Annotated in this window: 49 protein-coding genes and 1 riboswitch (2 of these 50 cut by a window edge); of the genes, 21 read left to right on the top strand and 28 right to left on the bottom strand. The window is 74.8% G+C overall.

The features are described from left to right. The 14 genes from J2S46_RS34390 to J2S46_RS34325 form a co-directional block, all read right to left on the bottom strand. Positions 1-890 carry the 5' portion of a hemolysin family protein gene (locus J2S46_RS34390; protein ID WP_191290259.1) on the bottom strand. The gene continues 160 nt to the left of window position 1, outside the view, so the window shows 890 of its 1050 coding nt (coding positions 1-890); the start codon lies at positions 888-890; the stop codon falls past the left edge of the window. Further along, the gene (locus J2S46_RS34385) at positions 887-2221 is read right to left on the bottom strand and encodes a hemolysin family protein (protein WP_191290258.1); all 1335 of its coding nucleotides are present in this window, start codon (positions 2219-2221) and stop codon (positions 887-889) included. Before J2S46_RS34385 ends, J2S46_RS34390 begins: the two co-directional genes overlap by 4 nt. A 257-nt stretch (positions 2222-2478) precedes the next feature. Next, a complete protein-coding gene (locus J2S46_RS34380; protein ID WP_229912743.1) occupies positions 2479-2928 on the bottom strand; it encodes a PH domain-containing protein in 450 nt (149 codons plus the stop codon). A 92-nt stretch (positions 2929-3020) separates the two neighbouring features. Further along, a complete protein-coding gene (gene hisG / locus J2S46_RS34375) occupies positions 3021-3869 on the bottom strand; it encodes an ATP phosphoribosyltransferase (RefSeq protein ID WP_073921287.1) in 849 nt (282 codons plus the stop codon). Positions 3870-4028: 159 nt separating this feature from the next. After that, entirely contained in the window at positions 4029-4301 is a 273-nt protein-coding gene (locus J2S46_RS34370; protein ID WP_073921288.1) for a phosphoribosyl-ATP diphosphatase, read from the bottom strand. 189 nt (positions 4302-4490) lie between these two features. Then, positions 4491-4976, bottom strand: a complete 486-nt coding sequence (gene ribH, locus J2S46_RS34365) for a 6,7-dimethyl-8-ribityllumazine synthase (protein WP_073921289.1) — start codon at positions 4974-4976, stop codon at positions 4491-4493. Positions 4977-5023: 47 nt separating this feature from the next. Continuing rightward, positions 5024-6286, bottom strand: coding sequence for a bifunctional 3,4-dihydroxy-2-butanone-4-phosphate synthase/GTP cyclohydrolase II (locus J2S46_RS34360; protein WP_191290257.1), 1263 nt, complete (start codon positions 6284-6286; stop codon positions 5024-5026). Continuing rightward, positions 6283-6870 (bottom strand): nicotinamide mononucleotide transporter family protein, encoded by a 588-nt coding sequence (locus J2S46_RS34355; RefSeq protein ID WP_079197344.1) that lies wholly within the window; start codon positions 6868-6870, stop codon positions 6283-6285. The genes J2S46_RS34360 and J2S46_RS34355 overlap by 4 nt, the downstream gene beginning before the upstream one ends. Before the next feature lie 56 nt (positions 6871-6926). Then, entirely contained in the window at positions 6927-7589 is a 663-nt protein-coding gene (locus J2S46_RS34350) for a riboflavin synthase (protein WP_191290256.1), read from the bottom strand. Positions 7590-7768: 179 nt separating this feature from the next. Then, positions 7769-7896: riboswitch (FMN riboswitch) on the bottom strand. A 141-nt stretch (positions 7897-8037) separates the two neighbouring features. Next, on the bottom strand, positions 8038-8925 hold the full coding sequence (locus J2S46_RS34345; protein WP_191290255.1) for an SMP-30/gluconolactonase/LRE family protein: 888 nt from the start codon (positions 8923-8925) through the stop codon (positions 8038-8040). A 286-nt stretch (positions 8926-9211) separates the two neighbouring features. Continuing rightward, complete coding sequence (locus tag J2S46_RS34340; RefSeq protein ID WP_229912742.1) at positions 9212-9709, bottom strand: hypothetical protein; 498 nt, start codon at positions 9707-9709, stop codon at positions 9212-9214. Positions 9710-9712: 3 nt separating this feature from the next. Next, the gene (locus J2S46_RS34335) at positions 9713-10108 is read right to left on the bottom strand and encodes a cupin domain-containing protein (RefSeq protein ID WP_191290254.1); all 396 of its coding nucleotides are present in this window, start codon (positions 10106-10108) and stop codon (positions 9713-9715) included. A gap of 109 nt (positions 10109-10217) precedes the next feature. Next, positions 10218-13670 (bottom strand): AAA family ATPase, encoded by a 3453-nt coding sequence (locus J2S46_RS34330; protein ID WP_307352192.1) that lies wholly within the window; start codon positions 13668-13670, stop codon positions 10218-10220. 215 nt (positions 13671-13885) lie between these two features. After that, positions 13886-14191 (bottom strand): antibiotic biosynthesis monooxygenase family protein, encoded by a 306-nt coding sequence (locus J2S46_RS34325; RefSeq protein WP_191290252.1) that lies wholly within the window; start codon positions 14189-14191, stop codon positions 13886-13888. 229 nt (positions 14192-14420) lie between these two features. On the opposite strand from J2S46_RS34325, the gene J2S46_RS34320 reads away from it, so the two are divergent. Then, on the top strand, positions 14421-14831 hold the full coding sequence (locus J2S46_RS34320; protein ID WP_191290251.1) for an HIT family protein: 411 nt from the start codon (positions 14421-14423) through the stop codon (positions 14829-14831). A 139-nt stretch (positions 14832-14970) separates the two neighbouring features. On the opposite strand, the gene J2S46_RS34315 is transcribed toward J2S46_RS34320, so the two are convergent. Further along, entirely contained in the window at positions 14971-15729 is a 759-nt protein-coding gene (locus J2S46_RS34315) for a GntR family transcriptional regulator (protein ID WP_191290250.1), read from the bottom strand. A gap of 326 nt (positions 15730-16055) precedes the next feature. On the opposite strand from J2S46_RS34315, the gene J2S46_RS34310 reads away from it, so the two are divergent. The 8 genes from J2S46_RS34310 to J2S46_RS34275 all read left to right on the top strand — a co-directional run bounded on the left by J2S46_RS34310 (position 16056) and on the right by J2S46_RS34275 (position 29348). Beyond that, the gene (locus tag J2S46_RS34310; RefSeq protein WP_370882339.1) at positions 16056-17153 is read left to right on the top strand and encodes a glycoside hydrolase family 19 protein; all 1098 of its coding nucleotides are present in this window, start codon (positions 16056-16058) and stop codon (positions 17151-17153) included. Between the two features lie 197 nt (positions 17154-17350). After that, on the top strand, positions 17351-18631 hold the full coding sequence (locus J2S46_RS34305) for an FAD-dependent monooxygenase (protein WP_191290249.1): 1281 nt from the start codon (positions 17351-17353) through the stop codon (positions 18629-18631). A gap of 1287 nt (positions 18632-19918) precedes the next feature. After that, positions 19919-22312, top strand: a complete 2394-nt coding sequence (locus J2S46_RS34300; RefSeq protein WP_191290248.1) for an ATP-binding protein — start codon at positions 19919-19921, stop codon at positions 22310-22312. Next, complete coding sequence (locus J2S46_RS34295) at positions 22309-22776, top strand: roadblock/LC7 domain-containing protein (RefSeq protein WP_073921301.1); 468 nt, start codon at positions 22309-22311, stop codon at positions 22774-22776. The genes J2S46_RS34300 and J2S46_RS34295 overlap by 4 nt, the downstream gene beginning before the upstream one ends. Positions 22777-22796: 20 nt before the next feature. Further along, positions 22797-23255, top strand: a complete 459-nt coding sequence (locus J2S46_RS34290) for a DUF742 domain-containing protein (protein WP_079197277.1) — start codon at positions 22797-22799, stop codon at positions 23253-23255. After that, a complete protein-coding gene (locus J2S46_RS34285) occupies positions 23236-23925 on the top strand; it encodes a GTP-binding protein (protein WP_191290247.1) in 690 nt (229 codons plus the stop codon). Before J2S46_RS34290 ends, J2S46_RS34285 begins: the two co-directional genes overlap by 20 nt. Before the next feature lie 148 nt (positions 23926-24073). Beyond that, positions 24074-25312, top strand: a complete 1239-nt coding sequence (locus tag J2S46_RS34280; RefSeq protein ID WP_191290246.1) for a styrene monooxygenase/indole monooxygenase family protein — start codon at positions 24074-24076, stop codon at positions 25310-25312. A 178-nt stretch (positions 25313-25490) separates the two neighbouring features. Further along, a complete protein-coding gene (locus J2S46_RS34275) occupies positions 25491-29348 on the top strand; it encodes a S8 family serine peptidase (RefSeq protein WP_191290245.1) in 3858 nt (1285 codons plus the stop codon). A gap of 191 nt (positions 29349-29539) precedes the next feature. Here the strand turns inward: J2S46_RS34275 and J2S46_RS34270 are convergent, their stop codons facing one another. Together J2S46_RS34270 and J2S46_RS34265 are read right to left on the bottom strand one after the other, a co-directional pair. Continuing rightward, positions 29540-31108: an MDR family MFS transporter gene (locus tag J2S46_RS34270; RefSeq protein WP_191290344.1), complete on the bottom strand. Its 1569-nt coding sequence runs from the start codon at positions 31106-31108 to the stop codon at positions 29540-29542. Between the two features lie 86 nt (positions 31109-31194). After that, positions 31195-31704, bottom strand: coding sequence for a MarR family winged helix-turn-helix transcriptional regulator (locus J2S46_RS34265; RefSeq protein ID WP_191290244.1), 510 nt, complete (start codon positions 31702-31704; stop codon positions 31195-31197). Between the two features lie 209 nt (positions 31705-31913). Between J2S46_RS34265 and J2S46_RS34260 the strand changes: the two genes are divergently transcribed. Continuing rightward, complete coding sequence (locus tag J2S46_RS34260; protein ID WP_191290243.1) at positions 31914-32873, top strand: SIS domain-containing protein; 960 nt, start codon at positions 31914-31916, stop codon at positions 32871-32873. A 310-nt stretch (positions 32874-33183) separates the two neighbouring features. Here J2S46_RS34260 and J2S46_RS34255 read toward each other — a convergent pair whose 3' ends face one another. Both J2S46_RS34255 and J2S46_RS34250 read right to left on the bottom strand, forming a co-directional pair. Further along, on the bottom strand, positions 33184-34056 hold the full coding sequence (locus tag J2S46_RS34255) for an MBL fold metallo-hydrolase (RefSeq protein WP_191290242.1): 873 nt from the start codon (positions 34054-34056) through the stop codon (positions 33184-33186). 124 nt (positions 34057-34180) lie between these two features. After that, on the bottom strand, positions 34181-34651 hold the full coding sequence (locus J2S46_RS34250) for a MarR family winged helix-turn-helix transcriptional regulator (protein ID WP_073921309.1): 471 nt from the start codon (positions 34649-34651) through the stop codon (positions 34181-34183). Positions 34652-34860: 209 nt separating this feature from the next. Here J2S46_RS34250 and J2S46_RS34245 point away from each other — a divergent pair, with 209 nt between their 5' ends. From J2S46_RS34245 to J2S46_RS34230, 4 genes are all read left to right on the top strand, one after another. Beyond that, complete coding sequence (locus tag J2S46_RS34245) at positions 34861-36114, top strand: MFS transporter (protein ID WP_191290241.1); 1254 nt, start codon at positions 34861-34863, stop codon at positions 36112-36114. Between the two features lie 140 nt (positions 36115-36254). Further along, positions 36255-36701, top strand: a complete 447-nt coding sequence (locus J2S46_RS34240; RefSeq protein WP_191290240.1) for a GlcG/HbpS family heme-binding protein — start codon at positions 36255-36257, stop codon at positions 36699-36701. 211 nt (positions 36702-36912) lie between these two features. Continuing rightward, positions 36913-37716: an ABC transporter ATP-binding protein gene (locus J2S46_RS34235; protein ID WP_191290239.1), complete on the top strand. Its 804-nt coding sequence runs from the start codon at positions 36913-36915 to the stop codon at positions 37714-37716. Next, positions 37713-40277: an ABC transporter permease gene (locus J2S46_RS34230; RefSeq protein ID WP_191290238.1), complete on the top strand. Its 2565-nt coding sequence runs from the start codon at positions 37713-37715 to the stop codon at positions 40275-40277. Before J2S46_RS34235 ends, J2S46_RS34230 begins: the two co-directional genes overlap by 4 nt. Positions 40278-40426: 149 nt before the next feature. Here the strand turns inward: J2S46_RS34230 and J2S46_RS34225 are convergent, their stop codons facing one another. Then, a complete protein-coding gene (locus J2S46_RS34225) occupies positions 40427-41128 on the bottom strand; it encodes an SDR family oxidoreductase (RefSeq protein WP_191290237.1) in 702 nt (233 codons plus the stop codon). A 394-nt stretch (positions 41129-41522) separates the two neighbouring features. Further along, positions 41523-42371 (bottom strand): alpha/beta fold hydrolase, encoded by an 849-nt coding sequence (locus J2S46_RS34220; RefSeq protein WP_191290236.1) that lies wholly within the window; start codon positions 42369-42371, stop codon positions 41523-41525. 102 nt (positions 42372-42473) lie between these two features. Here J2S46_RS34220 and J2S46_RS34215 point away from each other — a divergent pair, with 102 nt between their 5' ends. Beyond that, a complete protein-coding gene (locus tag J2S46_RS34215) occupies positions 42474-43028 on the top strand; it encodes a MarR family transcriptional regulator (protein ID WP_229912741.1) in 555 nt (184 codons plus the stop codon). Positions 43029-43039: 11 nt separating this feature from the next. On the opposite strand, the gene J2S46_RS34210 is transcribed toward J2S46_RS34215, so the two are convergent. After that, complete coding sequence (locus J2S46_RS34210; RefSeq protein ID WP_191290235.1) at positions 43040-43669, bottom strand: class I SAM-dependent methyltransferase; 630 nt, start codon at positions 43667-43669, stop codon at positions 43040-43042. 248 nt (positions 43670-43917) lie between these two features. After that, on the bottom strand, positions 43918-44979 hold the full coding sequence (locus J2S46_RS34205) for a LacI family DNA-binding transcriptional regulator (protein ID WP_191290234.1): 1062 nt from the start codon (positions 44977-44979) through the stop codon (positions 43918-43920). 128 nt (positions 44980-45107) lie between these two features. Here J2S46_RS34205 and J2S46_RS34200 point away from each other — a divergent pair, with 128 nt between their 5' ends. The 5 genes from J2S46_RS34200 to J2S46_RS34180 all read left to right on the top strand — a co-directional run bounded on the left by J2S46_RS34200 (position 45108) and on the right by J2S46_RS34180 (position 50166). Next, the gene (locus J2S46_RS34200) at positions 45108-46259 is read left to right on the top strand and encodes a Gfo/Idh/MocA family protein (RefSeq protein WP_191290233.1); all 1152 of its coding nucleotides are present in this window, start codon (positions 45108-45110) and stop codon (positions 46257-46259) included. A 53-nt stretch (positions 46260-46312) separates the two neighbouring features. Continuing rightward, positions 46313-47476, top strand: a complete 1164-nt coding sequence (locus tag J2S46_RS34195) for a dihydrodipicolinate synthase family protein (RefSeq protein ID WP_191290232.1) — start codon at positions 46313-46315, stop codon at positions 47474-47476. Next, positions 47473-48363, top strand: a complete 891-nt coding sequence (locus J2S46_RS34190; RefSeq protein ID WP_191290231.1) for a sugar phosphate isomerase/epimerase family protein — start codon at positions 47473-47475, stop codon at positions 48361-48363. Before J2S46_RS34195 ends, J2S46_RS34190 begins: the two co-directional genes overlap by 4 nt. Positions 48364-48467: 104 nt before the next feature. Beyond that, positions 48468-49649 (top strand): glycerate kinase, encoded by a 1182-nt coding sequence (locus tag J2S46_RS34185; protein WP_191290230.1) that lies wholly within the window; start codon positions 48468-48470, stop codon positions 49647-49649. A 10-nt stretch (positions 49650-49659) separates the two neighbouring features. After that, positions 49660-50166, top strand: a complete 507-nt coding sequence (locus J2S46_RS34180) for a DUF2199 domain-containing protein (protein ID WP_191290229.1) — start codon at positions 49660-49662, stop codon at positions 50164-50166. A gap of 124 nt (positions 50167-50290) precedes the next feature. Here the strand turns inward: J2S46_RS34180 and J2S46_RS34175 are convergent, their stop codons facing one another. The 5 genes from J2S46_RS34175 to J2S46_RS34155 form a co-directional block, all read right to left on the bottom strand. Beyond that, entirely contained in the window at positions 50291-50761 is a 471-nt protein-coding gene (locus J2S46_RS34175; RefSeq protein WP_191290228.1) for a hypothetical protein, read from the bottom strand. A 188-nt stretch (positions 50762-50949) separates the two neighbouring features. Then, entirely contained in the window at positions 50950-51930 is a 981-nt protein-coding gene (locus J2S46_RS34170) for a hydroxyacid dehydrogenase (protein WP_191290343.1), read from the bottom strand. A 301-nt stretch (positions 51931-52231) separates the two neighbouring features. After that, positions 52232-53140: a carbohydrate ABC transporter permease gene (locus J2S46_RS34165; protein ID WP_191290227.1), complete on the bottom strand. Its 909-nt coding sequence runs from the start codon at positions 53138-53140 to the stop codon at positions 52232-52234. Further along, a complete protein-coding gene (locus J2S46_RS34160) occupies positions 53137-54171 on the bottom strand; it encodes a carbohydrate ABC transporter permease (protein WP_191290226.1) in 1035 nt (344 codons plus the stop codon). The genes J2S46_RS34165 and J2S46_RS34160 overlap by 4 nt, the downstream gene beginning before the upstream one ends. Next, positions 54171-55517, bottom strand: a complete 1347-nt coding sequence (locus J2S46_RS34155; RefSeq protein WP_191290225.1) for an ABC transporter substrate-binding protein — start codon at positions 55515-55517, stop codon at positions 54171-54173. Before J2S46_RS34155 ends, J2S46_RS34160 begins: the two co-directional genes overlap by 1 nt. 346 nt (positions 55518-55863) lie before the next feature. Here J2S46_RS34155 and J2S46_RS34150 point away from each other — a divergent pair, with 346 nt between their 5' ends. Continuing rightward, positions 55864-57231, top strand: partial view of a DUF2264 domain-containing protein gene (locus J2S46_RS34150; protein ID WP_229912740.1) — the 5' portion only. The gene runs 942 nt beyond the window's last position; the window shows 1368 of its 2310 coding nt (coding positions 1-1368); its start codon is at positions 55864-55866; its stop codon lies off the right edge, out of view.

Below are 57231 nucleotides of genomic sequence, written 5' to 3'. Positions count from 1 at the left end.
GGCAGGCTGCCGCGCACCACGGTGATCGGCCGCCAGAGCCGGGCCGGCACGGGCGCGGACGGGTCCTCGACGTCCAGGATGTCCTTGAGGTGCAGGTAGCCGAGGAACCCGTTGCCGGCGACGTCGCCGTCGACCACGGGGAAGCGCGAGAAGCCGGTGCGGACGGCCAGCTGCTCGATCTCGGCGGCGGTCACCTTGGTGCCGACGGTGACCAGTTGTTCGGGCGGCAGCACCACGTCGGTGACCGGGCGGTGGCCCAGCTCCAGCGCGTCCTCCAGGCGCTCCTGGCGGTCGACGTCGAGCAGGCCGGCGTCCCGGGAGTCGAGCAGCAGGTACATCAGCTGCTCGGTGGTGAAGACCGACGCGACCTCGTCCTTGGCCTCCACCTTGAAGAGCTTCAGGATGCCGTTGGCGAAGGCGTTCAGGAAGCTGATCACGGGGGCCAGCACCCGGGCCAGCCGGTCCAGCGGCGGGCCGAGCACCAGCGCGGCCTTCTCGGGGCCGGCCAGCGCCAGGTTCTTCGGCACCATCTCGCCCATCACCATGTGCAGGAAGACCACCACGGCCAGCGCCAGCCCGTACGAGAGCGGGTGCATCAGGCTCTGGGGGACGCCCATCGCGTGGAACGGCCCCTCGACCAGGTGCGCGATGGTGGGCTCGGCGAGCGCGCCGAGGCCCAGCGAGCAGACGGTGATGCCCAGCTGCGCTGCGGCCAGCATCGCGGAGACGTTGGACAGCGCGTGCAGCACGGTGCGGGCCCGCTTGTTGCCCGCCTCGGCGAGCGGTTCGATCTGGCTGCGCCGCACCGAGATGACGGCGAACTCGGCGCCGACGAAGAAGGCGTTGCCCAGCAGCAGCAGGAGTGCGGCGGCCAGTTGGAGCGCGGTCATCGGGTCTCGTCCTCGTCGTGGCGGTGCTCGGTGGTGCGCTCGACCCGGACCTTGGTCGTCCGGTGCCGGTCGACGTTCTCCACGGTCAGCCGCCAGCCGGGCAGCTCGGCCGTCTCACCGGGGTCGGGCAGCTTGCCCAGCAGGTCGGCGACCAGGCCGGCCAGGGTCTCGTACGGGCCCTCGGGGGCGTGCAGCCCGATGCCCTCCAGCTGGTCGATCCGGGCCTTGCCGTCGGCCGCCCAGGCGGGCAGTCCGTCGACGGGCGGCAGGGGGACCAGCTCGGGGGTGTCCTCCGGGTCGTGCTCGTCCTGGACCTCGCCGACGATCTCCTCGACGATGTCCTCGATGGTGACCACGCCGGCGGTGCCGCCGTACTCGTCCACCACGATGGCCATCGGCTGCTGGCGGCGCAGCTGGTCGAGCAGCGCCTCCGCGGGCAGCGTCTCGGGCACCAGCAGCGGCGCCGTCGCGAGGTCGGCCACCCGGACGCCGCCGCGGTGCTCGTGCGGGACGGCGAGCGCGTCCTTGAGCGTCACGGTGCCGGTGACCTCGTCCAGGCTGTCGGCGTAGACCGGGAACCGGGACAGGCCGGTGGCCCGGGTGAGGTTGAGGACGTCCGCGGCGCTGGCGTCGCGCTGGAGGGCGGCGACGTCGACGCGCGGGGTCATCACGCTCTGGGCGGTGAGGTCGCCGAGGCCGAGGGTCCGCACGAAGAGCGTCGCCGACTCCTCGTCCAGGACACCGGCCCTGGCCGAGTGGCGGGCCAGCGAGACCAGTTCGGCGGGGGTGCGGGCGTGGCCCAGCTCCTCCTGCGGTTCGACGCCCAGCGCCCGGACCGTCCGGTCGGCGGCGCCGTTCAGCAGGCTGATCAGCGGGCGGCAGACGGCGGAGAAGGCCATGTGCGGGGCGGCGACCGCGCGGGCCACCTGCATCGGGTGGGAGATCGCCCAGTTCTTCGGGACGAGTTCGCCGATCACCATCTGCAGCACGGTGGCCAGCACCATGCCGACGATCACGGCGACGCCGCGGGCGGCCGACTCCGGTACGCCGACGGCGGTCAGCGGGGGGCTGAGCAGGACGGACAGGGCCGGCTCGGCGAGCATGCCGACCACCAGCGAGGTGACGGTGATGCCGAGCTGGGCGCCGGAGAGCTGGAAGGAGAGGTGCCGCAGCCCGTGGCTGATCCGGCGGGCCTTCGGGTCCCCGGCCTCGGCGGCGCGGTCGACCGCACCGCGCTCGACCGTCACGAAGGCGAATTCGGCGGCCACGAAAAGGCCGTTGGCGAGGATGAGCAGCAGGGCCGCGAACAGCAGCAGCCAGGCGGTGATCACAGTGCCGCCTGCCTTCCGGCGGTCGGAAGTGGGGCGGCGTCGGTACTACCGGACGGATCGTCCATCGAGGGGAGGTGTCACTCCTCTGGTCGCGGGCGGACAGGGCAGGGCTTTGCCCTGCTTTTACCAGCGTAGACGATACCCGTACGAGTATAAGGATCTTGTTCGATCCGGCGGCGTGCCCGCGATCCGCCGAACCGGCCGGGTCGTCGGCCGGGTCGTCGGCCGGGTGGCCGGTGGGGCGGTGCGCCCGGCGCTCAGGCCTCGGCGTGCGCCCGGCCGTGGCTCTCGACCAGGTCACGCAGGGCGCGGGCGGCGCCGACCGCCTGCTGGTGGCCGACGCCCGCCTGGATGCCGACGGCGGCCAGCGAGGTGCCGTCGGCCAGGTCGAGGCTGGCCCAGGGGTCGCCCTGGCGGAAGTTCACCCGGACGATCTCGGCCCAGGCGAGCCGGCGCTTGCGGACGAAGTTGACCACCGTGACGCCCTCGGCGTCGGCGGACACCTTGGGGCGGGCCAGCATCAGGCCGGCGCCGGCGAAGACCAGCCCGCTGACGACCATCGCCACCCGGTCGTTGAGCTGCCAGTTGGCCGGCAGCGCGACCGCGATCACGCTGAACATGACCACCAGCAGGGCGCTGACCGGCAGCAGCACCGCGCGGGTGCGGCGCGGGAACCAGGTGACGGGGAGCTGGACGGGGGCGCTCACGGGGTCTCCAGACGGAGCACGGTGTCTCCAGAGAGCACGGGCGGGGACGCTCGCGTCCCCGCCCGTGGTTCGATCGGTCGAGCGGGTCGCTCTCAGAGCCGGCAGGCGTGGATGTTGGTCACCAGGATGGCCCGGGCGCCGATGCTCCAGAGGTCGTCCATGATCCGCTGGGCCTCCTTGCGGAGCACCATCGAGCGGACGGCCACCCAGCCCTCGGTGTGCAGCGGCGAGACGGTCGGCGACTCCAGGCCCGGGGTGAGCGCCACGGCGGCGCTGACGGACTCGGCCCGGATGTCGTAGTCCATCAGCACGTAGCGGCGGGCCACCAGGACACCCTGCAGGCGGCGCAGGAACTGCTCGACGCGGCTGTCCTCACCGGCGCCCTTGGGGCGGATCACCACGGCGTCCGAGACCAGGATCGGGTCGCCGAAGACCTCCAGGCCGGCGTTGCGCAGGCTGGTGCCGGTCTCCACGACGTCCGCGATCACGTCGGCGACGCCCAGCTGGACGGCGGTCTCCACGGCGCCGTCGAGCTTGGTGACGGTGGCCTTCACCCCGTGGTCGGCCAGGTGCTGCTGCACCAGCCCGGTGTAGGAGGTGGCGATCCGCAGGCCCTCCAGGCCCTTCACGTTCTCGACGTCCAGGCCCTCGGGGCGGGCGAAGCGGAAGGTCGAGCCGCCGAAGCCGAGCGCGAGCACCTCCTCCGCGTTGGAGGCCGAGTCGAGCAGCAGGTCGCGGCCGGTGATGCCGACGTCCAGGCGGCCGGAGCCGACGTAGACGGCGATGTCGCGCGGGCGCAGGAAGAAGAACTCGACCTCGTTGTTCGGGTCGACCAGGACGAGTTCCTTCGGGTCCTTGCGCTGGCGGTAGCCCGCCTCATGGAGCATCTCCGCCGCGGGACCCGAGAGCGAACCCTTGTTGGGGACGGCGATGCGCAGCATGAGTGGTGAATCCTTCGCTGAGGTAGCGGGTGAGGGGTGGTGCAGGTGGTGCAGGGCTCACGGGTGGTGAGGCTGGTGCGGTTTGGTGCTGGTCACTCGGTCGGTACAGCGGTACGGGCCGCACAGCGGCGGCCCGTACCCGGAGTTCGCGGGCCCGGTCTAGAGATGGGCGTACACGTCGTCGAGCGTCAGCCCCTTGGCGACCATCATCACCTGAAGGTGGTAGAGGAGCTGCGAGATCTCCTCCGCGGTCTCCTGGTCGGACTGGTACTCGGCGGCCATCCAGACCTCGGCGGCCTCCTCGACGACCTTCTTGCCGATCGCATGGACGCCCTGCTGGACGAGCTGCGCGGTACGGGAGGACGAGGGGTCGCCGGTGGCGGCCTTCTGCTGGAGCTCGGTGAAGAGCTCCTCGAATGTCTTCGAAGCCATGATGGACTCACCTTACGGCTTGCGGGCATACGGACGGTAAACGGTCCCGGACCGTGGACACCGCCTTGGACGACGCCCTCCCCCCGGCCGCTGTGCCGGAGGGAGGGCGGAGGCGCCGGGCCGGGGTGCCGGCCGTCACGCGAAGGGCGCCGTCACGGGACGGTGGCCGTCACGGGACGGTGGCCGGACCTACCGCCAGGGCTCGGAGACCGAGCGCAGCACCGCGGCGGTGGCCACGGCGGCCGTGACGGCCTCGTGGCCCTTGTCCTCGGCGGAGCCGGGCAGGCCCGCGCGGTCCAGCGCCTGCTCCTCGTTGTCGCAGGTCAGCACGCCGAAACCGACCGGCACTCCGGTGTTCACGCTGACCTGGGTCAGCCCGAGGGTGGCGGCCTCGCAGACGTAGTCGAAGTGCGGGGTGCCGCCCCGGATGACCACACCGAGGGCGACCACGGCGTCGTACCCGCGCTCGGCGAGCTGCTTGGCGGCGACCGGCAGCTCGAAGGTGCCGGGCACCCGCAGGACGGTCGGCTCCTCGATGCCGAGCTCCTTCAGGGCCCGGTGGGCGCCGTCCAGCAGTCCGTCCATCACCTGCTCGTGCCACTGGGCGGCGATCACCGCGACCCGCAGGTCGGCGCAGTTCTTCAGGGTCAGCTCGGGGGCTCCGTGGCCGCTCACGTTCGTACTTCCTGTCCGGTGGTGGTGGGTGGTGGTGCGGGGTGCTGTCAGGAGTCCTGGCCGAGCCAGGGCAGCTGGTGACCCATCCGGTCGCGCTTGGTGCGCAGGTAGGCCAGGTTGTGCTCGCCGGGCACGGTGGGGACGGGCTCGCGGCCCTTCACCTTGAGGCCGTGCTCGGTGAGCGCGGCGATCTTGTCCGGGTTGTTGGTCAGCAGGGTCAGCGAGCGCACGCCCAGGTCGGTGAGCATCTGGGCGCCGATGCTGTAGTCCCGGCCGTCGGCGGGCAGGCCGAGGTCCAGATTGGCGTCCACGGTGTCCCGGCCCTGCTCCTGCAGCTCGTACGCGCGCAGCTTGTGGGCCAGGCCGATGCCCCGGCCCTCGTGGCCGCGCAGGTAGAGCACGACGCCGCGGCCGGCCGCCGCGACCTTCTCCAGCGAGGCCTGCAGCTGCGGGCCGCAGTCGCAGCGCAGCGAGCCGAACACGTCGCCGGTGAGGCACTCGGAGTGGACCCGGACCAGCAGGCCCTCGCCGTCGGGCACCTTGCCGTCGGCGTCCAGGCCGCCCGCGACCAGGGCGATGTGCTCGATGCCGTCCAGGGTGCCGCGGTAGCCGACGGCGGTGAAGTCGCCGTAGGCCGTCGGCAGCGCGGTGACCGCGGCGCGGTCGACGTGCAGTTCGGTGCGGCGGCGGTAGGCGATCAGGTCCTCGATGGAGATGATCGCGAGGCCGTGCTCGCGGGCGAAGGCGACCAGCTCGGGCAGCCGGGCCATGGTGCCGTCGTCGTTGACCACCTCGGCGATCGCGCCGGCCGGGGCCAGCCCGGCGAGCCGGGCCAGGTCGACGGAGGCCTCGGTGTGGCCGGGGCGCACCAGGACGCCGCCCTCGACCGCGCGCAGTGGGAAGACGTGCCCGGGGCGGGTCAGGTCGCCCGGCTCGGTGCCGACGGAGGCCAGCAGCCGGACGGTGCGGGCCCGGTCCGCCGCCGAGATGCCGGTGTCCACGCCGTCGCGGGCGTCGACCGAGACGGCGTAGGCGGTGCCCTTGCGGTCCTCGTTGACCTGGGTCATCGGCGGCAACTTGAGGCGGTCGAGCTCCTCGCCGGTCATCGGGACGCAGATCACGCCGGAGCTGTAGCGGATGGTGAAGGCCAGCAGCTCGGGGGTGGCGGCGGAGGCGGCGAAGACGATGTCGCCCTCGTTCTCCCGGTCCTCGTCGTCCACCACGATCACCGGGCGGCCGAGGGCGATGTCCGCGATCGCACGCTCGACGGGGTCGAGGGCGAGGTCGTCGGTGGCGGGCTGGGTGCTCATGCGGATGCTCCCTGCAGGACGGTGTCGGTGGCGGGACGGGTGTCACGGGTGCGCAGCCACCAGGCGCGCAGGCCCAGCAGGACCAGCACGAAGTAGATGCTGAAGGTCAGACCGGTGAAGGCGAAGCCGCTGTTGAAGGCCAGCGGGACGCCGACCACGTCGACGGCGATCCAGGCGAGCCAGAACTCCACCCAGCCCCTGGCCTGCGCGTACATCGCGGCGAGGGTGCCGACGAAGATGTAGGCCATCGCCCAGGGGTGGTAGACCGTCTCGGTGATGTGCAGGAAGGCCCAGGTGACGGCCGCGGTGCCGAGCGCGGTGGCGCCGACCAGCGCCCCCCGCTCGGTCCAGCTCGCGAAGCGGACCGTGATGTCACCGGTCTCCTGCCGGCCCCGGCGCCACCGGGTCCAGCCCCACACCGCCGCGGCGACGACGATCAGCTGTTTGCCGATCAGCCCGGGCACGTGGCCGGACCAGTAGGCGGCGATCAGCACGGCGCCGGAGAGCAGTTGCAGCGGCCAGCTCCACACCGAGCGGCGCCAGCCGAAGCCGAGCGCGACCAGGCCGAACAGGTTGCCGATCATGTCGGCCCACTTCACCGGCTCACCGAAGAGGGTGAACGCTATGCCGCTCAGCCAGTTCACGGGGCTTCCTTCGCGATGGTGTCGGGCAGGGCACGGGAGTCGAGCAGCCGCTCGACGTACTTGGCGAGGACGTCGACCTCCAGGTTCACCGGGTCGCCGACCGCCTTGGCGCCGAGCGTGGTGAGCGCGAGGGTGGCCGGGATCAGGCTGACGGTGAAGCTGTCGCGGGCGGCCTCGACCACGGTGAGGCTGACGCCGTCCACCGTGATGGACCCCTTGTCGACCAGGTAGCGCGAGATGCTCTGCGGCAGCGAGAACCGCAGCACCTCCCAGCGGACGGTGCCGTCCGCGTCGAGGTCGCCGGGCTCGCGGCTCAACAGGGCTCCGGTGGCGTCGACATGACCCTGCACCAGGTGACCGCCGAGCCGGGCGCCGAGCGCCATGGCCCGCTCCAGGTTGACCGGGGAGCCGGTGCGCAGCGCGCCGAGGCTGGAGCGGTGCAGCGTCTCGGCCATCACGTCGGCCGTGAACTCACCGCTCTCGGCGGCCAGTTGATCGGGGGTGTCGACAACGGTCAGGCAGACGCCGTTGACCGCGATGGAGTCGCCGTGGTGCGCACCCTGACAGACCACCGGGCCACGCAGGCGGATCCGCGACGAGTCGCCGATCTCCTCGATGGAGACGACCTCGCCGAGCTCTTCGATGATGCCGGTGAACACCCGGGTTCTCCTCGCGCATAGGGCGCGGACTCCGGGGCGGCATGGGGAGATGACACGGAACGGCACAGGGACGGGCGTACGCCTGCGGGAGCCGCTCCGTCGGCGCCTTCGCCGGGGAGAGCTCTGCCTGTGCACACCACCCGCGGTCCACCGGGGGACCACGGCACTGCTCGATCCGTCGCGCACGCCTCCCATCCGGACTTTAACCGTCGGTCCAGGAATCTCACCTGGTCAACCGCTCGCTGGCTGCGGACGGGTCGCGGACTGTAACCGCCGGTTCGGATTTTCACCGACCCCGGAGTGCGCTGAACGTCACTGCTACTACTGCCGTCATTGTGCCATGATCCGCGCGCCCTCAGGGAGAGGCGTTCACTGTGGGCTGTTTCACTCCCCCCGCGGGAATGCGCCGGTACGCGCGCCGGGCGCCCGGCCCGCTCCCGGACGGGCCCTACGCCCCGCCGGTCGCCCCCGCCGGGAGGCCGGCGCCCCAGGGCAGCACGGCCGGGGTGGGCGGCGGTCCGGGCACGGGTACCCGGACGGCGTGCAGCTTGCCCGCGTCGGGCGCGAACCGCCCCTGCTCGTCCGGGCGGTGGGCGGTGGTGATGTACAGGGTACGGAGGTCCTCGCCGCCGAAGGCGCAACTGGTCGGGCAGGCCGCGCCGATCGGCAGGACGGTGTCCAGCCGCCCGTCCGGGGTGTAGCGGTGCAGGGCCGAGCCGCCCCACAGGGCCACCCACAACGCACCCTCGGCGTCCACCGCGAGGCCGTCCGGCCAGCCCGCGTCCGGGTCCACCGCGACGAAGGGGCGCCGGCCCCGGACGCTGCCGTCGGCGAGGTCGTAGTCCAGGACGTCGATCCGCCGGGTCGGGGTGTCGATCCAGTACATCCGGCGGGCGTCCGGGCTCCAGCCCAGCCCGTTGGCGATGGTCGCCCCGGAGATCACCTCGGTGGCGACCGCGCCGTCCAGACGCAGCAGGGCCGCCCCGCCCGGCCGCTCGTCGCCGGACATCGTGCCGACCCAGACCCGGCCGGCCGGGTCGGCCTTGGCGTCGTTGCAGCGCTCGGCGGCGCCGAGCGGCACGGCCGCCACCGCCTGACCGTCCAGCTCGACCACACGGTCGCGCAGCACTGCCGCCCAGCCGTCCACGGTCGGCAGGATCGCCGAGGCCGGCGGCGGCAGTTGGCGCGAGCTGCCGTCGGAGTGGTGCACCACCCCGGCCGGGATGTCCACCCAGCGCAGGGAGTTGGTGCGGACGTCCCAGACCGGACCCTCGCCGAGGCCGCTGACCCGGTCGTCGACGGGCGTGGGGGCGGGGATGCCTGCGGGATTGCTCATCGGGTGTCGACCTCCGGGGGGACGGCGCGGGCGTCGCCGTCGGCGGCAGGCGCCGTTCGCGTCCGGGGCGCCGGGCCCGGCCGGGGCGGCCGGGGGCTCGGCGATCTCCCCGGGCACGCGGCGGCTGCCGGGCGGGCGGGTGGGCGGCGGGGATCCGGGCCCGTTCCGCGCCATCCTGCCAGTGATGGGCCGCGCGGTCGACAGCCGAGGGGACGGCCGGGGGCCGGGCCGCGGGAGCAGCCGGGAGACGGCCGGGGAACGGGCCCGGGGACGGGCCCGCGCGGGGTCAGGGCCGGAGCAGCACCACCTCCCGTCCGTGCCGGCGCTGCTGCTCGGCGTCCCAGTCGCCGGTGCAGTAGACGGAGATCCGGGCGATCATGCCGTCCTCGACGTCCGCCCGCATCAACTCCCGGCAGTACCAGGACTGCCCGTCCTGCTCCCAGCGCTCCTCCAGCTCGATCACGAACCCCGTCGGGGTCGGGTCGACCCGGCGGCGCGGGACGAGGCCGGGGGCCGGGTGTCCGGCCTTGCGCAGGGCGACCAGGCCCGGCACGCCCGCGGCCTGCAGCCGCCACTGCGGCACCGTGAGGTCGCAGAAGACGTCGGGCCGGAAGAGGCCCGCCGGCGGGCTGCCGGTCTCCAGGAAGGTGACCAGCAGGTCCGGCAGGGCCTCCTGGTGCCGGGGGCCGGCGAACGGACCCGCGGCGGTCAGTGCGATCGTTTCGGTCGGCGCGGTCGGCGCGACCGGCGCGGTCGGCGCGGTCGGTTCCATGGTCCGGGTCATCGGTCAGCTCCCGACGTGCGCGCCGCTCGCCTTCGCGGCGTCCAGGTTGCGCCCGACCACCGCCATGGTCCGCTCCAGCGCCTCGGTCGGGCTGAACTCGATCAGCTCGGTACCGGCGAAGAGCAGCGGCAGGTGGCCCGGGGTGGCGTGGTAGGCGTCGCCGGCCCGGAAGACCTCGTCGTGGTCCGGGTAGCGGTAGACCACCTTCCCGGTCACCACCAGGCCGAAGTGCGGGCTCTGGCAGCGGTCCTGCGGCAGGCCGGCGAACAGCGGCGCCGGGTCCAGGTCGGCCTTGTGCGTCTCGAACCCGACGGTGTAGCCGTCCAGTTCGGCGTAGCGGCCTTCGATCATCGGCTCGTCCACGGCGAGCGCCGCCTCGGCCTTCGAGATGCGGGGCATGGTGGGCCTCCTCGTTCCGTTCCGGTCCCCTCCACCGGTGGGGCGTGAGGTCCGGGCGCACGATGTGAGGCACCACCGGGGCCGCCCGGAGCCCGCCCCGGCCGTGCCGTCAAAGCTGCCAGCCCACCGGTGACTCGGGGTCGTACACGCAGAGCGTGCCGGTGCGGACGGCGTTGGCCAGGTGCCGGCCCAGCGGCGGGTGGGCGCGGGTGATCCGGTCGAGCGCGGCGCGGATCCGGGCCGTCACGGTGGTCCTGGCCCGCTCGGCGGCGGAGCCCGTCCGGCGCGGCCGGCCGCCGAGTCCGTACGCGGCGGAGAGCTGGCCGACCAGGGCCTGGCGCTCGACGGCGATCCGGGCCGAGCGGTCGGCGTCCCCGTCCCGGTCCGCCTCGGTCTCCTCCTGCTCCAGCTCCCGGAGCCGGGTCCGGTAGGCCTGCCGCGCCGTGGAGTCGATCAACTCCCCGGTGTCACCCGGCGGATGGAGCCCGTCGGGGTTGGCGCCGGGGATCGTGGCGCGGTCCCCGGCGCGGGCGCCCGCCGGGCCGGCGCCCGCGGTGACGAGGTCGAGGGCCGGCACCGGCCGGCCGGGGCGGGCCAGCAGGACGGCCAGGTCGTGCAGGCCCTTGCTGTCGGCCAGCGTGACCTGACGGCCGGCGAAGCACAGCTCCCAGCCCTCCCCCGCGCGCCGGAAGACGTTGCCGCCGGCCGGCTGCGGGCGGGCACCCGCCTCCTGGGCGATCCGCCCGGCCAGCCCGGTCGCGCCGACCGCCCGGGCGGCGGCCAGCGCGGCGGTGAAGTGCCGCTCGGCCGGGGCGCTCCCGCCGAGGGCGGCCGCCAGCAGCCCCAGGTGGCGGTGGACCGGGCCGCGCACGGCGGCACCGATTCCCTCGACCACGAACAGGTCGGCGTACGGCGCCAGCCAGTCGTAGAGCTGCCGGGCCGGGCCCGCCAGCTCCGCGGCGGGGCCGGTCAGGCCGAAGACCTCCGCCGCCTGGGCCAGCATCGGCAGCCATTCGCTGTCCCTGGGGGAGGTCGCGAGCAGGGGCGCGACGGCCGCCAGCCTCCGCCGGGCCTCCGCCGGCTCGCCCAGCTGGGCGGCGATCAGCGCCTTGGTCACCCGGGGCCAGAGGCCGAGGGAGACGTCCAGCAGCGAGAGCCGTTCGGCCAGCGACCGGATGCCCGCGCGGTCACCGGTCTCGGCGAGCAGGCACCAGCGCTGGGTGGCGGCGAGCAGCTCCGCGTTCTCGCTGCCGGCCCGCCGACCGAGCACGGCCACCCGGTCGAGGGCGCCCCGGCAGTCCTCGAACCGGCCCTCCAGCAGCGCGCGCATGCCTTGCCAGAGCGGGACGTACCAGGCGTGCAGCGGCTGCCCCAGTGCGGTCGCGGTGACGTCGAAGGCCAGCACCTCCTGCTCCGCCTCGGCCACCCGGCCGAGCTCCAGCAGGGCGACCACCCGCAGCCGGCGGCCCAGCAGTTCGGCGGACGGGTCGGGCAGCCGCCGGGCCAGCCGGACGATCTCCGTGGCCCGGTCGAGGCGTTCGGCGCAGTACGCCGGACCGGCCCGGGCGTCGCAGAGCGCGGCCAGCGCGTAGGCGAGCGCCTGGTCGTCACGGCCGGCCCGGGCCGTACGGACCGCCTCCTCGGCGAGGGCGGTCCGGTCCTGCTCCGGCTCGACCAGGGTGGCCGCCACCGAGAGCCGGGCGGCGACCGCGGCGAGCAGGTCGGCGCGCGCCGGGGGCAGGGCGGCCCTGGCCTCGGCCAGCAGGTCGAGCTGGGTGCGGTCCAACAGCCCCACCTCGAACCCGGCGGGGCCGGCGCCGAGCCCGAGGGCCGCCCTGGCCAGCAGGTCCGGCCGGGCGCGGCGGCGGGCCAGCGCGGCGGCCCGCAGGAAGTCCTCCCGGGCCTTCGCCCGCTCCCCCGCCCCGATCCGGGCCGTCCCCAGGTCGACCAGCAGCTCGGCCAGCAGCTCGGCGGCCTCCGGAGCGGGGGCGGCGGTCGGAACGGCGGCGAGCTCCGGGACGGGGGCGGACGGATCAGGGGCGGATGGACTGGCGACGGACGGGTCGGGGTCGGGGGCGGCGGTCGGGGCCTCGGCCGCCCCGGCCGAGGCCAGGGCGGCGACGGCGGCCTGGTACCAGCGCACCGCGTCCTCGTACGCCAGCAGTCCGTACGCGCGCGCCCCGGCCCGGCGGGCGAAGTCGGCGGCGCTCCGGGCGTGCTCCGGGCCGGCCAGCAGAAGCTGGTGGGCGACCTCGGCCGGGCCCACGTCCCGCCCCCGCCCGGCGAGCCCGGCCAGCACCTCCGCCGCCCGGTGGTGCCACCGGGCCCGCTCCCCCACGGGCAGCGCGTCATGGACGGCCTCCTGGGTCAGCTGGTGCCGGAAGGCGCCGCGGCCGGGCTCGGCCAGGGTGAGCAGTCCGGCGTCCACCGCCTGCCCGAGCACCGGGCGCAGCTCCGCCAGCGGCACCGCGGCGACCTCGGCGAGCACGTCGAGGTCGAAGGCGGCGCCGAGCGCGGAGGCCGCGCCCAGGACTCGTGCGCACTCCGGCGCGAGCGCCGCGACCCGCGCCTGCACTGCGGCCCGGACGGACACCGGCACCGGGCCGTCGCCGGGGCGCCTGAGCAGCTCGGTGACGAAGAAGGCGTCGCCGCCGGTCCGGTCGAGCAGCTCGCGCACCGACGCCCGGTCCGGCCTGCCGCCGGTCGCGGCCCGGGCCAGCGCCCGGACCTCCGGCTCGCCGAGCGGTCCGACCGGCAGGCATCGGGCGGTGCGCAGCAGCGCCGCGAGCGCCGCCGTCCGCCCCTGCCAGGCCGAATCCTCGTCCCGGGCGGTGGCCAGCAGCAGGACCGGGTCCGTGCGGACGGCCGCCGCCAGCTCCAGGAGCAGCGTGACGGAGGAGGCGTCGGCCTCGTGCAGATCGTCGACGACCAGCAGCAGCGGCCCGGCGGCCGCACCCGCCCGGACCAGTGCGGCCACGTCGCCGGCCAACCGCAGCCGGGCGGCCGCCGGGCCGGGGTCGGGCACGAGGCCGGAGGCGGGGGCGAGGCCGGAGGCGGGGGCGAGGCCGGAGGCGGGGGCGAGGCCGGAGGCGGGGGCGAGGCCGGAGGCGGGGGCGAGGTCCGGGGCGAGGTCGAGGCCGGGCTCCGGAGCGGCACCTGCGGCCAGGAGGGGTGCCGCAGGGGTCGCGCCCTCGCCACCCGCGGCACGGACGGAGGGTGCGCCTTCGGCCGGCGGCCCGGCCGGACCTTGCCCGGCGATCAGCGCCCGCAGTCCGGGTGAGCCGCGGACCAGCCGGCCGCAGGCGGCCGTGCCCGCCGCCAGCTCGCGGGCCAGCTGCGACCATGGGCGCAGCGCGCTGCCGGCCTCGCCGGGCGGGCACCAGGCCCAGAGCACCCGGAAGTCCTCGGCGGCTCGCACGGCCTCCTCCGCGACCCGGGTCTTGCCCGCGCCCGCGGCGCCGGTCAGCGCGACCAGGCCGCCGTGCCCGGACCGGGCGTCGGCGAGCGCGTCGCCGATCTCGGCCAGCAGGTCGGCCCGTCCGACGAAGGGGAGCCCAGGCATCGGCGGTCCTCCCGTCCCCGCTTCGAGCGTAGCCAGCGCGGGCCCGTCGCGCGGCCGGGGGAAGGGGGAAGGGGGAAGGGGGGCAAGGAGGAAGGGGAAAGCAGGCCAGGGGTACTGCTGCCGGGGGGCCGGGTTCCGGGAGCGGGCGACGGCGGTGGCCCGCACGGCGGCCGGGCCGCCGAGAGGCGGGAGCGGCGGCGGACGGGCCGGCCGGGTCAGCCGGTGGCCAGCGGCCGGTAGTGGGTGACCTCGGGCGGGTGCACCAGGTAGCGCAGCTCCCCTTCGGCCCACACCGGCCGGATCCGCCACATCGGGCCGGCGTAACCGCGCAGGGCCGCCTCGTCCCGCCACCGGGTCACCACCAGCACCCGGTGGCCGTCGTCGGTCATCGACCGCAGCACCTCCCCGCCCAGGCACCCGTCGGCCTCGGCCAGCCCCGGGAGCACCTCGGAGACCAGCAGTGCGCAGAACTGGTCGACGTGCCCCGCCAGGACCTGCGCGGCCCAGATCCGGACGATCACGGCTACCTCCTCCCACGGCCCGCGCCACCGTGGCCGCACCCTGGCGTGGCACGGCCCGGCCGGCTCGCGGACCCGTCGGGTATGTCACCCATTGTCCGCCCGGCAGGCCCGCATCGGGACCGGTGCCCCCGTCCACCGGGCCGGGCGCCGGCTCCCGCCCCGGGGGCCGGACGGGCGCCGGCGGCGCGGCCTGCCGGGGCCGGGCCCGCCGGCGGGTTTCACTGGTCGGATGGACTGCGTCTTCTGCGCGATCGTGGCCGGCGGCCTGCCCGCCCACCGGGTGCTGGACGACGAGGTGGCGGTGGCCTTCCTCGACCAGCGCCCGCTCTTCCCCGGGCACGTGCTGGTGGTGCCCCGGCAGCACCTGCGGACCGTCACCGACCTGCCCGCGGCCGACGTCGGACCGTTCTTCGCGCGGGTACAGCTGGTCACCGCCGCGGTGGAGCGGGGGATGGCGGCGGCCGGCAGCTTCGTGGCGGCCAACAACCGGATCAGCCAGTCGGTGCCGCACCTGCACGTCCATGTGGTGCCCAGGAACCCGAAGGACGGGCTGCGCGGGTTCTTCTGGCCGCGCTCGCGCTACCCGGACGAGGCCACGGCCGCCGAGGTGGCCGCGCGGCTGCGGGCCGCCCTCGGCTGAGCCCCGGCCGGCGCGACCGGCGCGACCGGGGCGACCACGGCGACCAAGACGGGGCGGCCCGCCAGCCGCGGCCAAGGCCGGGGCAGCGGCACCCGGGGCCCTGGCGGCGGAGCCCGAAGGGCGGCGGAGCCGCGGCGGCTCAGTCCGAGGCGCCCAGTCGGGTGGTGAAGCTGAAGCGGTCGCCGCGGTAGAGCGAGCGGACCCGCTCCACCGGCAGGCCCTCCTTGTCGCGGGTGAGCCGGTGCAGCAGCAGCATCGGGAGCGCGGGCGGGGTGCCGATCAGCAGGGCCTCGCGCGGGGTGGCGAGGACGGTCTCGATCCGCTCGTCCGCGCCGCCGAAGCCGATGCCGAGCTTCTCCCCCAGGTAGGCGTAGAGCGAGGCTCCCGGGTCGAACTCGCGGTCCAGCGCGGGCACCCGGGCGACCGCGAGATAGGTGCTCTCCAGGCCGACCCGCTCGCCGTCCGCGAGCAGCACGCGCTCCAGGTGCCAGACCGGATCGCCGGGCGCCAGGCCCAACTGTCCGGCCAGCGCCGGGTCGGCCGCGAAGGTCTCCAGCCCGATCAGGTTCCGGCCCGGGACCCGGCCCTGCCGCCGGACGCCTTCGGTGTAGCTGGCCAGCGACAGCGGCTGCTCCAGCTTCGGGCCGGCCACCACGGTGCTCCGGCCCCGACGGCGCACCCGGCCCTGGATCAGCAGTTCCCGCAGCGCCTGCCGCAGGGTGTCCCGGGAGACCGCGAAGCGGGTCGCCAGGTCGCGCTCGGTCGGCAGCACCCCGCCTTCGCCGAGGTCGTCGAGCAGCGCGTCCAACTCGCCTTTGACCGCGTAGTACTTGGGCACCCGGCCGTGGTCCGGGATGCCCGACCTGATCGGCGCACCGGGGCCGGGGTAGTCGTTCACCCCGCCATCCTCGCAGATGCCGGTGGCCGGCCGGGTGCACGAACGGGCCGTCGCCCGGCTGCGGCGACCGCCGGAACGAGGGCGGCGGCGCGGCGGCCGCGCCCGGCACCCGGGAGCGGGCAGGGCGGCCGGGCCTCGTGGAGGTTTGCGGGAGGTTTGGTCCATACCTATTGACAGGTATAGACCACTACTGTTGAGTCCCCATCAGTTCCGCCCCGGCCCGCACCCCGGTCGGGGCCCGGCCTCCCCACGGCCGGCCCCCCGCGGGACCGTCCTGTCCTCCAACTCGTGCGGCCCCCACCGCACCGAGGGGTGATGAAATGTCGATCCACAAGCGCGTGATGGCCATCCTGGCCGCCGTCGCGACAGCGATAGCGCTCGCCGTGCTCCTCCCCGCCTCCGCCTCGGCGGCAGGCTGTGCGACGCCCTGGAACTCGGCCACGGTCTACACCGCCGCCAGCGGCCAGGTCTCGTACAACTCGCACAACTGGTCCGCGAAGTGGTGGACCCAGAACGAGACCCCGGGCGGCTCCTCCGGCGTCTGGGCCGACCAGGGCAGCTGCTCCGGCGGCGGTGGCGGGACCACCCCGACCCCGACGTCCGGCACCGGCTGCACGTACCCCGCCTGGGTCGCCGGCCAGACCTACCTCACCGGCGCGATCGTCAAGTACACCAACGGCCAGTACTACCAGGCCACGCACGACAACCCGGGCTACGACCCGGTGATCAGCACCTGGTACTGGTCGCCGTACACCTGCACGGGCGGCGGGACGTCCCCGAGCCCGACGCAGACCGCCAACCCGGGCGGATTCCCGGTCAGCGAGGCTCAGTTCAACCAGATGTTCCCGAGCCGCAACCCCTTCTACACCTACGCCGGCCTGACCGCCGCGCTGAGCGCCTACCCGGGCTTCGCCGGCACCGGCAGCGACACCGTCCGCAAGCAGGAGGCCGCCGCCTTCCTCGCGAACGTCAGCCACGAGACCGGCGGCCTGGTCTACGTGGTCGAGCAGAACACCGCGAACTACCCGCACTACTGCGACACTTCGCAGTCGTACGGCTGCCCGGCCGGTCAGTCCGCGTACTACGGTCGCGGCCCGATCCAGCTGAGCTGGAACTTCAACTACAAGGCCGCCGGCGACGCCCTGGGCATCGACCTGCTGCACAACCCGAACCTCGTGCAGACCGACGCCTCGGTCGCCTGGAAGACCGGCCTCTGGTACTGGAACACCCAGAACGGCCCGGGCACCATGACCGCGCACAACGCCATGGTCAACGGCTACGGCTTCGGTGAGACCATCCGCAGCATCAACGGCAGCCTGGAGTGCAACGGCGGCAACCCCGCCCAGGTCCAGAGCCGGATCAACTCGTACCAGAGCTTCGTCCAGATCCTCGGCACCACCGCCGGCAGCAACCTGAGCTGCTGACACAGGTCCGCGACGGACGGGGAGGGCGTGGCCTGCGGGCCGCGCCCTCCCCGGCGTTCCGGCGTTCCGGCGTTCCGGCGCGCCCGGCCGGCACCGACCCGCCCGATCGGCCACGGGTCGGCCGTACACGTCGTACGGTGGTCGGAGCGGGCCCGGGGGCACGGGACGCGGCGGCGCGGGTGGCGGGGAGTCCGGTCATGCTCGGTGGAACGGTCGCGGTGGTCGGCGGAAGCATCGCGGGCTGCGCGTTCGCGGCGGCCGCGGCGCGCGGCGGCGCCCGGCGGGTGGTCGTCCTGGAGCGCTCCTACGGCGAACTGACGGACCGCGGGGTCGGCCTCTGCGTGCACGACGACCGGTACGCCGAACTCGCGGCGGCCGGCCACCTGGACGAGGGCATCGCCTGGCACCGGCTCACCCGGCGGCACTGGCTGGTCGCCGACGGCTCCGCCCTCGGGCGGCTGGTCTGGGACCAGCCCTTCCCGTTCCGCTCCTACCACTGGGGCCTGCTCTGGCGCGGCCTGCGCGAACGGACCCCGGCCACCGTCGAGCACCGCCTGGGCGACCCGGTGGCGGGCGTCCGCAACGCCTCCCCGGCGGCGGACGGAACCGCGGGCGCCGTCGTCCGGCTGGCCTCCGGCGGCGAGGAACACTTCGACCTGGTGGTCGGCGCGGACGGGTACCGCTCGGTGGTGCGCGCGGCCGTCTGCCCCGAGGCGCGGCCCGGGTACGCCGGGTACGTCTGCTGGCGCGGCAGTTTCCCCGCCGGACGGCTGGCGGCCCTGGACCACCTGGCCGGCCCGGCCGACCGGGCCTGGCCCGCGGAGCACGCCGCCACCGTCTGCTTCCCCGGCGGCCAGTGCGTGCTCTACCGGATCCCCGGCCAGGAACCCGGCCGGCCGATGGTCAACTGGGTCTTCTACGCCCCGCCGCCCGCCGCCGGCCTGCGGCTGGAGGACCCGACCAGCATCCCGCCGGGCGCCGCCACCGAGGAACTGACCGCGCATGTCGCGCTGCTCGCCGAGCGGCACCTCCCGCCCTACTGGGCCGCCCTGATCGCCCTGACCCCGCCGGAGCGGACCTTCCTGCAGCCGATCTACGACCTCGACACCCCGCGCCGTACCTCGGGCCGCCTGCTGCTGGCCGGCGACGCGGCCACCGTGGTGCGCCCGCACAACACCAGCGGCGCCGCCAAGGCCGTTCAGGACGCCGTCGCCTTCGAGGACGCCTGGCGGCGGTCCACCTCCTGGGAGGAACTGCTCGCCGCCTACGAGCGTGACCGCGGGGAGGCGGGGCACGCCCTGGTCACGCTCGGCCGCCGCCTCGGCCGGGCCCAGGTCGAGCAGGCACCCGACTGGACGACCATGGACCCCGTCCGGACGGCCGCCTGGTGGGACGAGCAACTGGCAGGCACGGCGGGCTTCGGCGGCCACGCGTTCCGGAGTGCCCTCGCCCCGGCGACCGGGCCGACCGCCTCCTGAGCCGGGCCGCCTGCCTCCGAACTCCCCGCCTCCGAACTCCCCGCCTCCCTGGTCGACTCCCTGGTCGACTCCCGCAGCGGGACGGCACCCTCGGGTCGCGCAACGGCCGGACGGCGACCGACACCGGGCGAACACCGGGCTGCCCGCCTGCCACGGGGTGCTGCCCGGCTCGGCCGACGATTCTGGGGAGTAGACCGACCGGTCGGTCCACTGGCGTCCGGGACGGGCTTGCTGGACCAGCCAGACCGGTCGACCAGGATCGACAGCCCCGCTGAACCGAACCGCCGGCGCACCGGCTTCCGAGACACGCTCACTGGACCGACCGGTCTACCGATACCCGGACATGCAGCGGACTGGACCGACCGGTCTACTGATACTCGGAGCCGCCGAGGACTGGACCGACCGGTCTACCGAAAGACCGCCCCGAGGAATGGACCGACCGGTCTACCGAAAGACCACCGACCACTGGACCGACCGGTCTACCGACCACCAACCACAGACCACAGAGCGCAGAGCAGAGACCCCCGCACCGACCGGTCTACCGAATACTCGAGACGATTCAGCTGGACCGACCAGTCGATCCAGCGACGCCCGGAGCAAGCCCACCGACCGGCGGCCAGGCCGGCGCGAGCCGGATGGCCGGCTGGCCGCGCGAGGCCCACCAGGGGCCCACAAGGGGAACGCCAGCAAGCAGGCCCGGCCGCCCCTGACACTCACCACCAGGGACGCCGCACCCGTCGAGGCCCCTCGTCCGGCCGCACGAGAGGGCCGGCAGGGCGCGCCGGCGCTGGACCGCGCCACGCCGCCCCCACTCCCTCCCGCCCGCCCCCTCGGGCCGAGCCCCGCCGAGCCCCGCCAAGCCCCGCCAAGCCTGCCAACCTCCATCGGAACCCATCGGAACCCACCGGAACCCACCGGAACCCGCCGGGCCACCGGCGCGCTGCCACCGCACCGTCACCGGGTCGGCCAGGAAGAGAAGTTCGCCCACCGACGACTCGGCGGGATCGCATGAGATCTCCATCACATCCCGTGACCCACAGTTTCAACCGTGCAACTGTCGGTACCGTCCTGACCTGCGACGACTCTCGCCGGGATGACGCCACATCAGAGATGCCGACGGGGGAAATGCAGAGTTGATCTTGTTTGTCCACCTATTTCTACGGTTGACTCTCGCGGGTGTCTGCGGCGGGATCGGGGGTTACCGTCCTCCTGCGAGATCCACGAAGGCCTGAAAAGTGCGTTGGCGCTTGAGGCCTGACGAGATTGTGAGCACCGTTGCGTAAAAGGATGACGGAGCGCCGGCGCCCCGGCGGGGCGTCGAGCGGCCCCGCCGACGAAGGCAGCGCGCGTACCGGGTCGGCGCAGGCCGACGCACCGACGCCCGGCCGCTTCCCGCGCCCCCTCGCCTGTTGCCTGGCGGTCCTCTCGCTCTCCGGCTGCGGAGCGGCGGCGGACGGCTCCGCCGTGCCCGCGCTCTGGGGCGCCGGCGCGGCTGTGGTCCTCGCCGGCGGCAGCGCGTACGTCGCGCGTCGCGCCACGGCGCGTCCGCTGCTGCGCGCCCGGGACCAGGCCGAGCGGAACCTCCAGGCCCTGATGGAGGAGCGGCACGGCCTGGCCGCAGAGCGGGAGACCCAGGACCGCCGGCTGCACGCCTACGCCGGCGAGCGGCAGCAGTTGCTCCACGAGCGCGAGCAACTGCTCCGCACCCTGGACGAGCTGACCCGGCAGGCGGAGGAGACCGCCGAGCGGCAGGCCGGCACCGACACCCTGGTCACCGAACTCTCGGCCGAACGGGACGCCCTGACGACGGCCCGTGACGCGCTCCTGCTGGAGCGGGACGCGCTGGCCAAGGAGGTCGACGAGCTGGAGGGCAGCGTCGACTCCACCTTCGTCAACCTCGCGATGCGCACCCTGACCCTGGTCGAACGCCAGCTCGTGCTGATCGAGGCGCTGGAGGGCCGCGAGGCCGACCCGGCGCAGCTGGAGAGCCTGTTCCGGCTCGACCACCTCGCCACCCGGATGCGCCGCAACAGCGAGAACATGCTGCTGCTGGCCGGCCTGGAGAACAGCCACCGCAGCCGCAAGACCGTCACCCTGCTGGACGTCGTCCGGGCCGCGGTCTCCGAGATCGAGCGCTACGAGCGGGTCAAGCTCGGCTTCCTGGCCCCGATCCGGCTCAGCGGGGCGGTCGCCGACGACACCAGCCACCTGGTCGCCGAACTGCTGGAGAACGCAACCGCCTTCTCGCCCCCGCAGGACCAGGTCGAGGTCGGCGGCTGGCTGCTCGACAACGGCGAGCTGATGATCTCCGTGGTGGACCGCGGCATCGGCCTGCCCGGCGAGCGGCTGCGCACCCTGAACGAGCAGCTGTCCGAGCCCTCCGAGCCCGGCAGCGACCGCCGTGACGCGCTGCTGGCCGGCGCCCTGACCGGTCGGAGCATGGGACTGTTCGTGGTCGCCCGGCTGGCCCGCCGGCACGGCATCCGGGTCCAGCTGCGGGAGAACGTCCAGGGCGGCGGCATCACCGCCATGGTGATGCTCCCTCGGGAGGCCCTCCAGCAGGACGCCGTCACCAACACGGACCTGGACGACCAGCGCCGCGCCGAACGCACCGTCACCTCGGCCGCCGAGAGTGCCCGCGCCCAGGCGGAGGCGCTCGCGGCCGCTCAGGCCCGCCCGATCGTCCCGGCGCCCCGCCCCGAGGCCACGACCCCGGACGGGGAGCCGCCCGTGCTGCCGCGCCGCAAACCCGCGGCGCAGGCCGCACCGCCCGCCCGGACCGCCGAGCCCGGCCCGGCCGCCGGGCCCGGCCCGCAGGACCTGCCGGCGGTTCCGCCGGCCGCCGGGGAGCAGCCGGCGGAGCGGGCCCCGGACGGGTCCGACCGGCCGGCCTCCGCCGCGGTGCCCGAGGAAGGGGCGGCCCAGCACGGCCGGGCCGACGAGCCGATATCCGGGCGGCCCCAGGACGGCACGCGGGCCCCCGGGCGCGGGACGGAACAGGACGACGCCCCGGTCACCCCGCTCGGCCTGCCCCGCCGGATCCCCCGGGGCAACGGCCTGCCCGGCACCGGGGAGACGCCCACCTCCGGCCTGCGCCGCCTGGCGGTGGAGGAGAGCACCCCGGCCCGGACCGCCCCCGCGGCGGCCGACGGCCGCCCGGGAGGCGCGGGGCAGGACGTCCCGGGGCAGGACGTCCCGGGCCGGCCCGGCAGCGGCCGGCGCGCGGCCGAACAGCCCGTCGCCGAGCAGCCCGTCGCCGAGCAGCACGCCCCCACCCGGTCGGGCACCTCCCCCGAGGAGCTCCGTCGCCGGCTCGGCGTCTTCCAGGGCGGCCTGCGCCGGGCGGCCCGGGACTCGGCCCTGGCCGGCGCGCAGCCGGCGCAGGCGTCCACCGCCTCGCCCACCGGGGACCGCACGGGGGACCAAACCGAGGACCAAACCGAGGACCGCACCGGGGACCACTCGGGGGCCCGCACCACCGGGAAGCGACCCATCGAAGACGGCCCCGCCGAAGACCGACCGACCGAAGACCGACCGACCGAAGACCGCACCACCGGGAACGGACCCACCACAGCCCCGCCCACCACAGCCCGGCCGTCCGTCACGCCGCTCCCCGAGCCGCCGGCCGCGCCGGCGGCGGAGCAGCCGCAGGACACGGCCGTCGAGGGGGAGAACCGATGAACGATTCCGGACACCTGGTACAGGCGGGCGACGGCACGCCCGGCCATGTCGCGGTCAGCCAGGCCGCCAGCAGCGTGCGGTGGCTGCTCAACGACTTCCTCGGCTCGGTCGCGGGTGTGGTCGACGCCGTGGTGGTCTCCTCGGACGGCCTGCTGCTCGCCGACTCGCGGGACGGCTCGCGCTCCGAGGAACTGGCGGCGATCGTCTCGGCGCTGACCAGCCTGGCCGCGGGCGCGGCCGGCTCGCTGGCCCGCGGCGCCGTGAAACAGACCATGGTGACGATGGACCAGGGACATCTCGTGGTGATGGCGATCAGCGACGGCTCCTGCCTCGGTGTGTACGCCTCCCTCGAATGCGATCTGGGCGTCGTCGCCTACCAGATGGCGCTGCTCGTGGAGCGCGCCGGTCATGCGCTGACGCCGCAGGTGCGCAGCGAACTCCACCGGGCGATGGCCGTCCGATGAGGTCTAGGGAGGTGGGAAGCATGGCCGGCAGCGACAACGGCGGTACGTACGGAGCAGAGCAGGGCCACGCTCTGCGCGCACAACGGACCACGACGACCCGGCCGGGCCAGGGGCGTTCGTCCCGGGTGCGGCCGTACACCATCACCCGGGGCAGGACGCGGTTCACCGGCGTGCTGCTGGTCGAAACGCTGGTGTCGGCGCTCAACCGGCCGACCGACCCGGCGGACCGGGCGCTGCCCGAGCTGGCGGCGATCTGCGAGCTGTGCCGGGGTCAGATGCGCTCGGTCGCGGAGATCTCGGCCCTGCTGCGGATCCCGTTGGGGGTCGTCAAGGTGCTGGTCAGCGATCTCGCCGACCAGGGCCGGATCAGGGTGCACGGCACGGACTCGGCGGGGGCCCCGGGCGGGGCGGGCGAGGCGCACGGCACGTCGAAGCGTGATCTGCTGGAGAAGGTGCTGGGTGGACTTCGCAAGCTCTGAGGCCGCAAGGGAGCGGCCCTCAGTCGTACCGACTGCCCCGGCAGTACCGGGCGCACCGGGTGCGCCCGACCGGGCGGACCTGCCCCCGGGTGTCCCGCTGATCGCGGGAACGGCCACCTCCACCAAGATCGTGGTGGCGGGCGGCTTCGGCGTGGGCAAGACCACGTTCGTCGGCTCGGTGTCCGAGATACCCCCGCTGACCACCGAGGCGGTGATGACCGAGGCCAGCGTCGGCCTCGACGACACCGGCGCCGTCCCGGGCAAGTCCACCACCACGGTGGCGATGGACTTCGGGCGGATCAGCCTGGAGTCCGACCTGGTGCTCTACCTCTTCGGCACCCCGGGGCAGGGCCGCTTCTGGTTCATGTGGGACGACCTGGTGCGCGGCGCCGTCGGCGCGGTGATCCTGGCCGACACCCGCCGGCCGGCCGACTGCTTCCCCGCGCTCGACTACTTCGAGGGCACCGGGCTGCCGTTCGTCGTGGCGGTCAACCAGTTCGACGGTGCCCCGGTCTACTCGACCGAGGCCGTCCGGGACTCCCTCGCCCTGCCGGACCACATCCCGCTGCTGCTCTGCGACGCGCGGGAGCGGGCGTCCTCGGTCGAGGTGCTGACCGCCCTGGTGGTGCACGCGCTGGCACAGGAGTCGGCGCAGGCCGGGCGTCTCTGACCGGCCGGGCGGCACTCCGCCACCGCGTCACCCGGAGCACCCTTCGGGCACCCCTCAGGCACACCCCGGGCCGGCCGGGCCCCGGCCTCGGCCGGCCCGGTCCGGGAGCGGGCACGACCACCGTTCGCAATCGAGAAAGCAGACAGCGATGCGCAGAATACTGATCGTCGGAGCCGGCCAGGCCGGGCTCCAGCTCGCGCTGGGGCTCCAGTCCAACGGCTACGACGTCACCGTGATGACCAACCGCACGGCGGACGAGGTCCGCGACGGCCGGGTGATGTCCACCCAGTGCATGTTCGACACCGCGCTCCAGCACGAGCGGGACCTCGGCCTCAACTTCTGGGAGCAGGAGGCCCCGCGGATCGAGGGCCTCGGCGTCTCGGTGACCGGCCCCGAGTCGGCCCGGGTGATCGACTGGGTGGGCCGGCTGGACGGCTACGCCCAGTCCGTCGACCAGCGGGTCAAGATGTCCGGCTGGCTGGAGACCTTCGCCGAGCGCGGCGGTCAGGTCGTGGTGCACGGCGTCGCCGTCTCCGACCTGGACTACTTCGCCCGGACGTACGACCTGGTGCTGGTCGCGGCCGGCAAGGGCGAACTGGTCTCGATGTTCGGGCGGGACGCCTCCCGATCCCCGTACGAGACGCCGCAGCGCGCCCTGGCCGTCAGCTACGTGCACGGCCTCGGTCCGCGCCCGGAGCACGACTTCAAGGCGGTGCGCTGCAACCTGGTGCCCGGCGTCGGCGAACTGTTCATCATGCCGACCCTGACCACCTCGGGCCCCGGCGACATCCTGTTCTGGGAGGGCATCCCCGGCGGGCCGATCGACGTCTTCGGCGACGTCAAGGACCCGGCCGAGCACCTGCGGCTCACCCTGGACCTGATGAAGACCTTCACCCCGTGGGAGTACGACCGCACCCGGGCCGGCGTCGAACTCACCGACGCGGGCGGCACGCTGGCCGGCCGGTACGCCCCGGTGGTCCGGAACCCGGTCGGCGAGCTGCCGGGCGGCGGCCTGGTGCTCGGCGTGGCCGACGTGGTGGTCGCCAACGACCCGATCACCGGCCAGGGTTCGAACAACGCGGCCAAGTGCGCGGCGGTCTACCTGGAGGCCGTCCTGGAGCACGGCGAGAAGCCGTTCGACCGGGAGTTCATGCAGGCCGCGTTCGACCGCTACTGGGACGCCGCGCAGCACGTCACCAAGTGGACCAACGCGATGCTCGCCCCGCCGCCGGAGCACGTGCTGAACCTGATCGGCGCGGCCGGCCAGCTGCCGCCGGTGGCGGACCGCTTCGCCAACGGCTTCGACAACGCGGCCGACTTCGAGCACTGGTTCTACGAGCCGGAGAAGGCCGCCGCCTACCTCGGCTCGGTGGCCCCGCAGGGCTGAGCCGCGCCCGCACCGGCACACCGTGGCCCCGGTCCCCGCCCGCGCGCGGGGGCCGGGGCCGGCTCATGACCGCCTCCGGCTCCTGATCGCGGGCCCGGCCGGGCGGTTAACCGCCCAGGCGGGTTCCCGCCTCCCGCAGGCGATGCCCTGAGCACTCGTCAGCCTGTAAATCATGTGCATGACCCAGATACGAGGACGGGTCCCCCTGCTGGCCGGCGCCACCGCGCTGCTGCTCGGCACCGGGATCCTGCTGCCCCCGACCTCCGCGTACGCCGCGCCGGGTGCCACCGCGCCCACCGCCGCGGCGCTGTCCAGCACCTACGACCTCACCCTGGTCACCGGTGACGTCGTGCACTACACCGACGGCCCCGGCAGCCAGGACACCGTGACCGTGGACCGCCCCGACGGTGCCAGGGGCGGGGTGCACGTCCAGCAGTCCGGCGGCGACATCCACGTCCTGCCGGACGAGGCGCAGCCGTTGCTCGCCGCCGGCAAGCTGGACCAGCGGCTCTTCGACATCACCGCGCTGGTGCGGATGGGCTACGACGACGCGCGCTCCGGCGGGCTGCCGCTGATCGCCACGTACGGCAGGCCGGCCCTGGCCGCCCGTTCGCTGCCGCCCGCGCCGGCCGGCAGCACCGTGGTGCGGCAGTTGCCGAGCATCGGCGGCGCGGCGCTCAAGGCGCGCAGCACGCAGGCCCGGGCGTTCTGGAACGACCTGGCTCCGAAGCCCGCCGCGCGGTCGCTGAACGAGGCCAAGGGCATCGAGAAGCTCTGGCTGGACGGCCGGGTCGAGGCCAGCCTCAAGGAGTCGGTGCCGCAGGTCAACGCGCCGCAGGCGTGGGCCGCCGGCTTCGACGGCTCGGGCCGCAAGGTGGCCGTGCTGGACACCGGGGTCGACAGCACCCACCCGGACGTCAAGGACCGGATCGCCGGCGAGCGGAGCTTCGTACCGGGGCAGGCGGTGACCGACGGGAACGGCCACGGCACCCATGTCGCCTCCACCGTCGCGGGCAGCGGCGCGGCCTCGGCGGGCGCCTACAAGGGCGTGGCGCCCGGCGCGAGCCTGCTGATCGGCAAGGTGCTCTCGGACGAGGGCTCCGGGCAGGACTCCTGGATCATCGCGGGCATGGAGTGGGCCAAGGCGCAGGGCGCCGACGTGGTCAGCATGAGCCTCGGCTCGTCGGTCCCCGACGACGGCACCGACCCGATGGCGCAGGCCGTGGACGCGCTGTCGGCGGACGGCGGGCCGCTGTACGTGATCGCGGCCGGCAACGCGTACGGCGCCGGGACGATCGGCGCCCCCGGTTCGGCGGCCGCCGCGCTGACCGTCGCGGCCGTCGACAAGCAGGACGGCCGGGCCGACTTCTCCAGCATGGGCCCGCTGAGCGGCTCGTACGGGCTCAAGCCGGACCTCTCCGCGCCCGGGGTGGACATCACCGCCGCCCGCTCGCAGGCGCTGGCCACGGGCAGCGGCATGTACCAGACCATGTCGGGCACCTCGATGGCCACGCCGCACGTGGCGGGCGCCGCCGCGATCCTCAAGCAGCGTCACCCCGAATGGTCCGGGCAGCAGCTCAAGGAAGCCCTGATGAGTTCCTCCAGGGTGCTGCCGGGCTTCACTCCGTACGAGCAGGGCACCGGCCGGCTCGACGTGCTCGCCGCCGTCAACTCGACTGTGGAGGCGACCGGTTCGGTGGAGGCCGCGGTCTACCGCTGGCCGACCGCCGGCGCCGCGCCGGTCACCCGTACGGTCGGCTACCGCAACACGGGCCCGGCCGCGGTCACCCTGAACCTGGCCACGGACACCGCCGACGCCGCCTACTCCCTCTCGGCGCGGACGGTCACCGTGCCGGCCGGCGGCACGGCGGACGTGACGCTCACCCTGGACCCGGCGGGCGTCCCGAGCGCCACCACCTTCTCCGGGCAGGTGCTCGCCACCGACCCGGCCTCCGGCGCGGTGGTCGCGCACACCGGCTTCGCCCTCCAGAAGGAGCGCGAACTCTACGACTACACCGTGAAGTTGACCGGACGGGACGGCAAGCCCGCGGCCGGCGTGGTGGTGCTCGCCGAGAAGGACGACCCGAACATGTCGCCGATCGCGGTGGACGGGGAGCGCACCCTGCGCCTGCCGCCCGGCACCTACGCCACCTGGGCCGCGCTGGACGTCAGCGGCGATCAGCCCGACTCGCTGGGCATGGCCGTCCTGATCGACCCCGAGACGGTGCTCACGGGGCCGGCCACCGTCCGGCTGGACGCGAGCAAGGCCCGCAAGGTCAGCACGGCGGTCCCGCAACGAACCCAACAGCGCCAGCTGCGCTGGGACTTCGCCCGCACCTTCGACAACGGCAACGTACTGCGCGACGCCTACGTGATGCCGCCCGCCTACGACACCCTGTACGCGAGCCCGACCGAGAAGGTCACCGACGGCAGCTTCAGCTACCTGACCCGCTGGCGCCTCGGCGAACCCGCCGTCGACCTGCGCACCGCCGGCAAGGGCCGGCAGCCGCAGCAGCCCGAGCCGGAGCAGCAGGCACAGCAGGGAGGACAAGGAGAGCAGGGAGGCGAGGCGGGGCAGGAGCAGTCGGACGGCCACGGCGGCCAGGGCGGCCAGGGCGGCCAGGGGCCGGAGGCCACCGCGCAGGCCGGTGCCACCGTCACCGACGGCTCGGCCGAACTGCGCGCGGTGTACGCCGGGCAGGGTGCGGCGGCCGACTACGCGGGCCTGGACGTGCGCGGCAAGGCGGTCGTCGTCCGGCGCGCCGACGCCGTCCCGCCCGCCCGGCGGGCCGCCAACGCCCTGGCGGCGGGCGCCGAGCTGCTGGTCGTCGTCAACGACGGCCCCGGCCGGCTGATGGAGTACTACGCCGACGAGCAGGGCACCGCCACCCCGCTCACCGTGGTCTCCGTGATGCGCGACGCCGGCGCGGGGCTGATCGCCTCCGCCCAGCACGGCCGGTTCGACCTGGACGTGACCCGGCGCAAGGACACCCGCTACCTGTACGACCTGCTCGACCAGCACGACGGCGCCGTCCCGGACCGCCCGCTCGCCTACACCCCGGACCCGAAGCGCGACCTGGCCAAGGTCGAGGCCACCTACAACGGGTTCCGCACGGTACCCGGCGGCGGCTACCGCTACGACATCCCGGCCTGGGGCCCGGGCATCGGCTTCGCCGAGAAGGAGACCTACCCCAGCACCCGCACCGAGTGGGTCTCCGAGCAGCGCGGCAGCGGCTTCTGGTACGAGGACCACGCGGTCTACAGCCCCGGCTACGAGACGGAGTTGGCCGAGATGCGGGGCGGCAGGGACACCTACCGCCCCGGGCGGACCTATCGCACCGACTGGTTCGGCGGCATCCAGCGCCCGCGCCTGGGCACCGGCTACTGGGGGCCCACCCGCAGCATCTACGACGACATCCAGTTCAACGTCAGCATGTGGACGGACAACGGCGCCGGCCACTCCGGCTCGATGCCCGACGACGAGTACGACACCACCTCCTACGCCCTCTACCGGGGCGACACCCTGGTGAAGTCCGGTGCCGGGCGCGCGGGTTACGGCTGGGAGCAGCCCGCCGAGGAGCAGCCGTACCGGCTGGTCCTGGATTCCCGCCGGGACGCCGGGGCCTGGAAGACGTCGACCCGGACGCACACCGAGTGGGGCTTCCGCTCCGGCCGGATCCCGCAGGACGGGCCGTTCCAGCAGGACATCAAGCTGCTGCAGCTCGACTACGACGTCGCCACGGACACCGCCGGCGACGTCAAGGCCGGCGGCTCCACCCGGATCGGGCTCGCGGCCGCCACCCAGGAGTGGCTGGACGGCGTGACCAGGGCCTCCTCGGCCACCCTGTCGGTCTCCTTCGACGACGGTGCGACCTGGAGCGCCGCCAAGCTCAAGCGCGACGGCGCGGGCGTCTGGACGGCCGACGTCAAGCTGCCGAGGACGCCGGGCGGGTTCGTCTCGCTGCGGGCCACCGCCTCGGACGGCAAGGGCGGCTCGGTGAGCCAGGAGATCATCCGGGCCTTCGGCCTGCGCTGACCGCCGGCCCCGGCGCCGGGGAAAACGCCCGGGGGAAACAGGCCGGGGGAAACAGGCCGGGCCGGACCGCTTCACGCGGTCCGGCCCGGCTTCGCCGTGCGCACCGATGCCCTGGGTGCGCCCGGCCGGCGGCCCGGCCCCGTCCCTTGAGCCGCGGGGCCGCCGAGCTTGTGGAGTCGCCGCGGCCCTCCTCAGCCGGCCACGGCGGCGGGCTCGCCGACGGAGCCGGCGGCGGGCTGCTCGGTCGCGGAGCCGGGGGCGGACCCGGCCTTGGGGGCCGCGCCGCCGCGCAGCGGGGTCTCCTTGACGAAGAGGATCGCGATCAGGGCCACCAGCGCGATCGGCGCCGCGATCAGGAAAACACCGCCGGTGGCGTGCCCGTAGGCACCCTCGATCACGTGCGCGATCGGTGCGGGCAGGGTGCGGACGTCGGGCAGCGAGCCGTCGCCGCCGGCCGAGGTGACGCCGATCCCGGTCAGGCCCTCGGCGGTGTAGGTCTTCACGCGGGCCGCGAGCACGGCACCGAGCGCGGAGACGCCGATGGTGCCGCCGAGCGTCCGGAAGAAGGCCACCACCGAGCTGGCCGCGCCCAGTTCGTGCATCGGCACGGTGTTCTGGACGGCCAGGACGAGGTTCTGCATGGTCATCCCGAGGCCGCAGCCGACCAGGAACATGTAGCCGGAGAGCAGCACCAGGGAGGTGTCCACCCGGACGGTCGACATCAGCGCGAAGCCGATGGTCAGCAGGACACCGCCGGTGACCAGGTAGCGCTTCCAGCGGCCGGAGGAGGTGATCAGCCGGCCGACGATCGTCGAGGAGAGGGTCAGGCCGAGGATCATCGGCAGCGACATCAGACCCGACATCGTCGGCGACTTGCCGCGGCTGATCTGGAAGTACTGGCTGAGGAACACCGTCGCGCCGAACATCGCGGTGCCGACGGCGAGACTGGCGACCACCGACAGGCTCACGGTGCGGTTGCGGAACAGGTGCATCGGGATGATCGGCTCGGCGGTGCGCAGCTCGACCACCACGAAGAGCGCCGCCAGCAGCAGGGCGCCGGCCACCATCACGGCGGTCTGCCAGGACCCCCAGGCGAAGCTGTCGCCGGCCAGCGAGACCCAGACCAGCAGCAGGCTGACCGCCGCGCTGACCAGCACGGCGCCCGGGTAGTCCACCCTCACCGTGCGCCGGACCACCGGCAGCTTGAGAGTGCGCTGCAGCACGATCAGGGCCAGCACCGCGAACGGGACGCCGACGTAGAAGCACCAGCGCCAGCCGAGCCAGGAGGTGTCCACCACGACACCGCCGAGCAGCGGGCCGCCGATGGTGCCGACCGCCATCACCGCGCCGAGGTAGCCGTTGTACTTGCCCCGCTCGCGCGGCGGGATCATGGTCGCCAGGATGACCTGGGCCAGCGCGGTGAGTCCGCCGGCCCCGAGGCCCTGCACCACCCGGCAGGCGATGAGCATCCCGGTGTTCTGCGAGAGCCCGGCCAGGGCGGAGCCGGCGATGTACACCAGCAGCGAGATCTGGATCAGCAGCTTCTTGCTGGTGAGGTCGGCGAGCTTGCCCCAGATCGGGGTGGAGACGGTGGTGGCCAGCAGGGTCGAGGTGACCACCCAGGTGTACGCGGACTGGCTGCCGTGCAGGTCGGAGACGATCCGTGGCAGGGCGTTGGACACCACGGTGCTGGACAGGATCGCCACGAACAGGCCGAGCAGGAGCCCGGAGAGGGCCTCCATGATCTGCCGGTGCGTCATGGGCTCCGCCGGCTTCGCGGTCCCGGTCGGGCCCGCGGGTGACCCGTTGGATTGCTGGTGCGACACGTCATGACTCCTTGGTCCCGTCACGGTCGGGCGGGTGCGGCGGGCGGTACGGGTACGGCGGGCGGTGAGGATGCTGTGGTTGCGGCGGGTGCTGCCGCTGTGGCTGCGGCGGGCAGGAACCCGTGCGCCAGGTCCTGGTGGAGCCGGTTCAGGAGTGCGGCGAGGGTCCGGAGGTCCGCGCGGTCCCAGGCCTCGGTGGAGCGCGCCAGCCGGTGGGTGCTCTCCACCCGGGTCCGGGCCAGCAGGTCGAGACCGGCCTCGGTGGGGCTGACCAGGCAGGACCGGCCGTCGGCGGGGTTGGGACGGCGGTTGGCGAGGCCGTCCTGCTCCAGGTGGGCCAGCTGGCGGCTGACCGCCGACAGGTCGACCTGGAGGTGTTCGGCGAGCTCCACCACGCGCAGCTCACCGTGCCGGGTGAGCGCCGCGAGCATGGCCGTCCTCGCCCTGAGCTGGACCGGCTGATGCCGCCGCAGCTCCATGACCGCGGCCAGGCTGTCCAGGACGGAGGCGAGCACCTGCTCGTCGTTCACGTGACCCTCCTTTTGGTTGCCTGAGGCAACCATAGACCTTAGTTGCCTCAGGCAACCAAACGCGCGACCAGTGTTCTGCCTCACAGTCGAAGGACCCTCGGGCGACCACGCCCGCACATCGCCATCCGATCTTGCGTATACATGCTCGAAACTGCTATCAAATGATCACTACGAATCACACGCTGTTCCGAGCCTTCCAGGAGCGCCCCATGTCGAGCCCGACGCCCTCCCCCGTCTCCCGCACGGCGATCGAGATCGACACCCAGCCGGACTGCTGGCGCCGCGCCGCGGCCCTCGTCCCGGCCGCCGCGGCCGCCCTGCCGAACCGGGGCGAGCGGGTGGCGGTCGTCGGCTGCGGCACCTCCTGGTTCATGGCCCAGGCGTACGCGGCACTGCGCGAGCAGGGCGGGCACGGGCTGACCGATGCCTTCGCCGCCTCGGAGTTCCCGCACGGGCGCAGCTACGACCGGGTGGTCGCCCTCACCCGCTCCGGCACCACCACCGAGGTGCTCGACCTGCTCGCCCGGCTCGACCCCGCGATCCCGTCCACCGCCCTCACCGCCGACCCGGCCACCCCGGTGATGAAGCTGGCGGGCGCCACCGTCGTACTCGAGTTCGCCGACGAGGAGTCGGTCGTCCAGACCCGCTTCGCCACCACCGCGCTCGCCCTGCTCCGGGCCCACCTGGAGAGCGAGGACGCGCTGCCGGCCGGCGTCGTCAGCGTCGCGCGGGCCGCCGAGGACGCCGAACGCGCCCTGGCCGAGGAGCTCCCCGCCGGCACCGTGACGGCCGGCCAGATCTCCTTCCTCGGCGCCGGGTGGACGTACGGGCTGGCGCAGGAGGCCGCGCTGAAGATGCGGGAGGCCGCCGGCTCCTGGACCGAGTCCTACCCGGCGATGGAGTACCGGCACGGCCCGATCGCGATCACCGGCCCCGGCCGCGCGGTCTGGATGCTCGGCGCCCTGCCGGACGGCCTCGCCGACGACATCGCCCGGGTCGGCGGCCTGCTGGTCGACGGCTCCGGCGCGCAGGACGCCGCGCTGGACCCGATGGCCGACCTGGTCCGGGTGCACCGGCTCGCCGTCGCCGCCGCCGAGGCGGCCGGCCGCAACCCCGACCGCCCGCTCAACCTGACCCGCTCGGTGGTCCTCGGCGGGCAGCCCGGCTGAGCCCGCCCGGGCCCCGCCCCTCCACCGCCCGCCGACGCCGCACCGCCGGGTGCCCCGACCGCCCGGCCGGCGGCCGCCCCACCTCGTCAGGAGTACGCCGACCCGCCGCGCAGCGGGCCGCTCCGACGCGGTACTGGGTCACCGGCCCCTGCGCCGGCCCCGCCCGTTCGCCCTGCCGACCCCGCCCGTTCGCCCTGCCGGCCCGCACGCCGCAGCCACGCCGACGTAGGCCGGACACGGCCGGACACGGCCGGAGGCAGGACGGAGAGGCCGGACGCAGGTAGGCGCCGCCGGTGACCGTCGGCGGCGGTCAGTCGAGCGCAACCAGGCGGAAGGCGTCCCCGTCCCGGCGGACCAGGCCGCCGGTGGGCTCGGGGAAGTGGCTGCCGAGCAGCAGCGTGTCGGTGCCGGCGAGATCCTCCAGCAGGCCGGTCCTGGTCCGGACGGCGGCGGCCGGGTCGATGTCGACGCAGCTGCACAGATCCGGGTGCGCCAGCTGGACGGGGTGGTGCACGCAGTCCCCGGTGATGACGGCGCTCCGGCCCCGACTGTTGAGCACCACCGCGATCTGCCCCGGGGTGTGCCCGGGGGTGGGCACCAGGGTGAGGCCGGGGAGGATCTCGGTGCCGCCCGGCGGCACGTCGACCAGGTCGAGCAGGCCGTGCGCGCGGACCGGCTCGACCGAGTCGTCCAGCATCTGACGGCGGGCCGGCTCGATGTCGGCCGCCGCCCAGTACTCGTCCTCCGCGCGGGCGGTGAGGTAGCGGGCCCGGGGGAAGGTCGGCCGCCAACTGCCGTCCGGCGCGGCGGTGGTGTTCCATCCCACGTGGTCGGCGTGCAGATGGGTGAGGATCACCCGGTCCACCCCGGCGGGGGTGAATCCGACGGCGGCGAGCCGCTCCAGGTACGGCGTGTCGAGCCGGTGCCAGGCGGGATTGGCCCTGGTCTTGCCGTTGCCGACACCGGTGTCCACGAGCACCCGCATCCCCGCGACCTCCAACGCGAAGCTGTGCAAGGCGAGGCGGATCACGTGGTCCGGGCCGGCGAACGCCGGTGCCAGCCAGTCGCTCCCGGCGACCACGTCCGGGGTGGCGCCGGGGAGCAGCCAGGGACCGGTCTCGGCGGGCAGGGTGATCTCGTCCACGCGGTGGACGGTGATGTCGCCGATCTGCCAGCGGGACATGCGGGAGACTCCTCGGTACGGGAGGGACTGGGGTTTTCCGGGGCCGAGGTCCCGGCCGGGGCAGGCCGGGGCCGGACCGGGCGCGCCCCGGAGGACGCCCGGCCGGCGGAGGGATCCGGGCGGGTCAGCCGCGCACGCCGGCCGGGACACCGCCCGAGCGGACGGCCTCCACCAGGGCGGACAGTTCGGGCACCTCGGCGGCCTCCGCCAGGGCCTCGCGCAGCGCGGTGTCGTTGGTGGGGCGGGCCTCGGCGAGCAGGGCCCGGCCGCTGTCGCTGACCTCCGTGTAGATGCCGCGCCGGTCGGTGGGGCAGAGGTAGCGGGAGAGCAGCCCGCGGTCCTCCAGACGGGTCACCAGCCGGGTGGTGGCGCTCTGGCTGAGCACGACGGCGTCCGCGACCTGCTTCATCTGCAGGTGGCCGCCGGGGCCGTCGTGCTGCCGCCCGAGCACGTCGAGCAGCGAGAACTCCCTGGCACTGAGGCCGTGTTCGGCCTGCAGTGCCTTCTCGACCCGGGCCTCGATCCGGCCGTGCAGCAGCGACAGCGCGCACCAGCCCTGGGCTAGGGCGGTGAGTGCGGGGTCCGTGGCGGTCATGTCCGGCTTCCTCCTCCGTGCGACTCCTCCCCCGGCCGGTGCGACTGGTCCCGCGGATGTCCGCGCGGCCGTGCGCCCGACGAGGTCCGAGCTGTGCGCTCCCCAGGATAGGACACTCGCACAATAGCCCGCGTTTGCAATTATCCCGCGCCTGCAATTATTGTTGGCGCTCGTAAGGCACGGAAGCAAACATCTGGAAGGTGCACCCCATGCCTCTCGCACTACTGGCCCTGGCCATCGGGGCCTTCGGTATCGGGACCACCGAATTCGTGATCATGGGCCTGCTGCCCGAGGTCGCCGGAGACTTCGGCGTCTCCATCCCCACCGCCGGCTGGCTGGTCACCGGCTACGCCCTCGGCGTGCTGGTCGGCGCCCCGCTGATGACCGCCCTCGGAACCCGGGTGTCCCGCAAGCGGATGCTGATGCTGCTGATGGGCCTGTTCATCGCCGGCAACCTGCTCTCCGCCGTGGCCCCCGTCTTCGGAGTGATGATCGCCGGACGGCTGGTCGCCTCGCTCGCCCACGGCGCGTTCTTCGGCATCGGCGCAGTCGTCGCGGCCGACCTGGTCGCCCCGTCCAAGAAGGCCGGCGCCATCGCCCTGATGTTCACCGGCCTCACCGTCGCCAACGTGGTCGGCGTCCCGCTCGGCACCTGGATCGGCCAGGCGGCCGGCTGGCGGACCACCTTCTTCGTGGTGGCCGCGCTCGGCGTGGTCGGCCTGGCCGGCATCGCCCGTCTGGTGCCCGAGATCCCCAAGCCGCAGGGCGTCCGGCTGCGCCACGAGCTGGCCGCGTTCCGCAACGTCCAGGTCCTGCTCGCGATGGGGATGACCGTCCTCGGCTTCGGCGGGGTCTTCGCCGCCATCACCTACATCTCCCCGATGATGACCGAGGTGGCCGGCTTCGCCGACTCCTCCGTCACCTGGCTGCTGGTCCTCTTCGGTCTCGGCATGGTCGGCGGCAACCTGCTCGGCGGCAAGCTCGCCGACCGCGCCCTGATGCCGCTGCTGTACGTCACGCTGGGCTCGCTCGCCCTGGTGCTGGCCCTGTTCACCGTCACCGCCCACAACAGGTTCGCGGCCGCCGCCACCGTCACGCTGATCGGCGCGCTCGGCTTCGCGGCCGTCCCCCCGCTGCAGAAGCGGGTGCTCGACCAGGCCTCCGGTGCCCCCACCCTGGCCTCCGCCGTCAACATCGGTGCCTTCAACCTCGGCAACGCACTCGCCGCCCTGATCGGCGGCATGGTGATCTCGGCCGGCTTCGGCTGGACCGCCCCCAACTGGGTCGGCGCCGCACTGGCGGCCTCCGCCCTGCTGCTGGCCCTGCTCTCCGGCGCCCTGGAGCGCCGCGGCACCGCCGCGCACCCCGTGTCCGACCACCCCACGGCCGACGATCCCACGGTCGGCCACCCCGCGGCCGAGCACCGCGGCGGCGCCGAGGCCGCGCCCGCGCTGCACCGCTGAGCCGCACGGCCACCCACCCAAAGCCAACCACCCACAGCCAGCCAACCACCCACAGCCAACCACCCCGCAGCCACCCATCTCAGGCGTACGACACCCCGTCCGTACGGCACCCGTCCATTCACGCAAGGAACATCAGCACCATGAGCACCGCAACCACCGTCACCCCGCTGACCACCCAGGACGCCGAGGCACTCGTCGCGGCCGCCCGCACCGCCGCCGAGTCGGCCGGTGTCACCGTCAGCATCACCGTCCTCGACGCCGGCGGTCACCTGCTGGCCTTCCGCCGCGACGACCGGGCCGTCCTGATCTCCGGCGAGACCAGCACCCGCAAGGCCTGGACCGCCCTCCAGCTGAACACCCCGACCGCCGACCTGGTCGACGCCGTCCAGCCCGGCGGGCTCTTCCACACCCTGCCCACCGCCCTCGACCGGCCGCTGCTCTTCATCGCCGGCGGCATCCCGCTGCACCGCGACGGCCGCCTGATCGGCGCCCTCGGCGTCGGCGGCGGCGCACCGGCGCAGGACCACGCCTTCGCCTGTGCGGCGGCCGCCGCCGTGCTCGACGCGGCCCCGGCGCAGCGGACCTGACGGTCCGTACGGCCCCGTCCGTACGGCGCTGCCCCCTCCCCCGTGCGCGGGCGAGGGGGCACCGCCGTGCCGGCGCAGCGCCCGGGGGAGCCTCCCCGAGCGGCGGACCGGGGGTAATCCCCACCCCCCGGACGCCGGTGACCTCCATGGCCCGGGACGGCCGCGCTTCCTACCGTTGATCTTGTCAACGACCAGCGGAGAGAGGCACACCATGGCACCCCGGCACGAGCGCCCGAGCACCGAGGCGCGGCACGCCCCGCACCCCGCGGTGGAACTGCGGTCGGTGCGGCGCAGCTACGGCCGCGGCGACCGCGCCGTGCACGCTCTGCGCGGCATCGACCTGGCCCTGGCCCGCGGCAGCTTCACCGCCGTGATGGGGCCCTCCGGTTCCGGCAAGAGCACCTTCCTGCAGTGCGCGGCCGGGCTGGACCGGCCCACCTCCGGCGAGGTGCTGCTCGGCGGCGAGGAGATCACCCGGCTCAGCGAGAACCGGCTGACGCGGCTGCGCCGCAGCCGGATCGGCTTCGTCTTCCAGTCCTTCAACCTGCTGCCCTCGCTCACCGTCCAGCAGAACGTGCTGCTCCCGCAGCGCCTCGCCGGCGAGCGTCAGGACCGCGGCCGGGCAAGGCAGTTGCTCGCCCAGGTCGGCCTCGCCGAGCACGCCGGCCGGCGGCCCGGCCAGCTCTCCGGCGGCCAGCAGCAGCGGGTGGCGATCGCCCGGGCGCTGATCACCGGCCCCGAGGTGCTCTTCGCCGACGAGCCGACCGGCGCCCTGGACACCCGCACCGCCGCCGAGGTGCTCGCCCTGCTGCGGCAGGCCGTGGACAGCATGGGCGCGACCGTCGTGATGGTCACCCACGACCCGCTCGCCGCCTCGCACGCCGACCGGGTGCTCTTCCTCGCCGACGGCGCCCTCGCCGACGAGATCGTCCGCCCGGACCCGCAGAGCGTCGCGGAACGGATGATCACCCTCACCGCACGGTCCGCCGGCCACCGCACGGAGGCGGCGGCATGACGAACGGCCTCGCCCGCGCCTCGGTACGGTTCCGCCCGGCGTCCTTCGTCGGCAGCCTGGTCGCGCTGCTGCTCGGCGCCGCGATCATCACCGCCTGCGGCACGCTGCTGCAGACCGGCCTCACCGCCCGCCTCGCGCCCGTGCGCCACGCCGGTACGCCGGTGCTGGTCGCCGCCGACCCGCAGGCCGGTGTCACCGTCGGCCGCGGCGAGGACCGCGAGACCGTCCGCACCGCGCTGCCGGAACGGGCCCGGGTCGACACCGCGCTCGCGGCGGAGATCGCCGCCCGGCCCGGCGTGGCAGCCGCCGTGCCGGACATCGCCTTCCCCCTGCAGGAGGTTCGCACCGGGCACCCCGACAGGGACGCCGCGCTGCCGCCGCTCACCGGGCGGGGTTACGCGGCCACCGCCATCACCGGCGGGGACGCGCCCGTCCTCGCCGCGGGCCGGGCGCCCGGCGCCGGCGAGATCGCCCTGGACGCGGCCACCGCCCGGGCCGCCCGGCTGGCCCCCGGGGACCGCCTCACCCTCGCCGCGCCCGGTGGCAACGGCGGCTACCGGATCTCCGGGCTGACCGCCGAAGCGGCCGGTGCCGCCACCGCCTGGTTCGCCGACGCCACCGCCGGGGAGCTGTCCGGCCACCCGGGCAGGGCCGACGCCATCGCCGTCCGGCCGCGCCCGGGGGTCGACACCCAGGCCCTGGCGGGGCAGGTCCGCCAGGCCGTCGGCGACCGTGCCCAGGTGCTCACCGGCGACGACCGAGGCACGGTCGAGCAGCCCGGACTGGTCCAGGCCCGGGAGCTGCTGAGCGGACTGGGCGGCTCCTTCGGCGGCACCGCCGCGCTGACCGCCGTCTTCGTGGTGATGGGCACCGTCGCACTGGCCACCGGCCAGCGGGCCCGCGAGTTCGCGCTGCTCCGCGCGATCGGCGCCACCCCCCGGCAGATCCGCCGGACCATCGCCGCCGAGGCGATGTTGCTCGCCCCCGTCGCCGCCGGCCTCGGCATCCTGCCCGGACTCGCCCTGGCCCACTGGTGGTTCGGGCAACTGGTGGAACGCGGCGCGGTACCGCGCGGGATCCGGCTGGACGTCGGCCCGCTGCCGATGGCCGCGGCCGTGCTCGTCAGCCTGCTGTCCGCGCTCACCGCCGGGTACGTCGCCGCCCGCCGGCCGTCGAAGCTCCGCCCGAGCCAGGCGCTCGGCGAAGCGGCGGTGGAGCGGGCCCGGCCCGGGATCGTCCGGACCGGCCTCGGCCTGCTCACCCTGGCCGGCGGCATCACCCTGGCGGCGCTGGCAGCCGGTCAGGCCGGGACGAACGCCGCCAACCTGGCGCTCGGCGTGGTGATGTGCCTGCTCACCTCGGTCGCACTGCTCGGCCCGACGGTCGCCAGGATCGCCGCAACGGCGCTCGGCCTGCCGCTGCGGTCCGGCGGCGCGGGCGCGGCCGGCTCGCTGGCCGCCGACAACACCCGGGCCAACGCCCGCCGGCTGGCCTCCGCGATCACCCCGATCGCCATGGTCACCGCCTTCTGCGGCACCCTGCTGTTCATGCAGAGCACCGTCGCGCACGTCTCCGCCGAACACGTCCGGGCCGGGATCGTCGCCGATCACGTGCTCGGCTCCACCGGCGCGGGCCTGCCGCCCGGGGCCGCCGCCCGGGCCGCCGAAGTCCCGGGCGCCGGAACCGCGATCGGCCTGCTGCGCACCAGCGCCCTCTACGAGACCGGCGACTCGCTCGCCACCGCGACCGCGCTCGGCGTCTCCGGCGATCCGGCGCAGCTGCCACGGGTGCTCGATCTCGGCGTCGAGCAGGGCTCGTTGGCCGACCTGGCGAAGTCCCCGGACACCGTCGCGATGGACGGCACGCTGGCCGGCACGCTCGGTGTGCGGGTCGGCGAGCGCGTCCCGCTCCGGCTGGGTGACGGCGCCGAGGTCACCCCGACCGTCGTCGCCACCTACGGACGCGGCCTGGGGCTGGGGCAGTTGCTGCTGCCGCGGGCAGCGGTCGCGGCGCACGTGAGCAACGCCTTCGACAGTCAGGTGCTGGTCGCGGACGCACCCGGCGCCGACCGCGCGGCGGTCACGGCCGGGCTGGCGGCGCTCGACCCCTCGGCGGTGACGGTGACCGACGCGGCCGGCTACACCGCCCAGGCCGACCGGGAGATGGAGCTCAGCTCCTGGGCCAACACGGTGATGGCGGGCGTGCTCGGCGGCTTCGCGGCCGTCGCCGCCGCCAACACCCTGGTGATGACCGTCCTCGACCGGCGCCGCGAGGTGGGGCTGCTGCGGCTGGCCGGCACCACCCGCCGCCAGATCCGGGACATGATGCGCTGGGAGGCGCTGCTGGTGGCGGCCGCCGGGCTGCTGGTCGGCGGGGCGATCGCCTGGATCACACTCGTCCCGATCGCCCGCGGCATCACCGGCGCCGCCCCCTACGTCCCGGCGGGCACCGCCCTGCCGCTGGCGGCCGGTGCGGTGGCCCTCGCCCTGGCGGCCACCGGGCTGCCGGCCCGGGCATTGCTCAGGGTCCGGCCGATCGAGGCGGGCGCCGGGCGCCAATGACGCTGCGGCGCACGTGAGTCCGGTCCGACCGGACGGGCGGATCGGGCGCGGGGCTCCGGTCCGACCGGCCGGTAGCGCCGGATCCGGCGGGCCGCCCCGCACCCGGGGGCGGCCCGCCGGCGTTCCCGGCGACGGGCCGCCGGGGCCGCTCAGACCGGCTGGCCGATCGGCCGGATGATCACGTTGTTGACGTCGACGCCGGGCGGCTGCCCGATCGCCCAGACGATCGAGCCGGCGATCTGGTCGGCCGTCAGCAGCAGCCCCTCGGGCAGCCCGCCCATCCCGTCCCAGAACGGGGTCTCCACCCGGCCCGGGGCGATCAGCGTGACGCCCACTCCGTCGGCGGTGACCATCCGCCGGGTGTTCTCGGCCAGGCCGGTCACCGCCCACTTGGTGGCCCCGTAGATGTTGCCGGGGGTGTGCACGAAGCCGGCGACGCTGCCGACCAGGACGATCCGTCCCCGGCTCGCCCGGAGCTCGGACAGCGCGGCTCGGATCAGCAGGGCCGGCCCGAGCACGTTGGTGAGCACCATCTCGCGCCAGCCCGCCGGGTCGCCGTCGGCGAGGGTGTCGTGGGTGGCGACGCCGGCGTTGGCCACCACGGCGTCCACCCGCCCGAACGCCGCTACGGTGGCCTCCACCCACGCCTCCACGGCGGTGTGGTCGGCGGCGTCCCCCGCGAGCGTCAACAGTTCGGCCGGGCGGCCCAGCTCCGCGGCGAAGCGCTCCAGCCGGCCCTCGTCGCGCCCGGTGACGGTCACCCGGTGGCCGAGGTCCAGCAGCTGCCGGGCGGTGGCCGCCCCGATGCCGCTGCCGCCGCCGGTGATCAGTGTGACGGGTGAGTCGGTCATCCGTACCCCCTTGAGTCCTGCGGCCACGGCCGGACGGCGACGCGCGGGCAGCCGTCGGGCGGCTGTCCGGCAGCCGTCGGCGTGGCCGCTGTCGTGGGACGGATTCCACCACTTGGAGTGCTCTCCAAGTCAACGGCCGTGCGGCCGGCTTCAACCGTTCGGCTCCTGGTGACGGACTCCGGGAGCCGGCGACGGGAGCCGGCGACGGAGGCGGGCCACGGGGAGGTGGGCGACGGGGGCGGGCCACGGGGAGGTGGGCGACGGGGGCGGGCCACGGGGAGGTGGGCGACGGGGGCGGGCCACGGGGAGGTGGGCGACGGGGGCGGGCCACGGCCGTTCGGCCCGACCCCGGGCCACCGGTCGGGCCCGTACGCCGGTGCCGAACGGCCCGGTCTCACGGCCGGTCGAGGAAGTCCGCGATCCGGCGGTTCAGTTCCGGCGCCCCGATGGAGGGGATGCCGTGGTGGGTGAGGCCGCCGAGCACCGCCGTTGCGACGTCCGGCAGGAGGCGCCGTGCCGCCGCCTCGACCCGCCTGCTGTCGTGCGCCCGGCTGCCCCCGGCCAGCAGAACCAGGGCCGGCACGGTCGAGGCCCGCAGCCGCTCCGCCGACGGCCGCCGCCCCACCACCACCCGGGCGCGGGGCAGTTCGGCGCCGAGGCCGTACAACTCAAGCCATCGCCGGTCGAGTTCGGCGCCGCCGGTCTCCCAGGCGAGGAAGGACCGGGCCCGCCGGGCGGAGGGCCGCAGCAGCATCGGCAGGGCGCGCAGCAGGTACCCGGGGCGGAAACCGGCGAAGCAGTTGGTGGGATCGAGGAGTACCAGCCGGCGGACCCGCTCCGGCGCCCGCAGGGCGTACTCGAGCGCGATCCAGCCGCCGTAGGAGTGCCCGCAGAGGTCGGTACGGCCGAGGCCGAGCGCGTCGAGGACGCCGTCCAGCCAGTCGAGCAGCTCCTCGGCCGTGCGGATCGGCCGTTCCCCGGCCACGCTGAGGCCCGGCTCGCCGATCCGGTCGACGGCGTGCACACGCCTGGTCCGGCTCAGCTCCGCCACGTTGGCGAACCACACCGTCGCGGTGGTGCCGCCGCCGTTCAGCAGCACCAGCGGCTCACCGTCCTCGGGGCCGCAGACCAGCACCCGGGTGGTGCCGTGGGCCGAGCCGAGGTCCTGTCGCTCGACGGGTACCGGCCACCCGTCGAGGACCGCGTCGTAGGCCGTACGGAAGCGGGTCGGGCCGTCGGGCATGGAACACCCCCAGAATCAGGTTCCCCAGCGAGTATCTCGTCGAGCGAGATACTATGCACCACGGACCCGCTGGGGGAAGCACCCGCGACGGAAGGCGAGAACGTGACGGACGAGGCCGAGCCCGACCTGCGACTGGTGCACCAGCTCCGCGCTCTGACCATCGAACTGAACCTGCTCGGAGGCGAGTTCGCGCAGCGCAACGGCCTGCACCCGACCGACCTGCGGGCCCTGGTCTGCCTGCTGGACGCCGCCCGGGCGGGCAGCCCCGCGACCCCCGGGCTGGTCGGGGCGCAGCTCGGCCTGAACTCGGCCGGCACCACCGCCCTGCTCGACCGGCTGGAGCGGCTCGGCCACGTCCGGCGGGTCCGCGACACCCGCGACCGGCGGCGGGTGCTGCTGGAGGTGGAGGACCGCGCGGTCGCCCTCGGACAGGCCTTCTTCGGGCCTCTGATCAGCGGGATCGTCGCTGCCGGCCAGGACTGCAGCGAGCCGGAGCTCGCGGCGATCCGCCGCTTCCTCGGCGCCGTGCAGGGGATCGTCGCCGAGCAGCGCGCGGGCACCCCGGCACAGCCCCCGGGCACGCCGTCACCGGCGGACCCGACCGCGGCCCGGCCCGGACCGGCGCCGGCCGCCCGACCGGTGCGCCGGCGCCCTTGAAGGCCGCCGGCTCAGACCGCCGGCCGCTCCCGCTCCAGCCGGACCAGGGTGTCGATCGCCTCGGCCCGGCGCCCCTCGGCCGTCACCGCCGGCCGGCGCACCTCCTCCGCCCGGACGGTGCACAGCCCGTGGCCGGCCAGGTCGGCGAGGATGTCCGGCGGCCCGTAGAGCACCCCGGCGTCCCGCGGCCCGCCGACCCCGTCGGTGAGGTTGGCGCCGGCGTGACCGACCACCAGCAGCGTGCCGCCGGGCGCCAGGGCGCGGGCGGCATGCGCCAGCACCACCCGCCGCTGATCGGCCGGCAGGTGCAGGTACACCACCAGCACCAGCTGGTACCCGCCCGGCTCGGGTTCGTGGCGGAGCACGTCGGCGTGGACCCACTCCAGCCGCCCGGCCACCTCGGCCGGTCCGGCGGCGGCCAGACGGCGGCCGCGCTCCACCGCGATCTCCGAGAAGTCGACGGCCGTCACCCGCCACCCGCGCCCGGCGAGCCAGATGCTGTTGCGCCCCTCGCCCGCCGCGAGGTCCAGCGCCCGCCCGGCGGGCAGCGCGGAGGTCTCGCGGACCACCCACCGGTTGGGCTCGGTGCCCCAGACGAGTTCGGTGGCGCCGTACCGCGCGTCCCAGTCGTGGCTGTCCATCGGGATCCTCCTCGCTCCGCCCGGCGGGCCGCTCCCCGGACCGGCACCGGGCGGCCCTCCCGGCAGCGTAGTGCGCCGGCCGCCCCGGGCGGGCGAACGCGGCGGGACGGTAGGCGGGTGGACGTGACGGGACGGTAGGCGGGTGAACGCGGCCGGACGGTAGGCGGGTGGACGTGACGGGCCCCCGGGCGGGTCACACGGCGGGACGGCGAACCGGGTGAACGCGGAACCGGACGGCGGCCCGGCGGCTACCGCTGCGGCGCCGGCCCGGTGCTGTCGCGGACCACCAGCGAGGCGCCCAGCGGCGGGCGGTCCGCCGGGGCTTCCTCGACGACGAGTTGGACGGCCCGCTCACCGGCCTCCTCCAGCGGCAGCCGGACGGTGGTGAGGGCCGGCCGCAGGTCGACGGCGAAGGGGACGTCGTCGAACCCGACCACCGAGATGTCGCCCGGGACGGCCCGGCCCAGGTCGTCCTGCACCGCGGCGAGCACGCCGGCCGCCATCACGTCGTTCAGGGCGAGCACGGCGGTGAGGCCCGGTTCGCGGGCCAGCAGCTCCAGGGCCGCCTCGCGGCCGCCGGCCCGGGTGAAGTCGGCGAACACCACGTGGCGGTCCGGCAGTTCGCCGCCCAGCTGGGCCAGCGCCAGGCGGGCGCCGGCCAGCCGCTGCTGGACGGTGATCAGCTCCGCGGGTCCGGCCACCACGCCGATCCGCCGGTGGCCGAGCCGCCAGAGTTCGGTTGCCGCGCGGGCCGCTCCCCCGGCGTGGTCCAGCGGGACGGCCGGCCCGGCGCCGCGCTCGCCGATGCAGGCCACCCGCCCGCCGTCCTCGCGGAACCCGGCCAGTTCGGCCGCCAGCCGGTCGGTGAGCGAGCGGTCGTCCGTACCGCTGCCGGCCAGCAGCAGGGCCCGGGCGCGCTGGGCGCGCAGGCTGCGGACGTACTCGATCTCCAGCTCCGGGTCGCGGAAGGTCGCGGCGATCATGATCATCAGGCGCTGGCGGCGGGCGGCCCGCATCGCCCCTGCCGCGATGGCGGCGAAGTAGGGGTCGGCGACGTCGTGGACGATCAGCCCGACCACCGAGGTGGCCGAGCGGGCCAGCGCCTGGGCGGGCGCGTTGGAGACGTAGCCCAGCTCCCGGGCGGCGCTCTCCACCCGCCGGCGCAGCTCCTCGCCGACCGTGCGCGAGCCACCGCCGTGCAGCACGCGGGAGGCGGTGGCAATGGAGACCCCGGCGTGCTCCGCGACGCGCTGCAGGGTGACGGCGCCGGTGGACCGGCCCGCGCGAGTGGTTGACCTGGGGTTCGCCATGCTCGTAACGTACCTCCTGGAAAGCGCTTACCAACACCGTTCCGCACGTCACAGCGCCCCTGCCACCACCCACCCCCGGCGGCGCCGTCCGCATCCGCCCCGCCGGCCACCGCACGAAGGAGCCCGCCATGGCCATCCGGCCGATCGGCATCATCATGAACGGCGTCACCGGACGCATGGGCTACCGCCAGCACCTGGTCCGCTCGATCCTCGCGATCCGCGAGCAGGGCGGGCTGGCACTGCCGGACGGCACGGTCGTCCGGCCCGAGCCCGTGCTGGTCGGCCGCAACGCCGACCGGCTGCGCGCCATCGCCGAACGGCACGGTGTCGAGCAGTGGACCACCGACCTCGACAAGGCACTGGCCGACCCGGCCAACGAGATCTACTTCGACGCCCAGCTGACCCAGGTCCGGGAGCCGGCGATCCGGGCCGCGATCGCCGCCGGCAAGCACATCTACACCGAGAAGCCCACCGCCGAATCGGTCGACGCCGCCCTGGAGCTGTCCCGGCTCGCGCGGTCCGCCGGGGTCCGCAACGGCGTGGTGCAGGACAAGCTCTTCCTGCCCGGCCTGCGCAAGCTCAAGCGGCTGGTGGAAAGCGGTTTCTTCGGCCGGATCCTCTCCGTCCGCGGCGAGTTCGGCTACTGGGTCTTCGAGGGCGACTGGCAGAGCCCCCAGCGCCCGTCCTGGAACTACCGCGCCGAGGACGGCGGCGGGATGGTGCTGGACATGTTCCCGCACTGGCAGTACGTCCTGGAGCAGACCTTCGCCCCGATCACCTCGGTGTACGCGCACACCGCCACCCACATCCCCGAGCGCCGGGACGAGGCGGGCCACCCCTACCGGGCCACCGCCGACGACGCCGCCTACGGCGTCTTCGAGCTGGAGGGCGGCATCGTGGCCCAGATCAACTCCTCCTGGGCGGTGCGGGTCGACCGGGACGAGCTGGTCGAGTTCCAGGTCGACGGCACCGAGGGCAGCGCCGTGGCCGGGCTGCGCAACTGCCGCTTCCAGCACCGGGCCGGCACCCCCAAGCCGGTCTGGAACCCGGACCTCCCGGTCACCGAACCGTTCCGCGAGCAGTGGCAGCAGGTGCCCGACAACGACGAGTTCGACAACGGGTTCAAGGCCCAGTGGGAGCAGTTCCTGGCCCACGTGGTCGCCGACGCACCCTTCCCCTACGACCTGCTGGCCGGTGCCAAGGGCGTCCAACTGGCCGAGCTGGCACAGGAGTCGGCCCGGACCGGGCGCCGCCTGACGATCCCGCCGCTGACCCGCTGAGCCCGCGCCGGCCGCAGTCCCCGACCACCCGCCCGCCAGATTCGAGGCCAGTCATGTCCGACGAGATCCTGCTCCCCCGCCCCTCCGGGGACCTCCTGCGCTACCGGGTCCCCGAGCCGCCCTCCTGGCCGGCGCCGAGCGGCCCGGCCCGCAGCCGTACCGTGTTCGCCGCCGCCCACGTGGTGGCCGACCCCGCCCGGGAGCACCGGCCCGGCTCGCCCGCCGCGCTCGACTGGGAGGCCACCCTGGCGTTCCGCCGGCACCTGTGGTCCCTCGGCCTGGGCGTCGCCGACGCCATGGACACCGCGCAGCGCGGCATGGGCCTGGACTGGGCCACCACCCGCGAGCTGATCACCCGCTCCGGCGCCGCCGCCCGGGCCTGCGGCGGGCGGCTGGCCTGCGGCGCGGGTACCGACCAACTGACCACCGCCGCACCCGGCTTGAAGGAGATCATCGAGGCCTACCAGGAGCAGGTGGAGGTGGTCGAGGCGGCCGGGGCCCAGGTGATCCTGATGGCCAGCCGGGCACTGGCGGCCGCCGCCACCGGCCCGGAGGACTACGCCGAGGTCTACGGCCGGCTGCTGGCCGGGACGGAGCGGCCGGCCGTCCTGCACTGGCTCGGCACGCCGTTCGACCCGGCCCTGGCGGGCTACTGGGGGTCGGCCGACCTGGACGAGGCGGCGGCCCTGGTGCTGGAGATCATCCGCGACAACGCGGCCAAGGTGGACGGCATCAAGGTCTCGTTGCTGGACGCCGACCGGGAGATCGCGCTGCGCCGCGCGCTGCCCGAGGGCATCAAGATGTACACCGGCGACGACTTCCACTACCCCGAGCTGATCCTCGGCGACGACCGCGGCTTCAGCCACGCCCTGCTGGGGGTCTTCGACCCGCTCGCCGGCCACGCCGCGGCCGCCCTGGACGCCCTGGACCGGGGCAACACCGCCGCGTACCGGGCGATCCTCGAACCCACCGTGCCGCTGGCCCGGCACGTCTTCACCGCGCCGACCCGGCACTACAAGACCGGGGTGGTCCTGCTCGCCCATCTCGCGGGCCACCAGGACCACTTCACCATGGTCGGCGGCGAGCAGGACAGCCGCGACCTGGTCCACCTGGCCGAGGTGTTCCGGCTGGCCGGGGAGGCCGGGGCGCTGCCCGACCCGGATCTCGCGACCGCCCGGATGCGGGCCCTCCTCGCCTCGAAGGGAGTGGCCGCATGACCGCCGGCCCCGTTCCCCGGCCGGCCGCCGGCCGGCTCGCGGCCGCCCCCGGTCTCGCCGGGCTCTCGCTCAACACCGCCACCACCAAGCGCTGGACCCTCCCGGAGGCCGTCGACGGCTGCGTGCGGGCCGGCATCCCCGGCATCGGGCTGTGGCGCGACCGGGTCGCCGAGACCGGCGCCGCGAAGGCGGCCCGGCTGGTCCGCGAGGCCGGGCTGACCGTCACCAGTCTCTGCCGCGGCGGCTTCCTCACCGCACCGGACGCCGCCGGCCGGGCCGCCGCGCTGGAGGACAACCGCCGCGCCGTCGAGGAGGCCGCGACACTAGGCACCGGCGTCCTGGTCCTGGTCTGCGGCGGCTTGCCCGAGGGCAGCCGCGACCTGCGCGGCGCGCGCCGCGCGGTCGCCGACGCGCTAGCCGAACTCGCCCCGTACGCACGGGAGCACGGAGTCCGGCTGGCGATCGAACCGCTGCACCCGATGTTCTGCGCCGATCGGGCGGTGGTCTCCACCCTCGCCCAGGCCCTGGACCTCGCCGAGGCGGTCGAGGCCGGGACCGGCGAGACCGGGGTCGGCGTGGTGGTCGACACCTACCACGTCTGGTGGGACCCGCAGGTGGAGGAGCAGATCGCCCGCGCGGCCGACCGGATCCTGGCCTTCCAGGTCTGCGACTGGACGCTGCCGCTGCCCGCCGACGCGCTGCTCGGCCGCGGCCACGTCGGCGACGGCCTGATCGACATCCCACGGCTGGCCGCCGCCGTGGCCGCCACCGGCTACACCGGGTTCACCGAGGTGGAGATCTTCAACCAGGAGATCTGGGACACCCCGGGCGACCTCACCCTGCGTACCCTCGTCGAGCGCCACCGCACCCACCTCGCCCGGATCTGACACCCGCACCGGGCGCTCCGGCGGTCCGGCCCGGCCCCACCGCCCAGGCGGTGCGGGGCCGGGGCCGCCGCCGGGGCGCCTTCGTCCCGCCCACGGAGGTCTTCGTGAACAGCCGCACCGCCCGTCGCTTCCTGGTCGCCCCCGACAAGTTCAAGGGTTCACTGACCGCCGCCCAGGCGGCCGGCCACCTCGCCGCCGGGCTGCTCGGCCGGGCCCCGGGGGCGGCCGTGCGCGTGCTGCCCGTCGCGGACGGCGGGGAGGGCACGGTGGACGCCGTGGTGGCGGCCGGGTTCGAGCGCCGCACCCTGCTCGTCGACGGCCCGCTGGGCGATCCGGTACAGGCATCCTTCGCCCTGCGGGACGGGACGGCGGTGGTCGAGCTGGCCCAGGCCTCGGGCCTGGACCGGCTGCCGGGCGGGCGGCCGGCCCCGCTGCGGGCCGGCACCCGGGGCACCGGGCAACTGATCGCCGCCGCGCTCGACGCGGGCGCGCGGACGGTCGTGCTCGGCGTCGGCGGCAGCGCCTCGACGGACGGCGGCACCGGCATGCTCACGGCCCTGGGCGCGCGCTTCACCGACGCCGCCGGCCACCCCCTCGCCGAAGGCGGCGGGGCGCTCACCGGGCTGGTGCGGGCGGACCTGTCCGGGCTCGACCCCCGGCTGGCCGCCACCGGCCTCGTGCTCGCCAGTGACGTGGACAACCCGCTGCTCGGGCCGGCCGGCGCCGCCGCCGTGTACGGCCCGCAGAAGGGGGCCTCCGCCCAGCAGATCCAGCAGCTGGAGCAGGGGCTGCGCAGGCTGGTCGAGGTGCTGCCCGGGCCGGCCGGGGCCGCGGCACGCAGGCCCGGGGCCGGCGCCGCCGGCGGGACCGGGTTCGCCGCACTGGCCTGCCTGGGGGCCGTCCGCCGCCGGGGCATCGACGTCCTGCTGGAGGCCACCGGGTTCGGCGCGGCGCTCGCCGACGCGGACCTGGTGATCACCGGCGAGGGCTCGCTCGACGCCCAGACCCTGCAGGGCAAGGCACCCGCCGGGGTGGCCGCCGCCGCCCGGCGGCACGGCGTGCCGGTGGTGGCGGTCTGCGGCCGGCTCACCCTGGACGAAGCGGGACTGGCGACCCTCGGCGTCGGCCGCGCGTACCCGCTCAGCGCTCTGGAGCCCGACCCGGCGCGCTCGATGGCCGGGGCCGGCCCGCTGCTGGAGCGGCTCGGCGCCCGGATCGCGGAGGACTTCGGCGCCGGCTCCCGCGCCCCGGGCACCCCGGCGCCGGGCGCCGGCCCCGTTGACTAGGCTCGACGGCATGCCCGAAGCTCACCACCACACCTGCTCCTGCTGCGACGAGCCGCGGTCCGGCCCTCCGATGTCCTACGGCGCCCCGGCCCCGGTGGTCTGGAAGGCCCGGTACGCGTGGCGCCGGGACAGTGAGCTGACCGCCGACCTGTGCATGATCAAGGGGAAGCACTTCTTCGTGCACGGCCTGGTGGAGATCCCGGTGCTCGACAACGACGAGGTCTTCTCCTGGGGTGTGTGGGCTTCCCTCAGCGAGCCGAACTTCGCCCGCACGCACGACCTGTGGATGGACCCGGCGCGCGAGCAGGAGCCGCCGTACTTCGGCTGGCTCTCCACCGAACTGCCCGTCTACGCCGAATCGACCCTGAACCTCAAGACCCACGTGCGCACCCGGGCGGTCGGCCGGCGCCCGCTGATCGACCTCGAACCCACCGACCACCCGCTCGCGGTGGAACAGCGGGAGGGGATCACCATGGCCCGGGTCCAGGAGCTGGCCGACCAGTTGCTCGGGGGCTGACCGCCGCCCGCCGGGCCGCCCTGCACCTCCGCGCGGCGCCCCCGCCGGACACCCCGGCCCGTACCGAAGGCCCACGACCGGTCGGTCGTGGGCCTCGGGCGGGCGCGGTGCCCGGACGCGCGGCCTACGAACGGGGCCAGCGCAGGCTGTGCGTACCCATCCCCAGCAGCCGGCCGGGCCCGCGGACCCCGTCCTCGTGCCACCAGCGGCTCAGCCCGGTGACTGCGGCCACCCCGCCGCCGAGGAAGAGCGGGACGAGCAGGTCGAGCGGATTCTCCTGCCCCTCCTCCAGCACGTCCCCGCCGAGCGCGAAGGTCTGGAACCCGAACACGACGGTGGCCACGAGTCCGACGATCGCCAGGGTGAGCCACGCGGCGCGGCGGGCCCGTGTCCCCGCGAGGCTCAGCACGGTGTAGCGCAGCCGTTGCCGGCAGGTTCCGCACGACAGCGTCTCGGCCGTGCGGCCCTTGGCCGGCCGCGCAATCGGCAGCGGATGGACGGCGAAGGTGTGCACCTTGACGTTGCCGCCGCGGTGGACGTCGACCAGATGCGCGTACAGCAACCCCGGATAGGGCCCCAACTCCCGCTTGCCCATGATGGCGTGCCCCTCCCCGCCCGGCCGGCCGGGCCCCTCGCTGATCTACCCGGCTTCTCTTCCCCGTCGGGGGCGGTTCGCAACATCGGCGGGTGACCCGGACGGAGGATCACCGCCGGACGACCTGCCGCGGTCCGGCTCGCGCAGGCCCGCCAACCTGGCCTGGGTGAGGATGTCCTGACAGAACGTCAGGCCGATCGGCCGATGTCCCCCGGGCCCACCGGGTGGGCGAAGGGGAGCCCGAGGGTCCAGCGCGCGAGCTCGTCGGCCGCGGCCGCCGCCATCCGGTGCAGCTCGCCGCCCAGGGAGCCGGCGACGTGCGGGGTGAGCACCACGTTCGGCAGGTCGTAGAGCGGGGAGTCGGGCGGCAGCACCTCGGGGACGGTGACGTCCAGCACGGCGTTCAGCCGGCCCGTGGTCAGCTCGGCGACCAGGGCGTCCTGGTCGATCAGCGAGCCGCGGGAGGTGTTCACCAGGGTGGCGCCGTCGGTCATCAGGGCGAGCCGGCGGCCGTCGATCATGTGGTGGGTGGCCGGGAGTTCGGGGGCGTGCACGCTCACCACGTCCGCGGTGGCGCAGAGTTCGTCCAGCGATACGGACCGGGCGCCCAGCCGGGCGGCCCCGGCGGCGTCCACGTACGGGTCGTGCAGCAACAGGCGCAGGTCGTACGGGCCGAGCAGTTCGAGGACGCGCCGGCCGATCCGGGAGGCGCCGACGATGCCCACCGTACGGCGGTAGTTGCCGGCCCCGGCGTAGCCGGCCTGCCAGTCGTGCGGGGCGCGCAGGCGGCGGTAGTCGGCCCGCAGTTGCAGCAGCCGCTTGTTGGCGGACAGGACGGCGGCGACGGTGTACTCGGCGACCGGCAGGGCGTTGGCCCAGGCCGCCGAGGTGACCTCGATGCCGCGCTCCCAGCAGGCCTCGGTGATGTGGTGCTTGACGGACCCGGCGGCGTGGATGACGGCGCGCAGCCGGGGTGCGGCCGCGAGGGCGGCCGCGTCCAGCGGGGGGCAGCCCCAGCAGCTCACGATGACCTCGGCCTCGCGCAGCGCGGCGGCGGCCGCCGGGGTGCTGAAGTCGTCGACGACCAGGGCCGGGTCGAGGTCGGCGAGCGCGCTGAGCCTGGCCAGGGTGTCGGCGTCCAGCAGGCGGGGCGCGATGTCGGGATGCATGGCGAGCAGGACGCGCGGGCGGCGGGCGGGAGCCGCTCGGGACGCCGTGTCGGGGACGGACGCGGGCCCTGCGGCGGGGGGTGCGGGCTGCAGGTCGGGCACTCGGGGGCTCCTGTCGGGCAGGTGGGGGCGGTGGGGCCGCCGGGGCGGGGCGGCCGGGTTGCGCGCGGCTTTCGGGCGGCGGGTGGCGGGTGACGGGCGGTGCCGATGGCGGTTGCCGTGGCGGTTGCGGTTGCCGTGGCGAGGCGTGGGGCATCGCCACGGCGCGGCGGCGCCGGGGCCAGGACCGGGCCCGGGGAGGTCACTTGACGCTGCCCGCCGTCAGGCCCGCCTTCCAGTGGCGCTGCAGGGCGACGAAGGCGACCACCAGCGGCACGACGGCCAGCAGCGAACCGGTCACCACCAGCGGGTAGTACTCGGGGAAGGCGGTGGTCTGGGTGTTCCAGGCGTACAGGCCGAGGCTGACCGGGAAGAGCCGGTTGTCCGAGAGCATCACCAGCGGGAGGAAGAAGTTGTTCCAGATGGCGGTGAACTGGAAGAGGAACACGGTCACGAACCCGGGCATCACCATCCGCAGCCCGATCGACCAGAAGATCCGCAACTCGCCCGCGCCGTCGACCCGGGCGGCCTCCAGCACCTCGGACGGGATGTAGCCGGCGCAGAACACCCGGGCAAGGTAGACGCCGAACGGGTTGACCAGGGACGGGATGAACACCGCCCAGAAGGTGTTGACGATGTGCAGCTGGGAGGCGAGCAGGTACATCGGCAGCGCCAGCGCGGTGGTCGGCACCAGCACGCCCAGCAGGACCAGCCCGAACAACTGCTCCTTGCCGCGGAAGGCGTAGACGTGGAACGCGTAGCCGGCGCAGACGCAGACGAAGGCGCAGAGCACGGCGCCGATCCCGGCGTACAGCAGGGAGTTGAGGTACCACCGGAAGTAGATGCCGTCGCCGGTGGTGGCCAGGGCGTGCAGGTTGTCGCCGAGGTGCCAGCGCTCCGGGGAGAGTCCGCGGCCGCCGAGCAGGTCCCCGGTGTTCTTGGCGGCGGCGCTGAGCAGCCAGCCGAGCGGGAGCAGGGTGTAGGCGGTGGCCAGCACGAGGGCGCCGTTGACGGCAGCCCTGGAGAGGCTCCAGGGCTGCCGGCGGACGGGGGCCGGGGCGGCGGGGGCGTGGTCGGGCCGGGTGCGGCGGCCGGGGGCGAGGATGCTCATGCGCCGGCCTTCGCTCGGCGGGAGGAGCCGGCCCGGCCGCCCCGGGTGATGGCGTAGGAGAGCGCGGCGGCGGTCAGCGCGAGCAGGACGGAGGCGGCGGCGGCCAGACCGTAGTCGTTGCGGTCGAAGGCGGCGGAGTAGGCGTACATGTTGGGAGTCCAGGTGCTGGTCACGGTGGGTGCGGCGCCGTGCAGGATCATCGGTTCGGTGAACAGTTGGAGGGAGCCGATGACGGTGAACAGGCCGACCATGGTGAGCGAGGCCCGGATCAGCGGGATCTTGACGCTGAACGCGGTGCGCAGCGGGCCGGCGCCGTCGACCCGGGCCGCCTCCAGGATCTCCCGGGGGATGGCCTGCAGGGCGGCGTAGAAGATCACCATGTTGTAGCCGGCCCACTCCCACAGGGCGATGTTCACCACCGCGGGCAGCGGGTTGCCGAGCAGGTCGGGCTGCGCGCCGAGGGTGTCGAGGGCTCCGACCACCGGGCTGATGCCGGGGGTGTAGAGGTACATCCAGATCAGTGCGGCGATGATGCCGGGTACGGCGTGCGGCAGGAAGAGCGCCAGCTGGAAGAACCGGCGGGCCCGGGCCAGCGCGGAGTCCAGCAGCAGCGCGAGGAGCAGCGACAGTCCGAGCATCAGCGGGATGTACAGCAGGCAGTACCCGGCGACGGACAGGAAGCCCTCGCGGAAGGCCGGGTCGCCGAGCGCCCGGGTGTAGTTGCCGAGGCCCGTGAAGACGCTGACCGTGCCGCCGAAGCCGAGCCCGGACCGGCGCTCGGTGTACAGGCTCAGGTGGACGGCGTAGCCGATCGGGATCAGCGTGCAGGCCGTGAACAGCACCATGAACGGGGCGAGCAGCAGGGCGGGGGCCCCGCGCCTTCCGGCCGCCCGGGTGGGGCGCGGACGGGCGGGGCCGGGACGGGCGGTACGGGAAGGGGCGGCGGGACCGGCCGGGCCCGGGGCCGGCGTACCGGCCCCGGTCCGCGGCTCGGGGCCGGCCTCGGTGCGGGGAGCGGGCGGGCGGGTCATCACTCGGCGACCTGGAGCCCGCGGTTCTTCAGCTCCGCGACGGTGGCCTTCTGGGCGCCCGAGACGGCCGAATCGATGGTGTCGGTCTTGCCGGCGACCTTGCCGAAGGCGTCCTTGAGCGAGGTGTTGGTGACGCCCATCGCCGGACCCCAGGTCCAGTCGGCGCGGATCGAGGTGGCGGCGGCGCTGTAGACGGCGTAGATGTCCTGGCCGCCGTAGAAGGCGGTGTCGAAGGCCTTCCTGGCGACCGGCACCAGCGCGGGGGCGGCCGGGAAGGCGGAGGAGCTGCCGGAGGCGATCCGGGCCTGGATGCCCTCCTCGGTGGTGGTCGCCCAGGTGGAGAACTCGACGGCGGCCTTGGCCTTCTTGCTGTCCTTGGAGACGGCGAAGGTGGTGCCGCCCAGCATGCCGCTGGCGGGCTTGCCGTCCCAGGTCGGGATCGGGGCGACGGCCCACTTGCCGGAGGCGTCGGGCAGGTTGCTCTTCAGCACGCCGCCGCCCCAGGAGGCGCCCAGGTAGCCGGCCGTCTCGCCCTTCTGCAGCGAGGCGGTCCACTGCTGGCTGAACGAGGGCATCACGTTGACCAGGTCGTCGGCGACCATCTTCTGCCAGTAGTCGGTGACCCGCTGGGTCTCGGCGCCGTTGATCCGGACGTCCCAGGTGGTGCCGACGGCGTTGAACCAGTGGGCACCCGCCTGCCAGGAGTTGGCCTCGAAGGTGCTCGGGTCGTCGGGGAAGAAGGTGGCGATGCGGGCGGTCGGCTCGGCCGCCTTGAGGCGCTCGGCGGCCGTGCGGAACTCCTCCCAGGTCTTGGGCGGGGTGATCTGCGCCTTCTCGAAGAGGTCCTTGCGGTAGTAGAAGGCCTGCGGCGCGGCGTCCAGCGGGAGCGCCCAGTTGGCGCCGCCGAGGGTGGTCAGGTCGAGGGCCTGCGGCAGGTACTTCTTCTTCAGGTCGGTGCCGACCAGCTTGCTGATGTCCTGGACGGCGCCCTGGCTGACGAAGTCGGGCAGCTGGGGGTACTCGACGTTGAAGACGTCCGGCGCGTTGCCGGCCTTCACGGCGTTGGCGAGCTTGGCGTAGCCGCCGGCGTTGCCGGAGGGGATCTCCTCGAAGGTGACCTGGATGCCGGGGTGGGAGGCGTTGAAGGCGGTGACGACGTCCTTGGTGCCCTTGGCCCAGCCCCAGAAGGTGAGGGTGACGGGCTTGCCGTCGCTCTTGGCCTCGGTGGAGCTGTCGGAACTCCCGGAGCTGCCGCAGGCGGCGAGCAGGGCGAGCGAGAGGGTGGTGGCTGCGACCGCGGTGGCGCTGCGCAGGGCTCTGCTGCGGCGGCGGGTGGTGTGGGACATGGCGCGGCTCCTCTGGGTGGGGTGTCGTCATCCTGGGACGGGCGCTGATCGAAGTCAAGAGTTTTAGATCAACTGATCCTTGACTGATCATTCGATCACGCCGATCGATCAGTGGCGCATGGGCGCACCCACCCCTGTCGGCCCCCCGGGGGGCCTGGCGTGAACAGCGGCGACGGTTCGACCGGTGCCTCCGGAGAGGATCCCGTCGCGCGTACGTCCCGTGGCGGGTTCGAGCCATCCGTCCGATCATTCGATCGCTTTCCTTGACGAACGATCACGCCCTTCCTAGATTCGGGACGCCCGCGCGGTGACCGCCCGCTCCGGGCCCCGGACCGAGGAAGCCCCCATGCCCCAGCCGCCCCGTCCGTTCCCCTTCCCCCTCCCGCCCGAGGACCGCGTCCGCAGCCCCCGCACCGGCTGGACCCGGGCCCACTGGGAGGCCGTCGCCGACGGACTGCTGGCCGCCGTCCGGCCGCACGCCGGCCCGGGCCAGGCCCTGATCAACCTGCCCGGTGCCCGGCCCAGCTGGTCCGGCCCGCGCTCCGACGGGCTGGAGGGCTACGCCCGCACCTTCCTGCTGGCCGCCTTCCGGATCGCCGGCGCCGGCGGCGCCGACCCCGGCGGCCTGCTGGAGCGCTACGCCGCCGGGCTGGACGCCGGCACCCGCGCCCCCACCACCGAACGCGCCGTCACCGCCGACGACCCGTACTCCTGGCCCGCGATCACCGACCGGGGCCAGGCCATGGTCGAGGCGGCCTCCGTCGCCCTCGCCCTGCGCCTGACCCGCGCGTGGCTCTGGGACCGGCTGGACGACGGCGTCCGCGAACGGGCCGGCGGGTGGCTGGCCCAGGCCCTGCACCGCACCCCCAACGACAACAACTGGTGGCTGTTCCCGCTCACCGTCGGAGCCTTCCTCGCCGAGGCCGGCATCGAGGCCGAGGCCGCCCGCCGCGCCGTCGACCTCGGCCTGGCCAAGATCGAGCAGTGGTACCGCGGCGACGGCTGGTACACCGACGGCCGCCCGCGGGCCTTCGACCACTACAACGGCTGGGCCCTGCACCTCTACCCCGTCCTGCACGCCCACCTCTGCGCCAAGGCCGCCGCGGGCGCACCCACCGACCCCATCAGCCCTGCCGGCCCCACCGACCCGGCCAGCCCCAACAGCCCCAACAGCCCCAACAGCAGCACTTTGCTCGACACCTACGGCCCCCGGCTCGCCGCCTACCTGGACGGCTACGCGCGGACCTTCGGCGCCGACGGCGCCCCCGTGCACCAGGGCCGCTCGCTCGGCTACCGGTTCGCCGCCGCCGCCCCGCTCTGGGCGGGGGCGCTCACCGGTCACACCCCCCTCTCCCCCGGCGCCACCCGCCGGCTCGCCTCCGGCGCCCTGCGGCACTTCCTCGAACGCGGCGCCGCCGCACCCGACGGCCTGCTCTCGCTCGGCTGGTACGGGCCGTACCCGCCGATGGTCCAGCCGTACTCGGGCCCCGCCTCGCCGTACTGGGCGAGCAAGGGCTTCGTCGGGCTCCTGCTGCCGCCCGACCATCCGGCCTGGACCGATCCCGAGGAACCCGGCCCGGCCGAACGCGCCGACGCCGTGCACCCGTTGCCCCGGCCCGGCTGGCTGGTCCAGTCGACCGCCGCGGACGGGCTGGTCCGGCTGCACAACCACGGCAGCGACGACCAGCCGGCCGGCGAGACGCTGCCGGACGAC

Origin of the sequence: Kitasatospora herbaricolor (assembly GCF_030813695.1) — a bacterium.
GTDB lineage: Bacteria > Actinomycetota > Actinomycetes > Streptomycetales > Streptomycetaceae > Kitasatospora > Kitasatospora herbaricolor.
This window is presented reverse-complemented; position numbering and strand designations above follow the sequence as displayed.

Coding starts and splice junctions, on each gene's coding strand:
- J2S46_RS34220 (WP_191290236.1), bottom strand. CDS start 42,371: ATGCCCGACGGCCCGACCCGCTTCCGTACGGCCTACGACGCGGTCCTC.
- J2S46_RS34210 (WP_191290235.1), bottom strand. CDS start 43,669: ATGGACAGCCACGACTGGGACGCGCGGTACGGCGCCACCGAACTCGTC.
- J2S46_RS34295 (WP_073921301.1), top strand. CDS start 22,309: ATGAACGATTCCGGACACCTGGTACAGGCGGGCGACGGCACGCCCGGC.
- J2S46_RS34370 (WP_073921288.1), bottom strand. CDS start 4,301: ATGGCTTCGAAGACATTCGAGGAGCTCTTCACCGAGCTCCAGCAGAAG.
- J2S46_RS34180 (WP_191290229.1), top strand. CDS start 49,660: ATGCCCGAAGCTCACCACCACACCTGCTCCTGCTGCGACGAGCCGCGG.
- J2S46_RS34250 (WP_073921309.1), bottom strand. CDS start 34,651: ATGACCGCCACGGACCCCGCACTCACCGCCCTAGCCCAGGGCTGGTGC.
- J2S46_RS34245 (WP_191290241.1), top strand. CDS start 34,861: ATGCCTCTCGCACTACTGGCCCTGGCCATCGGGGCCTTCGGTATCGGG.
- J2S46_RS34335 (WP_191290254.1), bottom strand. CDS start 10,108: ATGCCCCGCATCTCGAAGGCCGAGGCGGCGCTCGCCGTGGACGAGCCG.
- J2S46_RS34320 (WP_191290251.1), top strand. CDS start 14,421: ATGGACTGCGTCTTCTGCGCGATCGTGGCCGGCGGCCTGCCCGCCCAC.
- J2S46_RS34300 (WP_191290248.1), top strand. CDS start 19,919: ATGACGGAGCGCCGGCGCCCCGGCGGGGCGTCGAGCGGCCCCGCCGAC.
- J2S46_RS34195 (WP_191290232.1), top strand. CDS start 46,313: ATGTCCGACGAGATCCTGCTCCCCCGCCCCTCCGGGGACCTCCTGCGC.
- J2S46_RS34340 (WP_229912742.1), bottom strand. CDS start 9,709: ATGACCCGGACCATGGAACCGACCGCGCCGACCGCGCCGGTCGCGCCG.
- J2S46_RS34155 (WP_191290225.1), bottom strand. CDS start 55,517: ATGTCCCACACCACCCGCCGCCGCAGCAGAGCCCTGCGCAGCGCCACC.
- J2S46_RS34275 (WP_191290245.1), top strand. CDS start 25,491: ATGACCCAGATACGAGGACGGGTCCCCCTGCTGGCCGGCGCCACCGCG.
- J2S46_RS34235 (WP_191290239.1), top strand. CDS start 36,913: ATGGCACCCCGGCACGAGCGCCCGAGCACCGAGGCGCGGCACGCCCCG.
- J2S46_RS34360 (WP_191290257.1), bottom strand. CDS start 6,286: ATGAGCACCCAGCCCGCCACCGACGACCTCGCCCTCGACCCCGTCGAG.
- J2S46_RS34255 (WP_191290242.1), bottom strand. CDS start 34,056: ATGTCCCGCTGGCAGATCGGCGACATCACCGTCCACCGCGTGGACGAG.
- J2S46_RS34280 (WP_191290246.1), top strand. CDS start 24,074: ATGCGCAGAATACTGATCGTCGGAGCCGGCCAGGCCGGGCTCCAGCTC.
- J2S46_RS34170 (WP_191290343.1), bottom strand. CDS start 51,930: ATGCATCCCGACATCGCGCCCCGCCTGCTGGACGCCGACACCCTGGCC.
- J2S46_RS34240 (WP_191290240.1), top strand. CDS start 36,255: ATGAGCACCGCAACCACCGTCACCCCGCTGACCACCCAGGACGCCGAG.
- J2S46_RS34165 (WP_191290227.1), bottom strand. CDS start 53,140: ATGAGCATCCTCGCCCCCGGCCGCCGCACCCGGCCCGACCACGCCCCC.
- J2S46_RS34260 (WP_191290243.1), top strand. CDS start 31,914: ATGTCGAGCCCGACGCCCTCCCCCGTCTCCCGCACGGCGATCGAGATC.
- hisG (WP_073921287.1), bottom strand. CDS start 3,869: ATGCTGCGCATCGCCGTCCCCAACAAGGGTTCGCTCTCGGGTCCCGCG.
- J2S46_RS34225 (WP_191290237.1), bottom strand. CDS start 41,128: ATGACCGACTCACCCGTCACACTGATCACCGGCGGCGGCAGCGGCATC.
- J2S46_RS34205 (WP_191290234.1), bottom strand. CDS start 44,979: ATGGCGAACCCCAGGTCAACCACTCGCGCGGGCCGGTCCACCGGCGCC.
- J2S46_RS34160 (WP_191290226.1), bottom strand. CDS start 54,171: ATGACCCGCCCGCCCGCTCCCCGCACCGAGGCCGGCCCCGAGCCGCGG.
- J2S46_RS34230 (WP_191290238.1), top strand. CDS start 37,713: ATGACGAACGGCCTCGCCCGCGCCTCGGTACGGTTCCGCCCGGCGTCC.
- J2S46_RS34200 (WP_191290233.1), top strand. CDS start 45,108: ATGGCCATCCGGCCGATCGGCATCATCATGAACGGCGTCACCGGACGC.
- J2S46_RS34330 (WP_307352192.1), bottom strand. CDS start 13,670: ATGCCTGGGCTCCCCTTCGTCGGACGGGCCGACCTGCTGGCCGAGATC.
- J2S46_RS34175 (WP_191290228.1), bottom strand. CDS start 50,761: ATGGGCAAGCGGGAGTTGGGGCCCTATCCGGGGTTGCTGTACGCGCAT.
- J2S46_RS34190 (WP_191290231.1), top strand. CDS start 47,473: ATGACCGCCGGCCCCGTTCCCCGGCCGGCCGCCGGCCGGCTCGCGGCC.
- J2S46_RS34345 (WP_191290255.1), bottom strand. CDS start 8,925: ATGAGCAATCCCGCAGGCATCCCCGCCCCCACGCCCGTCGACGACCGG.
- J2S46_RS34270 (WP_191290344.1), bottom strand. CDS start 31,108: ATGACGCACCGGCAGATCATGGAGGCCCTCTCCGGGCTCCTGCTCGGC.
- J2S46_RS34355 (WP_079197344.1), bottom strand. CDS start 6,870: ATGATCGGCAACCTGTTCGGCCTGGTCGCGCTCGGCTTCGGCTGGCGC.
- J2S46_RS34290 (WP_079197277.1), top strand. CDS start 22,797: ATGGCCGGCAGCGACAACGGCGGTACGTACGGAGCAGAGCAGGGCCAC.
- J2S46_RS34305 (WP_191290249.1), top strand. CDS start 17,351: ATGCTCGGTGGAACGGTCGCGGTGGTCGGCGGAAGCATCGCGGGCTGC.